General features: G+C 59.3%; 62 protein-coding genes (2 of these 62 running past the window's edge). 30 read left to right on the forward strand and 32 right to left on the reverse strand.

From position 1 onward, the window contains the following. The 7 genes from ACP0KA_RS06285 to ACP0KA_RS06315 form a co-directional block, all read right to left on the reverse strand. Nucleotides 1-73 carry the start of a phosphoserine transaminase gene (locus ACP0KA_RS06285; RefSeq protein ID WP_424627980.1) on the reverse strand. The gene continues 1,100 nt to the left of window position 1, outside the view, so 73 of the gene's 1,173 nt are visible here — the first part of the coding sequence; the start codon lies at nucleotides 71-73; its stop codon lies off the left edge, out of view. 125 nt (nucleotides 74-198) lie between these two features. Then, entirely contained in the window at nucleotides 199-780 is a 582-nt protein-coding gene (locus ACP0KA_RS06290; protein WP_424627981.1) for a glutathione S-transferase family protein, read from the reverse strand. Between the two features lie 173 nt (nucleotides 781-953). Continuing rightward, the gene (locus ACP0KA_RS06295) at nucleotides 954-1,775 is read right to left on the reverse strand and encodes an outer membrane protein (protein WP_424627982.1); all 822 of its coding nucleotides are present in this window, start codon (nucleotides 1,773-1,775) and stop codon (nucleotides 954-956) included. Between the two features lie 142 nt (nucleotides 1,776-1,917). Beyond that, nucleotides 1,918-2,757 carry an outer membrane protein gene (locus ACP0KA_RS06300; protein ID WP_424627983.1) on the reverse strand — a complete coding sequence of 280 codons (840 nt, stop codon included), beginning with the start codon at nucleotides 2,755-2,757 and terminating at the stop codon, nucleotides 1,918-1,920. 280 nt (nucleotides 2,758-3,037) lie between these two features. After that, complete coding sequence (locus ACP0KA_RS06305; protein ID WP_424627984.1) at nucleotides 3,038-4,288, reverse strand: MFS transporter; 1,251 nt, start codon at nucleotides 4,286-4,288, stop codon at nucleotides 3,038-3,040. A 263-nt stretch (nucleotides 4,289-4,551) separates the two neighbouring features. Then, nucleotides 4,552-5,898, reverse strand: coding sequence for a phosphoglucosamine mutase (gene glmM / locus ACP0KA_RS06310; RefSeq protein WP_424627985.1), 1,347 nt, complete (start codon nucleotides 5,896-5,898; stop codon nucleotides 4,552-4,554). A gap of 335 nt (nucleotides 5,899-6,233) precedes the next feature. Next, complete coding sequence (locus ACP0KA_RS06315) at nucleotides 6,234-7,205, reverse strand: helix-turn-helix transcriptional regulator (protein ID WP_424627986.1); 972 nt, start codon at nucleotides 7,203-7,205, stop codon at nucleotides 6,234-6,236. A gap of 317 nt (nucleotides 7,206-7,522) precedes the next feature. On the opposite strand from ACP0KA_RS06315, the gene ACP0KA_RS06320 reads away from it, so the two are divergent. Then, nucleotides 7,523-8,218 carry an outer membrane protein gene (locus tag ACP0KA_RS06320; RefSeq protein WP_424627987.1) on the forward strand — a complete coding sequence of 232 codons (696 nt, stop codon included), beginning with the start codon at nucleotides 7,523-7,525 and terminating at the stop codon, nucleotides 8,216-8,218. 132 nt (nucleotides 8,219-8,350) lie between these two features. Here the strand turns inward: ACP0KA_RS06320 and ACP0KA_RS06325 are convergent, their stop codons facing one another. Together ACP0KA_RS06325 and ACP0KA_RS06330 are read right to left on the reverse strand one after the other, a co-directional pair. Then, entirely contained in the window at nucleotides 8,351-8,539 is a 189-nt protein-coding gene (locus ACP0KA_RS06325) for a hypothetical protein (protein ID WP_424627988.1), read from the reverse strand. Between the two features lie 60 nt (nucleotides 8,540-8,599). Further along, nucleotides 8,600-8,773, reverse strand: a complete 174-nt coding sequence (locus tag ACP0KA_RS06330) for a hypothetical protein (RefSeq protein WP_424627989.1) — start codon at nucleotides 8,771-8,773, stop codon at nucleotides 8,600-8,602. 96 nt (nucleotides 8,774-8,869) lie between these two features. On the opposite strand from ACP0KA_RS06330, the gene ACP0KA_RS06335 reads away from it, so the two are divergent. Then, complete coding sequence (locus ACP0KA_RS06335) at nucleotides 8,870-10,039, forward strand: alpha-hydroxy acid oxidase (protein ID WP_424627990.1); 1,170 nt, start codon at nucleotides 8,870-8,872, stop codon at nucleotides 10,037-10,039. A 95-nt stretch (nucleotides 10,040-10,134) separates the two neighbouring features. Here ACP0KA_RS06335 and ACP0KA_RS06340 read toward each other — a convergent pair whose 3' ends face one another. Further along, a complete protein-coding gene (locus ACP0KA_RS06340; RefSeq protein WP_424627991.1) occupies nucleotides 10,135-10,761 on the reverse strand; it encodes a hypothetical protein in 627 nt (208 codons plus the stop codon). 160 nt (nucleotides 10,762-10,921) lie between these two features. Here ACP0KA_RS06340 and ACP0KA_RS06345 point away from each other — a divergent pair, with 160 nt between their 5' ends. Next, complete coding sequence (locus ACP0KA_RS06345) at nucleotides 10,922-11,164, forward strand: hypothetical protein (protein WP_424627992.1); 243 nt, start codon at nucleotides 10,922-10,924, stop codon at nucleotides 11,162-11,164. 3 nt (nucleotides 11,165-11,167) lie between these two features. Here the strand turns inward: ACP0KA_RS06345 and ACP0KA_RS06350 are convergent, their stop codons facing one another. The 6 genes from ACP0KA_RS06350 to ACP0KA_RS06375 all read right to left on the reverse strand — a co-directional run bounded on the left by ACP0KA_RS06350 (nucleotide 11,168) and on the right by ACP0KA_RS06375 (nucleotide 17,757). Beyond that, a complete protein-coding gene (locus tag ACP0KA_RS06350; RefSeq protein WP_424627993.1) occupies nucleotides 11,168-12,001 on the reverse strand; it encodes a shikimate dehydrogenase in 834 nt (277 codons plus the stop codon). A gap of 79 nt (nucleotides 12,002-12,080) precedes the next feature. Continuing rightward, nucleotides 12,081-12,758, reverse strand: a complete 678-nt coding sequence (locus tag ACP0KA_RS06355; protein WP_424627994.1) for a YoaK family protein — start codon at nucleotides 12,756-12,758, stop codon at nucleotides 12,081-12,083. A gap of 133 nt (nucleotides 12,759-12,891) precedes the next feature. Beyond that, on the reverse strand, nucleotides 12,892-14,940 hold the full coding sequence (locus tag ACP0KA_RS06360) for an elongation factor G (RefSeq protein ID WP_424627995.1): 2,049 nt from the start codon (nucleotides 14,938-14,940) through the stop codon (nucleotides 12,892-12,894). Nucleotides 14,941-15,243: 303 nt separating this feature from the next. Continuing rightward, nucleotides 15,244-15,732, reverse strand: a complete 489-nt coding sequence (locus ACP0KA_RS06365; RefSeq protein ID WP_424627996.1) for a DUF992 domain-containing protein — start codon at nucleotides 15,730-15,732, stop codon at nucleotides 15,244-15,246. Nucleotides 15,733-15,893: 161 nt separating this feature from the next. Then, nucleotides 15,894-16,427: a DUF992 domain-containing protein gene (locus tag ACP0KA_RS06370; protein ID WP_424627997.1), complete on the reverse strand. Its 534-nt coding sequence runs from the start codon at nucleotides 16,425-16,427 to the stop codon at nucleotides 15,894-15,896. 127 nt (nucleotides 16,428-16,554) lie between these two features. Then, nucleotides 16,555-17,757, reverse strand: a complete 1,203-nt coding sequence (locus ACP0KA_RS06375; RefSeq protein ID WP_424627998.1) for a pyridoxal phosphate-dependent aminotransferase — start codon at nucleotides 17,755-17,757, stop codon at nucleotides 16,555-16,557. A 478-nt stretch (nucleotides 17,758-18,235) separates the two neighbouring features. On the opposite strand from ACP0KA_RS06375, the gene ACP0KA_RS06380 reads away from it, so the two are divergent. From ACP0KA_RS06380 to ACP0KA_RS06390, 3 genes are all read left to right on the forward strand, one after another. Further along, complete coding sequence (locus tag ACP0KA_RS06380) at nucleotides 18,236-18,907, forward strand: glutathione S-transferase family protein (RefSeq protein ID WP_424627999.1); 672 nt, start codon at nucleotides 18,236-18,238, stop codon at nucleotides 18,905-18,907. Between the two features lie 166 nt (nucleotides 18,908-19,073). Further along, nucleotides 19,074-19,253 carry a hypothetical protein gene (locus tag ACP0KA_RS06385; protein WP_424628000.1) on the forward strand — a complete coding sequence of 60 codons (180 nt, stop codon included), beginning with the start codon at nucleotides 19,074-19,076 and terminating at the stop codon, nucleotides 19,251-19,253. A 156-nt stretch (nucleotides 19,254-19,409) separates the two neighbouring features. Next, nucleotides 19,410-19,586 (forward strand): hypothetical protein, encoded by a 177-nt coding sequence (locus tag ACP0KA_RS06390; protein WP_424628001.1) that lies wholly within the window; start codon nucleotides 19,410-19,412, stop codon nucleotides 19,584-19,586. A gap of 12 nt (nucleotides 19,587-19,598) precedes the next feature. Here the strand turns inward: ACP0KA_RS06390 and ACP0KA_RS06395 are convergent, their stop codons facing one another. Next, a complete protein-coding gene (locus ACP0KA_RS06395; RefSeq protein ID WP_424628002.1) occupies nucleotides 19,599-20,906 on the reverse strand; it encodes an MFS family transporter in 1,308 nt (435 codons plus the stop codon). A gap of 43 nt (nucleotides 20,907-20,949) precedes the next feature. Beyond that, a complete protein-coding gene (locus tag ACP0KA_RS06400) occupies nucleotides 20,950-21,267 on the reverse strand; it encodes a DMT family protein (RefSeq protein ID WP_424628003.1) in 318 nt (105 codons plus the stop codon). A 476-nt stretch (nucleotides 21,268-21,743) separates the two neighbouring features. Between ACP0KA_RS06400 and ACP0KA_RS06405 the strand changes: the two genes are divergently transcribed. The 3 genes from ACP0KA_RS06405 (at nucleotide 21,744) to ACP0KA_RS06415 (ending at nucleotide 23,869) form a co-directional block, all read left to right on the forward strand. Beyond that, nucleotides 21,744-22,586, forward strand: coding sequence for a lysophospholipid acyltransferase family protein (locus tag ACP0KA_RS06405; protein WP_424628004.1), 843 nt, complete (start codon nucleotides 21,744-21,746; stop codon nucleotides 22,584-22,586). A gap of 11 nt (nucleotides 22,587-22,597) precedes the next feature. After that, nucleotides 22,598-23,539, forward strand: coding sequence for an aldo/keto reductase (locus ACP0KA_RS06410; protein ID WP_424628005.1), 942 nt, complete (start codon nucleotides 22,598-22,600; stop codon nucleotides 23,537-23,539). A gap of 129 nt (nucleotides 23,540-23,668) precedes the next feature. Then, the gene (locus ACP0KA_RS06415; RefSeq protein WP_424628006.1) at nucleotides 23,669-23,869 is read left to right on the forward strand and encodes a cysteine-rich CWC family protein; all 201 of its coding nucleotides are present in this window, start codon (nucleotides 23,669-23,671) and stop codon (nucleotides 23,867-23,869) included. Between the two features lie 75 nt (nucleotides 23,870-23,944). On the opposite strand, the gene ACP0KA_RS06420 is transcribed toward ACP0KA_RS06415, so the two are convergent. Next, entirely contained in the window at nucleotides 23,945-24,643 is a 699-nt protein-coding gene (locus ACP0KA_RS06420) for a glutathione S-transferase family protein (protein ID WP_424628007.1), read from the reverse strand. Between the two features lie 199 nt (nucleotides 24,644-24,842). Continuing rightward, nucleotides 24,843-25,004 (reverse strand): hypothetical protein, encoded by a 162-nt coding sequence (locus ACP0KA_RS06425; protein ID WP_424628008.1) that lies wholly within the window; start codon nucleotides 25,002-25,004, stop codon nucleotides 24,843-24,845. Between the two features lie 343 nt (nucleotides 25,005-25,347). On the opposite strand from ACP0KA_RS06425, the gene uvrB reads away from it, so the two are divergent. Together uvrB and ACP0KA_RS06435 are read left to right on the forward strand one after the other, a co-directional pair. Continuing rightward, nucleotides 25,348-28,260, forward strand: a complete 2,913-nt coding sequence (uvrB, locus tag ACP0KA_RS06430; protein WP_424628009.1) for an excinuclease ABC subunit UvrB — start codon at nucleotides 25,348-25,350, stop codon at nucleotides 28,258-28,260. Nucleotides 28,261-28,340: 80 nt separating this feature from the next. Beyond that, a complete protein-coding gene (locus tag ACP0KA_RS06435) occupies nucleotides 28,341-28,700 on the forward strand; it encodes a tRNA-binding protein (RefSeq protein ID WP_424628010.1) in 360 nt (119 codons plus the stop codon). An 80-nt stretch (nucleotides 28,701-28,780) separates the two neighbouring features. On the opposite strand, the gene ACP0KA_RS06440 is transcribed toward ACP0KA_RS06435, so the two are convergent. Continuing rightward, complete coding sequence (locus tag ACP0KA_RS06440) at nucleotides 28,781-29,887, reverse strand: alpha/beta fold hydrolase (RefSeq protein ID WP_424628011.1); 1,107 nt, start codon at nucleotides 29,885-29,887, stop codon at nucleotides 28,781-28,783. Between the two features lie 442 nt (nucleotides 29,888-30,329). On the opposite strand from ACP0KA_RS06440, the gene ACP0KA_RS06445 reads away from it, so the two are divergent. From ACP0KA_RS06445 to ACP0KA_RS06470, 6 genes are all read left to right on the forward strand, one after another. Further along, nucleotides 30,330-30,788: a nuclear transport factor 2 family protein gene (locus tag ACP0KA_RS06445; protein WP_424628012.1), complete on the forward strand. Its 459-nt coding sequence runs from the start codon at nucleotides 30,330-30,332 to the stop codon at nucleotides 30,786-30,788. Nucleotides 30,789-30,930: 142 nt separating this feature from the next. Next, nucleotides 30,931-31,185, forward strand: coding sequence for a hypothetical protein (locus ACP0KA_RS06450; protein WP_424628013.1), 255 nt, complete (start codon nucleotides 30,931-30,933; stop codon nucleotides 31,183-31,185). A 203-nt stretch (nucleotides 31,186-31,388) separates the two neighbouring features. Beyond that, entirely contained in the window at nucleotides 31,389-31,820 is a 432-nt protein-coding gene (locus ACP0KA_RS06455) for a nuclear transport factor 2 family protein (RefSeq protein WP_424628014.1), read from the forward strand. A gap of 235 nt (nucleotides 31,821-32,055) precedes the next feature. After that, a complete protein-coding gene (locus ACP0KA_RS06460) occupies nucleotides 32,056-32,979 on the forward strand; it encodes a hypothetical protein (protein ID WP_424628015.1) in 924 nt (307 codons plus the stop codon). A gap of 256 nt (nucleotides 32,980-33,235) precedes the next feature. After that, a complete protein-coding gene (locus ACP0KA_RS06465; RefSeq protein WP_424628016.1) occupies nucleotides 33,236-33,658 on the forward strand; it encodes a hypothetical protein in 423 nt (140 codons plus the stop codon). Between the two features lie 309 nt (nucleotides 33,659-33,967). Then, on the forward strand, nucleotides 33,968-34,108 hold the full coding sequence (locus ACP0KA_RS06470; RefSeq protein ID WP_424628017.1) for a hypothetical protein: 141 nt from the start codon (nucleotides 33,968-33,970) through the stop codon (nucleotides 34,106-34,108). Between the two features lie 18 nt (nucleotides 34,109-34,126). Here the strand turns inward: ACP0KA_RS06470 and ACP0KA_RS06475 are convergent, their stop codons facing one another. Together ACP0KA_RS06475 and ACP0KA_RS06480 are read right to left on the reverse strand one after the other, a co-directional pair. Beyond that, the gene (locus tag ACP0KA_RS06475) at nucleotides 34,127-34,606 is read right to left on the reverse strand and encodes a MaoC family dehydratase (protein ID WP_424628018.1); all 480 of its coding nucleotides are present in this window, start codon (nucleotides 34,604-34,606) and stop codon (nucleotides 34,127-34,129) included. A 9-nt stretch (nucleotides 34,607-34,615) separates the two neighbouring features. Continuing rightward, the gene (locus tag ACP0KA_RS06480; RefSeq protein WP_424628019.1) at nucleotides 34,616-35,074 is read right to left on the reverse strand and encodes a MaoC family dehydratase; all 459 of its coding nucleotides are present in this window, start codon (nucleotides 35,072-35,074) and stop codon (nucleotides 34,616-34,618) included. Nucleotides 35,075-35,309: 235 nt separating this feature from the next. On the opposite strand from ACP0KA_RS06480, the gene ACP0KA_RS06485 reads away from it, so the two are divergent. Further along, nucleotides 35,310-35,615, forward strand: a complete 306-nt coding sequence (locus ACP0KA_RS06485) for a DUF4282 domain-containing protein (protein WP_424628020.1) — start codon at nucleotides 35,310-35,312, stop codon at nucleotides 35,613-35,615. A 98-nt stretch (nucleotides 35,616-35,713) separates the two neighbouring features. Here the strand turns inward: ACP0KA_RS06485 and ychF are convergent, their stop codons facing one another. The 3 genes from ychF to ACP0KA_RS06500 form a co-directional block, all read right to left on the reverse strand. Then, a complete protein-coding gene (gene ychF, locus ACP0KA_RS06490; RefSeq protein WP_424628021.1) occupies nucleotides 35,714-36,811 on the reverse strand; it encodes a redox-regulated ATPase YchF in 1,098 nt (365 codons plus the stop codon). A gap of 191 nt (nucleotides 36,812-37,002) precedes the next feature. Next, nucleotides 37,003-37,611 carry an aminoacyl-tRNA hydrolase gene (pth, locus tag ACP0KA_RS06495; RefSeq protein WP_424628022.1) on the reverse strand — a complete coding sequence of 203 codons (609 nt, stop codon included), beginning with the start codon at nucleotides 37,609-37,611 and terminating at the stop codon, nucleotides 37,003-37,005. 21 nt (nucleotides 37,612-37,632) lie between these two features. Then, nucleotides 37,633-38,358 (reverse strand): 50S ribosomal protein L25/general stress protein Ctc, encoded by a 726-nt coding sequence (locus tag ACP0KA_RS06500; protein WP_424628023.1) that lies wholly within the window; start codon nucleotides 38,356-38,358, stop codon nucleotides 37,633-37,635. 382 nt (nucleotides 38,359-38,740) lie between these two features. Here ACP0KA_RS06500 and ACP0KA_RS06505 point away from each other — a divergent pair, with 382 nt between their 5' ends. Together ACP0KA_RS06505 and zigA are read left to right on the forward strand one after the other, a co-directional pair. Further along, on the forward strand, nucleotides 38,741-39,862 hold the full coding sequence (locus ACP0KA_RS06505; RefSeq protein ID WP_424628024.1) for a DUF2336 domain-containing protein: 1,122 nt from the start codon (nucleotides 38,741-38,743) through the stop codon (nucleotides 39,860-39,862). A gap of 240 nt (nucleotides 39,863-40,102) precedes the next feature. Then, the gene (gene zigA / locus ACP0KA_RS06510; protein ID WP_424628025.1) at nucleotides 40,103-41,317 is read left to right on the forward strand and encodes a zinc metallochaperone GTPase ZigA; all 1,215 of its coding nucleotides are present in this window, start codon (nucleotides 40,103-40,105) and stop codon (nucleotides 41,315-41,317) included. Nucleotides 41,318-41,380: 63 nt separating this feature from the next. Here the strand turns inward: zigA and ACP0KA_RS06515 are convergent, their stop codons facing one another. Continuing rightward, a complete protein-coding gene (locus ACP0KA_RS06515) occupies nucleotides 41,381-42,427 on the reverse strand; it encodes an acyltransferase family protein (protein ID WP_424628026.1) in 1,047 nt (348 codons plus the stop codon). A 209-nt stretch (nucleotides 42,428-42,636) separates the two neighbouring features. On the opposite strand from ACP0KA_RS06515, the gene ACP0KA_RS06520 reads away from it, so the two are divergent. Then, the gene (locus tag ACP0KA_RS06520) at nucleotides 42,637-43,728 is read left to right on the forward strand and encodes an HD domain-containing phosphohydrolase (RefSeq protein ID WP_424628027.1); all 1,092 of its coding nucleotides are present in this window, start codon (nucleotides 42,637-42,639) and stop codon (nucleotides 43,726-43,728) included. Nucleotides 43,729-43,844: 116 nt separating this feature from the next. Next, the gene (locus ACP0KA_RS06525) at nucleotides 43,845-44,225 is read left to right on the forward strand and encodes a tautomerase family protein (protein ID WP_424628028.1); all 381 of its coding nucleotides are present in this window, start codon (nucleotides 43,845-43,847) and stop codon (nucleotides 44,223-44,225) included. 12 nt (nucleotides 44,226-44,237) lie between these two features. Here ACP0KA_RS06525 and ACP0KA_RS06530 read toward each other — a convergent pair whose 3' ends face one another. Together ACP0KA_RS06530 and ACP0KA_RS06535 are read right to left on the reverse strand one after the other, a co-directional pair. Then, nucleotides 44,238-44,957: a YdeI/OmpD-associated family protein gene (locus ACP0KA_RS06530; RefSeq protein ID WP_424628029.1), complete on the reverse strand. Its 720-nt coding sequence runs from the start codon at nucleotides 44,955-44,957 to the stop codon at nucleotides 44,238-44,240. After that, entirely contained in the window at nucleotides 44,954-45,217 is a 264-nt protein-coding gene (locus ACP0KA_RS06535) for an accessory factor UbiK family protein (RefSeq protein WP_424628030.1), read from the reverse strand. Before ACP0KA_RS06535 ends, ACP0KA_RS06530 begins: the two co-directional genes overlap by 4 nt. A 124-nt stretch (nucleotides 45,218-45,341) precedes the next feature. Between ACP0KA_RS06535 and lgt the strand changes: the two genes are divergently transcribed. From lgt to proC, 8 genes are all read left to right on the forward strand, one after another. Beyond that, nucleotides 45,342-46,187 carry a prolipoprotein diacylglyceryl transferase gene (gene lgt / locus ACP0KA_RS06540; protein WP_424628031.1) on the forward strand — a complete coding sequence of 282 codons (846 nt, stop codon included), beginning with the start codon at nucleotides 45,342-45,344 and terminating at the stop codon, nucleotides 46,185-46,187. Nucleotides 46,188-46,505: 318 nt separating this feature from the next. Next, complete coding sequence (locus ACP0KA_RS06545) at nucleotides 46,506-47,645, forward strand: class I SAM-dependent methyltransferase (protein ID WP_424628032.1); 1,140 nt, start codon at nucleotides 46,506-46,508, stop codon at nucleotides 47,643-47,645. Then, complete coding sequence (pgeF, locus tag ACP0KA_RS06550) at nucleotides 47,642-48,403, forward strand: peptidoglycan editing factor PgeF (protein ID WP_424628033.1); 762 nt, start codon at nucleotides 47,642-47,644, stop codon at nucleotides 48,401-48,403. The genes ACP0KA_RS06545 and pgeF overlap by 4 nt, the downstream gene beginning before the upstream one ends. 284 nt (nucleotides 48,404-48,687) lie before the next feature. Next, complete coding sequence (locus ACP0KA_RS06555) at nucleotides 48,688-49,287, forward strand: hypothetical protein (protein WP_424631497.1); 600 nt, start codon at nucleotides 48,688-48,690, stop codon at nucleotides 49,285-49,287. A gap of 173 nt (nucleotides 49,288-49,460) precedes the next feature. Continuing rightward, nucleotides 49,461-50,414 (forward strand): ribose-phosphate pyrophosphokinase, encoded by a 954-nt coding sequence (locus ACP0KA_RS06560; protein WP_424631498.1) that lies wholly within the window; start codon nucleotides 49,461-49,463, stop codon nucleotides 50,412-50,414. Nucleotides 50,415-50,866: 452 nt separating this feature from the next. Further along, the gene (locus ACP0KA_RS06565) at nucleotides 50,867-51,367 is read left to right on the forward strand and encodes a YbjN domain-containing protein (RefSeq protein ID WP_424628034.1); all 501 of its coding nucleotides are present in this window, start codon (nucleotides 50,867-50,869) and stop codon (nucleotides 51,365-51,367) included. Nucleotides 51,368-51,382: 15 nt separating this feature from the next. After that, a complete protein-coding gene (locus tag ACP0KA_RS06570) occupies nucleotides 51,383-51,817 on the forward strand; it encodes a GNAT family N-acetyltransferase (RefSeq protein WP_424628035.1) in 435 nt (144 codons plus the stop codon). Between the two features lie 124 nt (nucleotides 51,818-51,941). Continuing rightward, nucleotides 51,942-52,775, forward strand: a complete 834-nt coding sequence (gene proC / locus ACP0KA_RS06575; RefSeq protein ID WP_424628036.1) for a pyrroline-5-carboxylate reductase — start codon at nucleotides 51,942-51,944, stop codon at nucleotides 52,773-52,775. Between the two features lie 28 nt (nucleotides 52,776-52,803). Here the strand turns inward: proC and ACP0KA_RS06580 are convergent, their stop codons facing one another. The 3 genes in view from ACP0KA_RS06580 to ACP0KA_RS06590 are tightly spaced (at most 19 nt apart) and all read right to left on the reverse strand, a layout consistent with a single transcriptional unit that may run on beyond the window. Continuing rightward, entirely contained in the window at nucleotides 52,804-54,192 is a 1,389-nt protein-coding gene (locus ACP0KA_RS06580) for an ATP-binding protein (protein ID WP_424628037.1), read from the reverse strand. A 19-nt stretch (nucleotides 54,193-54,211) separates the two neighbouring features. Beyond that, nucleotides 54,212-54,937, reverse strand: coding sequence for a response regulator (locus tag ACP0KA_RS06585; protein ID WP_424628038.1), 726 nt, complete (start codon nucleotides 54,935-54,937; stop codon nucleotides 54,212-54,214). Continuing rightward, nucleotides 54,934-55,028, reverse strand: the 3' portion of a protein-coding gene (locus ACP0KA_RS06590; protein ID WP_424628039.1) for a MarR family winged helix-turn-helix transcriptional regulator. 463 nt of this gene lie beyond the right edge of the window; the window shows 95 of its 558 coding nt (coding positions 464-558); its start codon lies beyond the right edge, outside the window — the gene reads right to left on this strand; the stop codon is at nucleotides 54,934-54,936. The genes ACP0KA_RS06585 and ACP0KA_RS06590 overlap by 4 nt, the downstream gene beginning before the upstream one ends.

A 55,028-nucleotide genomic window follows, 5' to 3' on the forward strand; every position in this document is an offset into this window, starting at 1 on the left:
CTGGGCGCTTGGCGCAAGGACCGGAGGAAAAATGCGGCACATTCGGCCGCGAAGCGGGCTTCGCTGCAGTCATAATCTACCCTTCCAGATAGCTGCCTCTCGGTGGGGAGAGGTTTCCCGCCGTCGTGGATAGGGAAGGATCGGAATTTCGTCAAGAAACTTCGCGCATGCCGGATCACAAGTCTGGCATGCGGCACCTCATGTGAGCCCGAGCGCGTGCTCGCCCTCACCGATCCACCGCCTGACAGACCCATAGCCATCGAGATGAAAGCCGCCTTCATGTGCTGCACGCGTATAGGCCAGCAGGGATACATCGGCGAGCGAGAACATGTCGCCGATCAGAAATCGCGTTTTGTGCAGTTGATGTTCCATCAGGGCCAGGGCGGCGTAGCCTCGCTTGACCTTCTCCGGATCAAGGTCGCCGAGGGACTTGCCGAGATAAACCATCTGGGCGCGGCAAACCGCAATATAAGGTTCGTGACTGTACTGCTCCCAGAACATCCATTCATCCATCTTGGCCGCGGCGTAGCTATCGGCGGGAATGAGACCGCTGCCGCGCGCAAGATATCTGATAATGGCATTGGACTGCGCGAGCGCACGGCCGTCGTCGAGTTCAATCACCGGCACCTGCCCGGCGCCGTTAAGCTTGAAAAACTCCGGCGTCCGGCTCTCGTTCCTCATGGTGTCGATGTCGACCCACGTATACGGCAGCGCCAAATAGTCGCTGACCCACTTCACCTTGAGACAATTCCCTGAGTTCAAATCGCCGTAGATCTTCATGACGGCCTCCCTCATTGAAACCTCAGATTTGATGGTGTCCTTTCGTCTCCGAATAACCGTGCGAGCGCGCATCAAATGGGGCGGTTATTCGGAGACGAGACACTAGCCCAACAGGCAAAACGGCCCCTGTCAACGACAGAGGCCGCAAAAAGGAATTTCAGGTCAGGCGCTGATCAGAATCTGTAGCCCAGTCCCGCGCGTACGGTATTGATGCTGGTGTCGACCGGTCCGACGAATTTCAGATATTCCCACTCGCCGCGCACAAAGACATTCCCGAACAACATGACGTCGAGACCCAGACCCGCAGCGTAGCCGTAGATGAAGCGGCCACTTTGTCCGGTCGTCTGGGATACTGAAAACGGAATGTTCTGAAAGCCGGGCGCAGCTGCAGGATTCACTTGTGTGCCCGAAATCGTAACTGACTTGCTTACGTCTGCCTGCCCAAGTGAAACGCCGCCGAACGCGTATGGCAAGAAATTATTCCACGCCCAGCCGACACGACCTCTCACGGATCCCATATCCGTTATCTTGAATTGCGCGTTGGCTTGATAGGTTACATCGTTGGTGTAGCCATTCGAGGTGGAGAAAACTCGCCCCATGCTATCTGCATCAGCGCCACCAAAGTCGCCGTGCATATAGCTTGCTTCGACACCGATCACGATGTCATCCCACTGGAAGTTATATCCACCAAATGCTCCAAATCCATCGCCGCGTTGGGACTTCTTGCCCAACACCGGCCACGTCGAAACCTGACCTTCGGATTCGATTGCAGTTCCGGACATCAGCCGCGCAGCCATAGCGCTCGTCGTGCCGGAGAAATTCATATCGGACGAACCGAGGCCACCTTGCGCACCGGCATAGAAGCCCCGCCAGTTTACGTAAGTGCTGGGCCCATCAATCAGGCTTCCGCGCAAGATCGGAAGATCGGGCATATCCGCAGCCTGTGCACTCTGCACGAGACCAGCCAATATCATCGTCACGGCGAGCCGACGCATCACAAGACTCCGTCACCAATACTTAACTGTGTTTGATGATGCCGCGTTAACCCTAATTGTTCGTTAGCGCGATGCGTGTGGCGCAAAAGAAAACGGCGCGGAAATCCGCGCCGTTGAACCAATTCCTGTCGATGGTATGCGATCAACCCTTGCGGATGAGCGGCAGCATCGGTGGTGCATAGACAGGTGCCGGGTCAAGATTCCAGCGCACGCCGAACTTCAGATCATGCGAAGTGAGGTGCTTGAACGTCATCGGATTATTGACCGAGCCAGGTCCATCGTACGGGCGAATATCGCCAGTGATGCCGTCACCCATATCAAGATAGCGATACGCCAATTCCAGCGTCAGACTTGGATTGACCTGATAAGCAAGACCAGCGTGCACCGCCCATGCGAAATTCCACTTCGACGCGGAGTCGGCATAAGCCGTGCTTGGGCCGGTACCCGGGCCACCAACCGTCAAACCCTGATCAGTGAAGTTCGAGATGTTAACCCGCGCCGTACCGACGCCAGCACCGATAAACGGTGTGATGCACCACCACGTGCCGAGATCGGCGTAGGCGTTGCCCATGATCAGCCATTCGGACTTGATCGCACGATAGGTGTCAGCTCCGTTGGCAATGACGCCGGCATTCGAGAACGTATTCAGATCGAGACCGTTGAAAGTCGAAGGTGCACGATACTCACCGGTGACGTCCACACGGAACCAGTTGTTGAACCGATAACCTGCACCGAGGCCAAAGATGCCGGCGCTATCGAACCCGAGGCGCTGATTTTGCGTAAGCAATGTCGAGTCCAGCGCATTCTCGAGGCGCTTGACCTGCTGATTGCTGAATCCGATATCGCCGCGCAGATACCAACCTCCGAAGTCCTCGACAGGAGGCGGCGCATACGCCGGCGGCGGAGCGATGGGCATATCGGCGGCGACGGCGGCCGTCGACATGGCGGACGCCGCAGCGGCGGCGAGAAGATACTTACGCATTGATCGGTCCTTTCGTCCGGTGAGGCAGGACGACGCAAAAGGCCTCACACACAAAAACTTACGGAGCGACCATCGCACTAAATGTTTAAGCGGCACTTAACCCTAATTCTTAACCGTGAATTTTAATCGGGCTTAAGCCAAGCAGTTAACAGCGCACTAACAGATGAGTCCGCGCGGACCGCCGTTGTAAAAAGCAGATCGAGTCAGGAACCTCAGCGCAAGCGATCGCACGCGGCCTGCATCCAAGCAGGCCGCGCGCGTTCGAAAAACGTCTGGAAGATCAGAGTTTGCTGCGCTTCATCTGCGGCAGGAACACTGCGAGCAGGCCGATGGCCGGCAGGAAAGCGCACAGCTGATAAACGAAGTCGATGCCTTTGAGGTCGGCAACTTCTCCCAGCACCGCAGCGCCGACACCGCCGAAACCGAATGCCATGCCGTAGAACAATCCGGAGATCATGCCGAGCCGATGCGGCATCAACTCCTGCGCATAGACGATTACAGCCGGCACCGCCGAGGACATGACGAACCCAACCAACATGCTCAATATCGCACTTCCCAGCAGACCGGCATGAGGCAACGCAAGCGTGAAGGGCAACGCACCGAGGATCGAAAACCAGATGACGTACTTTCGGCCGAACCGGTCACCGAGCGGACCACCGAAGAACACGCCAACTGTACAGGCGCCGAGAAACAGGAACAGATAGATCTGCGCCGCCTGTGTCGTGACGGCGAACTTGTTCATCAAATAGAACGTGTAATAGCTGCCGATGCTCGCCATGTAGAACGTCTTGGAAAACAGCAGCACCATAAGCACCACGAGCGCAATCTGCGTGCGCAATGGTGACGGTCCGTCGGCATGACGCACGGCCTGCGCGGCCTTTCGCTTCACGATACGCGGCTTGTACCATCGACCGATGTAGATGAGGATCGCGATGGCAAGTGCAGCCGCCACGGAAAACAGTGAAATGGCCGGCTGGCCGAGCGGCACGATGATCGCCGCGGCAAGCACCGGTCCAATCGCAGTGCCGAGATTGCCGCCGACCTGAAACGTGGACTGCGCCATGCCGAAACGTCCGCCGGACGCCATGCGTGCGATGCGCGAGGCCTCGGGATGGAAGACGGCCGAGCCTGTGCCGACGAGCGCAGCCGAAAGCAGGATGACCCAGTAGTGATGCGCGAAGCCGAGGAGCAAAAGTCCTGCGAGCGTGAAACCCATCCCCAACGCAAGCGAGAATGGCTTTGGGTGTTTGTCGGTATAGGCGCCGACAAACGGCTGCAGCAGTGACGACGTAAACATGAAGGCCAGCGTGATCAGCCCGATCTGGCCGAAATCCAGCGCATAGTTTTCTTTCAGGATCGGATAAACCGCCTGGATCAGCGACTGCATCAGGTCGTTGAGCAGGTGTGAAACCGCGATCGCGCCGATGATCGTAAACGCCGGGCCGGCGGACGCCGGGCGTGGCGCATCCGTCCCGTCCACAACAATGGGCGCAACGAGGGTATCGTCGGCGAGAACAACAGGCTTATTCACGAAAAAGCTTCCTAGTGGAGTGGATTTGACATTCGCGACCCACCTTGCAGCGAGTTCTGGAAGCGAATGTCAAATCCAGAACTTCACTAAAATCTTAGTGTTGCTAGTGTCCCTTATCTCCGAATAACCCTGCAACGCGCGGCAAAATGGGTCGGTTATCCGGAGGCAAGACTCTAGGCACTCAGAAGTTGAATGCTTTTCAAATACGAACTCAGAGGCTCTGCCGCCAGTCGCAATTGACCATGGCAGCTTTGCCGGATTGGTCAGGCTGCGGCCGCAAGCCCCAGGGCCGAAACGATCATGTCGACGGCTTCCTCAACGAGGTCGCGATCGTCACCCTCGCCCATCACGCGGATCACAGGCTCGGTCCCTGAGGAACGCACCAGCAGACGGCCGCTGCCATTCAGCCGCTTCTCGGCGTCGAGAATGGCCGATTTGACCTCTGGATTGTCGAGCGGCTTGCCCGCTCGGTAGCGCACATTCTTGAGGATTTGCGGCAGCGCCTCGAAGCGGTGACACACTTCGGAGACCGGACGGCCCAGCCGCTGAACCACCGAGAGAATCTGTAACGCGGCGACAAAGCCGTCGCCGGTCGTGGTGAAGTCCGACAGAATGATGTGTCCCGACGGCTCGCCGCCAAGATTATATCCATCCTTCAGCATGCGTTCGAGAACGTACCGGTCACCCACCGGCGTGCGCAGCAACGAGAGCCCTTGCCCCTCGAGGTAGCGTTCGAGGCCGAGGTTCGACATGACAGTTGCGACAATCCCCGGTTTGGCAAGGCGCCCATCGTCCTTCCAGCTCTGGGCAATGACCGCAAGCAGCTGGTCGCCGTCGACGATATGGCCGCGTTCATCAGCGATGATCACGCGATCCGCATCGCCATCGAGCGCGATGCCGATATCGGCCCGCATTTCGCGGACCTTTCGCGACAATGCCTCGGGCGCCGTAGACCCGCAGTCCTTGTTGATATTGAAACCATCGGGCTCGACCCCGATGGAAATGACGTCGGCGCCCAACTCCCACAGCGCTTCCGGTACCACCCGGTATGCAGCGCCGTTGGCGCAATCGACCACCACGCGCAGCCCATCAAGGCTCAAAGTGCGCGGCAGCGTGCGCTTGGCAAACTCGATGTAACGGTCATGAACGCCATCGATGCGGCGAGCGCGCCCCAGGCTTGCGCTTTGAGCGAGCCGCTTGTCGAGGTTTTCGTCCATCAGCTGTTCGATCTGATGCTCGACTTCGTCAGACAGCTTGAAGCCTTCCGGACCGAACAGCTTGATCCCGTTGTCATCGAAGAGATTGTGTGAGGCGGAAATCATCACGCCGAGATCGGCGCGCATTGATTTCGTCAGCATGGCAACTGCCGGTGTCGGCATCGGGCCAAGCAGCAGCACATCCATCCCGACCGAAGTGAAGCCGGCCACCATGGCATTTTCGATCATGTAACCTGACAACCGGGTGTCTTTGCCGATCACCACGCGGTGGCGATGGTCACCCCGCTGAAATACCAATCCCGCGGCCTGGCCGACCTTCAGAGCCAGTTCAGGTGTGATCAAACCGTTGGCGCGGCCACGGATGCCGTCGGTGCCGAAATATTTGCGAGCCATTGTGTCCCCTGCTTCGCCAAGGCTCTGGAAACCTTCGTGTCCTGACGAGCGCCCCTAATCTAGCGCGGACCGCACTATAAAGCCTCCCATAGGCGAATTTCTTCAAAAAATATAATGAATCATTACTGCCGACCATCGGACTAATCGAGGATAACCGTTTGATTTTTCAGAAATTTTTATCGAATTCCACCAACTGGTGCCTGTGGATCATCCTTTCGCGTGATGGCCTTCGAATAACCGAACGGCGGACAGACCAACGCGATGAAACAATCCCCAAGAGTTCCGGCCGGTCCCTTGGTTTCCTGATGAGGATTTCGCGTCCGCCGACGACGGCGCTACCCGCTCAAGCGAAATGACGTCGGGGACATATGGAAGCGCTTGCGAAAACAGCGATTGAAGTATGCGGCCTCACTGAAACCGCAGGCTTCGGCAATGTCGCCAATCGTCATCCGGTCGCACCGGTGATCTGCCAGCATGCGACATGCTCTTTGCAAACGAAGTTCTGTGACGCGCGGGACAAAGCTCATGCCGGTGTCCTGTAGCAGATCCTGAACATAGCGCGGCGACAGTCCGAGTTTTCCCGCGACTGAATCCAACGAAAAGCCGGCACCGGAAAATCCTGCATCGATCTCCGCCAGCACCGCCCGCAGGCGCGCCGCGCGCAACCCACGCATGCCGGCCAGTTCGCCTTCGTCATTGCTGGCGCCGATCGCGAGCGCAACGAGGCCAAGCACAGAATTGCCGATGTGTTCGGCCAAGGCGGACTCGCCGTTGGTCACTGTCTCGCCGCGCAGAAAATTCGCATAGTTTCGCAGATGGCTCATCGCCTCGCTCTGCGGATTGAGCGGCGTTGCAACCAGATCCTCGACATTGCGCACGAGACCCCGCAAACGATCGCGCGGCATGGTGAAAGCCATCCAGGAATGATCGTCACCGAATTGGCTCTCGCCAATCTCATAGTAATTCAAGAATGCCGCCATGCCGGGATATGCGAGCGTCTCGCGGCCCTGCTGGCGAATCAGGATCGGGGTTTCGCCGCGGTTGAAAACCAGGATCAACTCGTCTCGCGCATCCAGCGACACCTCATGCGCTGTGCGCCGGATGCGCGACAATGCTCCCTCGAACCATCCGGTTGCGACCGGTCCGAATTGCGTGCACTCCATATGCGCAGAAAATTCCCGATCTTGCGCACGCGCAAAATCGAGCAAGCCATATTGCGCTGAGTGAAGATCGCACCAGAGCGAGAAGCGTTGATCGTCATCCAAGCTGGGGGATAGTTGGTCGGATGAAAAGACGATTTTCCCCATCACTCTGCTCTCGCGTGTTTCACGATGGACCTACATGCCGGGACGTTTTGCAACTGAGAAGCAAAATCTGCGGACGGTCACAGCGGCAATTTACCGCTAACCCGTTACCGCGCGCCGCCCATGCGCAAAAATCCAATTCGAATGCGCTTCTTTCCAATGACGCGTGTCAGGAAAAGCACAGGCGCGAGGAAACAGAAAATCAGTACGCGCGATTCCAAACCGGTTGCGCGAGCGGACAAACGCTCCACGACGGTTAGCCCCATTATGTCCGCCTGTTTCGCGTTATGCGATACGAACTCAAAGGGCTGAAAATGGGAATGAGAAAGACCTTTCTGGCTGCGGCAGCTGCGATGATTTGTTCACTGTCCGGCGCCATGTCCGCGGCAGCTGCGGATCTCGCGACAGAGCGAAGAGCTTATCCGCCTCTTCCTCTGTTCACATGGACAGGGTTTTACGCCGGGATAAATGCCGGATACGCATTCGGAAATGCCGACACCATTCTTCCGGCTGGCATCGCCCCACTGTCGTCCAGCTACGACGGTTTCATCGGCGGCGCGCAGATTGGCTACAATTGGCAACTTGGCGCGGCCGTTCTCGGTTTCGAAGCCGACATGCAATTTGCCGACGTCAAAGGTACGGAAATCATCACGGTGGTCAACGCCACTGCAACGAACACGTTGGAATGGTTCGGAACGGCGCGCGGTCGCGTCGGCTATGCGTTCGATCGCGTGTTACCATACGTGACAGGCGGCTTCGCCTTTGGCAGAAACGAATATGATTTCACGCTGATCCCAAGCGGCAATCCCGCGAAAGGGACCATCACGCATACCGGATGGACAATTGGCGGAGGTGTCGAGTTTGCCGTTCGCGACGCCTGGAGCGTGAAAGCCGAATACCTGCATGTCGATCTCGGGAGCCAGGACGGCGCGAGAGACATTTTGGTAACGGGTGAGGTGACCAGCTTCCACCCGAAGTTCGACCTTGTCCGCGCAGGATTGAACTATCGCTTCTGAGGGCCAGGGCCCTGTCTTAATCGCAACACAGCACAATGGCGCCAGCCCAGAGGGAAGGCGCCATTGTCATTCACGGACATAACCGAAACCAGGATCTCCGCTGCCCATTGGTGCGGCGCAGCATAACAATCCCTATCCCTTCCGCTTGACGTGTTGGTCATGTTTTGACGGAGGCGGTTGGGTCACGTTGACGGGGTCCGAACCCGGGAAGGACTCCTCCAAACCCTTGTTCAAGGCCTCATCCAGCTTGTCCTTGTGGGACTTGGGCACCTTGTCGTCCGTGGTTTGATTATCTCTCGCCTTTGTGTCGACATCCGCCATCGTGCTCTCCTGCGTGGATTTGCAGGACAACGTTCAAGCCGACCCCGTGTTCCGGCCCTCTTACCCCTTGCGCTTGGGGTCCCCATCCTGTTTTGAAGGGGCGGGCTGGGTCACGCTGACGGGATCGGAAGCGGGGAATGTCTCTTCCAGACCTTCGTCCAGAGCCTCGTCCAGCTTGCGCTTCTTGGCATCCGCCTTTTTGCTGCCTTCTGGACCATGGTCGTGAGCGGCCATGACATCCTCCATCCAACTGCCGACTGTTTGCGTGCGTCCCAACCATGATAGATGATTGCGGCAACAAAGAACGCAATGACCTGAGGAAGCGTGTCTATGAAGAATATCACCTGCATCGAAGATCTGCGGCAAATCCACAAGCGCCGCGTGCCGAAGGCATTCTTCGATTATGCTGACCGGGGCTCCTATGCCGAAGAGACCCTTCGCGCCAATCGCTCCGACATGGAGCGGATCAAGTTTCGTCAGCGCATTCTGGTCGATGTCGCATCACGCTCATTGAACACCACCATTCTCGGCGAACCCGCCGCACTGCCGCTGATCCTCGCTCCGATCGGCTTGACCGGCATGCAGCACAGCGACGGCGAAATCCACGCCTGCCGTGCAGCGCATGCAGCGGGTATCCCCTACACGTTGTCGACGATGTCGATTTGCTCGATCGAGGACGTCGCATCGAGTGTCGACAAGCCGTTCTGGTTTCAGCTTTATGTCATGAAGGACCGCGGCTTCGTCAAAGCGTTGATCGAACGCGCGATCGCCGCCAAGTGCAGCGCGCTCGTCCTGACTGTCGATCTTCAGGTCATTGGCCAGCGCCACGCCGACATCAAGAACGGCATGACCGTGCCGCCGCAGTGGACGCTAAGCAAGTTCATCGACTTCGCTTCAAAACCTTCATGGGTCTCCGGCGTCCTGCGCGGCAAGCGCCGCACCTTCGGAAATCTCGTCGACGCCATGAAAGGCAGCAACGTCAACGAGCTCTCGGTCTGGATCGCATCGCAGTTCGATCAATCGCTGAACTGGAAGGACGTCGAGTGGATCCGCAGCATCTGGCCCGGCAAGCTGATCATCAAGGGCATTCTCGACGTCGCTGATGCGAAGGAAGCCGTAAAGACCGGCGCGCAGGCAATGGTGGTGTCCAATCACGGCGGTCGTCAACTGGACGGCGCACCGTCGTCCATCTCCGTGCTGCCCGAGATTGTCCAGGAGGTCGGAGGACAAACGGAAATCTTGTTCGATGGCGGCATTCGCTCGGGCCAGGACGTGATGCGTGCGCTGGCACTTGGCGCGAAGTCCTGCATGATCGGCCGCGCGTATGTTCACGGCCTCGGCGCCGGCGGTCAGGATGGCGTTGCGACGGCGATCGACGTGATCAGCAAGGAATTAAGCACGACGATGGGTCTGTGCGGTGTCAACCGCATTGAAGACATCGACCGTCGCGTTTTGACTGACCACCTGCAGACGAACGCCGTCAGCAGCCCGCGTAACTGAGCGCGAGACCAGTCTCACTTAAAATCCCGCCACGTTGGCTCGTGGCGGGATTTTTTTTGGCAGCAAGCGGAGCTGCCCAGGAGCTGTCCATGTGGCTACATGGGCGGCGCGACACCGTCGCGACCAATGCTGAGGCGCGCAACTTCGAGCGATCCATCGGGCTTTTTGGTCGTGATTGCGAACACCGGGGTGCCAGGCTTGATGTCAGCGCGTGTCGCGGGGACGTAAGTGACGACCTGCGTTTCCGGCGTTACCGTCACTTTCTTCTCGCCGTTCTTATATTTCACGGTGAGCGTATGTCCGTCATTTCCGGCAACCGTTCTGCTGTCGACGGCACCGTTGGTCATGCTGCTGTTGGGCTTCAGATCCCAGGGCCGCGACCCTTCGCCGGTGCCGCGCATATCCTCCGGAAACACGTGGACTTCGACGGCCTTTTGCGTGCCATCAGAGCCCGGCACCGTGGTGACACCAATGTAAGATCCGACCTTGACGTCGGAGAGCGCCATCTTGGCAACACCGGCGACGCGCGCACTTGCCGGCATGTGCAGCGAGACCTCTGCACCATCCCGCGATTTGATGTGAAGCGTTTCCCCATCCACGCTCTCAATCGTACCACGGACTCGTGACGTGGGAACTTGCTGGGCAACTGCATAGACAGATGATGACAACACGAGCGCAGAGACAGCAACGGCTCGCAACGAAACAAGACGGTCGAACAGCATGAGTTTTTTCTCCAGGGAAGCCCCACTCTATTTACGCTTTGCGGGCGACATTATTTCGCCTTTCACGCATGTGTGACTGCATTCCAGTCACTGCTCGCTGGAGTCTTCAGCGACCCGCAACTTGCGGTAAATTCCGCTCGACAATCAGGAGATTTCGCTGATGCGCAGTATGGTTCTGCCGCTCGTTCTGTTCGCTTTCACTGCGTTCTCCGCTCCGGCATCTGCGCAAAGCAACAGGACGTTGAGCGGCGCCGCGATTGGTGCAGGCTCTGGCGCCATCATCGCGGGCCCGATCGGCGCAGTCGCCGGCGGTGTTATCGGTGCGGTGGTCGGCGGACCTACGTTCAAGCGCGGTGGCCGCCACTGCTGGCGCGATCGGCACCGCGTGCGCCACTGCCGCTAAAAGCTACGTCCGTGCCAGGTCAGCTTCGACAAGCGCGCGCAATTCCGGAGTGACTTGCGGGCGCTTGCCGAACCAGAGCTCGAAGCCACGCACGGCCTGGTGGAGTAGCATGCCGAGACCATCCGCGGTCTTGAGGCCATGCGCACGCGCGGCGCCAAGCAATTCGGTTTCAAGGGGGACGTAAACCAGATCCGCGACGGTTGCATTCGCCGGAAGCAAGGTGATGTCCACGTCGAGCGCCGGCTGTCCCTTCATGCCTAGGGATGTCGTGTTCACCAGAAGTCCCGCACGCGACAGCACGCTGTCGACCTGCTCCCACGCCAGCGGATGAACGGACGAGCCGAATTGGCTTGCGAGAGCGTCCGCACGCGATGCCGTACGATTGGCGAGATGGACACGCTTGATGCCGCGTTCGATCAGGCCGAAGATCACAGCGCGCGCCGATCCGCCCGCACCAAGCACCAGGACATCCTCGGCGGTATCCCAACCCGGTGCACTGGCATCGAGATTGCCGATAAAGCCCTCCACGTCGGTGTTGGTCGAGCGCAGCATGCCATCATCGAAATAGAGGGTGTTCGCAGCTCCCACCGCCTGCGCGCGCGCATCGGGCGAGGATAACGCCAACGCCTGCTCCTTGTGTGGAATGGTGACGTTGGCGCCGCTGTATCCGCGCGCCGCAAGAGTCTTGATGAAATCGGCGAAAGCCCCCGGCTCGACCGCTTCGATGCGGTAGTCGCCATCGATCCCAAATGCTTTCAACCAAAACTTATGAATAAGCGGGGAACGCGAATGGGCGGCCGGCCATCCGATCAGGCACGCGGCAGGGGTAAGGCTCATCAGCATGGGCTCCGTGGCTGCCTGCTCAAATCACGCAACCGCAGATTCTGTCAATGCAGAGCATGGCCTGCGGAGGGCATTAGACAGAATCTATTTCCTTGCGCGCCGTCAAAGCGACCGCTGCGCTCAGCGCGAACGCCGCCACGGCCCCAAACCAAATCGCATGCAGGTCATACAAACGGTAGGCGATGGCGCCGAGAACCGAGCCGCTGACGAGCGCCGACCATTGCAGGAGATTTGGCAACCAACCAAAAGGCTCTCCACCCCGCAGCGCCAATGCCATCAGCTGACCGACCTTGACGAGCGCCCCGGTAATATAAGTCAAGCCAATGCCGCCGGCACCGCCTGTGAAAAAGACCGCGTTTTCGAGGCCCATCGCAGACACGATCAGTGCAACGGTGACCTGCGAATGGCCGAAACTGAACGCCGTGGCTGCCAGCGCCAACAGCACGCCTTCGGTCAAGAGCACCCAGGCTTGCCGGTGAGCTTTCAGGCCGAGCACGATCAGGTTGCCGACCCCGGCACCAATGACGAACAGCAGTATCAGGCCCGCCGTTTCTGCCGCCTCATGCCAACGGCCTTCTTCGATAAAGACCCCCAGCCGCGTCGAGTTTCCGCTCATGAAGGAGACAAACAATCCCCCAAGATGAATGAAACCGATTGCGTCGACAAAGCCTGCCAGACAACTCAAGACACAGGCCAGCGCAATATCCCGTCGTGAATCCAGCATTCCAGATCCTTCCCCGCCACATGCCATTGTGAACAATACAGGCGAGTCGGGAAACCTTGATGCGCGGAACGGCGGGTGCGGCCTCGCTACGCGCAGCCGCGATAGCCAAAAAAAGAAAAACCCGCTCGCGCGGGTTTCTCTGCTTGCCTCGAAACGCTTTCTACGCCGCCGCGCGATTAGCGGCGATGATCTGATCCGCCGCGCGGCCCGTCACCTCAGCCATATGATCGAATTGACGGGTAAAGCTGCCCGCTCCGGCGGTGGCCGATCGCAGCTCGACAATGAGATCGCCGATCTCCGACTCCGGCATCATGGCCCGAACCAGATCCCAACCCTGCCAGTCTTCCCGGGAATCAAAACCGAGAATTTGTCCCCGCCGCCCCGACAGAATTGAATTGATCCTGGCCGTGGCGTCGGACGGACAGACAACCTCGACGATATGGATCGGCTCCAGCAGCACTGGTGCGCAATGCGGCAATGCTTCGCTGATTCCGACGCGCGCGGCCGTGCGAAACGCCTGATCGGACGAATCGACACTGTGATAGGAGCCATCCACCAATGTCACATCGATGTCGATGACCGGGAAGCCTAACGGCCCTCGCCCCAAACCATCGCCGACGCCTTCCTCCACGGCTCCGATATAGTTTTTCGGGACTGCACCACCGACGATCTTCTCGTGGAACGCCGTCCCGCTGCCGCGCGGCAACGGTTTTACCTCGAGAACCACATCGCCGAACTGACCGTGACCGCCGGATTGTTTCTTGTGCCGGCCGCGCTGTGTGATGGTCTTGCGGATCGACTCCTGATAGCCGACCGGCGGCGCATGCTGCTTGATCGTCACGCCGAAACGATCCTGCAGACGCTCGACCGCCACCCGCAGATGCATCTCGCCCTGTCCCCACAACACCATCTGATGAGTCAGTGGATTGTGCACGATGCTGAGAGAAGGGTCTTCCTCGTTCAGCTTGGCCAGCGCCTGGCCAAGTTTGACATCATCCTTGCGCTCCTCTGCCGCCACTGCAGTGGCCAACACGGGCGGCTTGGGAGCAACACTCAACAACGCCTCTGGCGCGGTCTTGGCCGTTGTCAGAGTTTCCCCGGTCTTGACGGGATCCAGCTTGCCCAGCGCGACTGTATCACCAGTCACGGCGGACGAGCGCTTGGCATCACTGCCGCCATTCGGCGTCGATAGTCCCGAAATGCGCGCGACACCGCCTCCAGACGCCTGGACGGTATCGCCGTCGGCAATATGTCCACGCAGGATGCGCGCCAATGACAGCTTGCCGCCATGCTGCAGATGATTGGTTTTCATCACATAGGCGAGCGCGGTCTTGTCATCGGAGACACCGAGACGTTTTGCCGTAGCAGCAACGCCGGGCGCCTCATGCCGCAATGCCTTTAGCAGCCGCAGAACGCCGTTTTCACGGGTCGCGCAGCCGAGCAGCACCGGACATATCTGCCCATCGCGAAGCTCTGCTGCTAAATCGTCAAACACCGCATCGCGTGGCGGCGGAATATCCTCAAGCAGTTGCTCAAGCAGCCGGTCATCATGATCGGCGAGCTTTTCCAGCATCGTGAGCCGCGCTTCCTTCTCGCGGTCGAGATCGCCGCCTTCGAGCCCGATCACCTCAGACGGCATATGCTCGCGGTATACGAAGGCGCGCTCCAGCGCGAGATCGACAAAACCCGCAATGATATCGCCCTTCCAGATCGGAATCTGGCGCAGCACGAGCGGTGTGCGTGATGCCGGCTGCAGGATCGCCAGAGTTTCGCGGATGCGCTTGCTTGCCTTGTCGATCTTGTTCAGAAACAGGAAACGCGGGATGCGAAGGTCCTCGAGTTCACGCAGCACGATCTGCAGCTGCGGCAACTTGCGCTCGTCCGCTTCGCAGACAACGACCGCGGCATCAACGGCAGGCAGTGCCGAGCGCATGTCCTGCAGGAACTCCACTGAACCGGGACAATCGATAAACGTGAAGCTATCGCCCATGAACGTCGTCGTTGCAGCCGTCAGGCTGGTGCTCATGCGGTGACGGCGAGCCTCGGCCGATGCGTCACCGACGGAAGTACCTTGTTCCACCGTGCCTGTTTTGGGGATTGCCGCTGTGCGTGAGAGGATCGCTTCAAGAAGGGTCGTTTTGCCACTCTGGAATGGGCCCACCAGCGCAATGCACCGGGGACCACGGGGACTTCTCAGGTCTTGTCCCATTGCCGTCTCCTGTTCTGGAGCTCGGCCCGCCTCGAACTAATCCCGACGAAGTAGGTTCCGGTTCGCCGGGAATGCCTTAACTTCAACTGTTGCGCGCATCCTACTCATACCGGTTCCCACTTTTGCAGAATGCGCTCATGCGGGTCGGCAGGGTGATCGTCTCAGGGCCATGCGACGAAGGCAAGCGGGAAAATATCCCGCCTTGCAACATGCGTAACTCAGTAAAAGTTGAGATTCCTGAACATCTCAAACAAAAGCCCGCCGAAAACGGCGGGCCTCTGAAGAGATATATCGGATAACGATTTATCGTCCGATGCGGCCAGGACGCAATTCCAGACTCTGCACACCGCCGGCGACACTAAGGCCGGTCTGCCCCTGAACGCTCAGCGGCTGAAGCGCAAAAGAATTCTGCGAACCACCGATCATCGCGTTGGCGCCGAGACCGACGCCAACCGCAGCACTGGCAGCGACGCCGGCGTAGTTGCCCGACAGATCGCCCATGCCAAGTTGAACGGTGGGTGCAAAGACAGCCCAGGACAACACGGTCTGCTCAGTAATGCCGAGATCGATACCGATCTTGGTGATCTGCGCCGTATAGAGATCGTCCGGACGGCCTTGGGCTCTGAACACGCAACCAAGATTGGTGACTGAACCTACGACCATCCCGATATTTGGACCACCGCGGCATTCCAGCACGCCGACCTGTGTGCGGCCCGACTGCGCGAAGGAAGAACCAATCGAAGCCGCGAGCACGGCTGTAGCAAGACCCAGTAAGGTTGGAAGGCGGCGCATGAGATGATCTCCGGCTAAATGCACGAACTGAACTAGCAATGAAAAAAGGCCCCACATCTAGTCACACCGCATGGGATTGTTCAATCAACACCGCTCCACATGCTTGAAAATCCAATAAAAAAGGCCCGCTTCCGCGGGCCTTTTTGCATCACCGGTAAAACTTAGTGGTGATGATGATGGCGGCGATGATGCCGGGCATGACGGCGAGGCGCAATGTTCGCCGGCTCAAGGTTGAGGCCAACGATGCCGCCGGTAACGTTCACACCGGTCTGGCCCTGCAGGCTGAGAGGCTGCAGCGCGAAGGAATTTGCCGAGCCGCCGATCAGCAGGTTGCCGCCGCCGCCGACACCGAACGACACGTTGCCGCCAACGCCACCATAGCTGCCGGCGAGGTCACCGCGGCCAACACGCTGGGTCGGTGCATGCACGGCCCAGGCGAGGCTGGTTTCGGCAGTCACACCGAGATCGACACCGAAGCGGGTCACGTGCGCGAGATAAGGCTCGGGACGACGGCCATTATTGGAGTTGAAGACGCACTCAAGGGTCTGCGCGGACGCGACGACCATACCGACATTCTGACCGCCGTGGCATTCGAGAACACCGATCTGAACGCCGCCCTGCTGCTGGGCCTGTGCCGACGCAAAAGAGGCTACGAGCGCCGCAACGGCGGCGCCGACTACTTTAGAAAGACGCATGGGATTAAACTCCGGGTAGTGTTTTCATTGACGGCCGGACAAAAGGGAAGCCCCGTGTCCAAAACATGGCGCTTTTCCTTAATTTCTCTCGACCTTGGACTTTTTTCAGTCAGTGTTGCGGCGAAGCCTATCGCAGGTTTCCGCAAAACCGCTGGATGCGCTTGCAGGCCTCTTCAAGGTCCGACGTCTTTGTGGCGTAGGAGATTCGGAAGGCCGGGCCAAGCCCGAACGCGGAGCCTTGCACCACCGCGACACCCTCTGTCTCAAGAAGTTCAGTCACGAAATCTTCATCGGTCGTGAGCTTCTTGCCCGACGGCGCGGTCTTGCCGATGGTGCCCGCGCAGGAGGGATAGACGTAGAACGCCCCTTCCGGCCGTGGACAATCAATGCCCGAGGCCTGGTTCAGCATGGCCACCACGAGATCGCGGCGCTCCTTGAACACGGTGTTGTTCGCAGGAATGAAGTCTTGCTGCCCGTTGAGCGCCTCGACCGCCGCCCACTGCGCGATCGAAGACGGGTTTGACGTCGATTGCGACTGGATGGTCGCCATCGCGGCGATGAGCTGCTGCGGTCCGCCCGCATAGCCGATGCGCCAGCCGGTCATGCAATAGGCCTTGGACACGCCGTTCACGGTCAACGTGCGATCGAACAGCCTGGGCTCGACCTGCGCCGGAGTGGTGAACTCGAAGTCGTCGTAGACGAGGTGTTCATACATGTCGTCGGTCATGATCCAGACATGCGGATGCTTGACCAGCACGTCCGTCAGGGCCTTCAACTCGGCGCGCGTATAGGCCGCTCCCGTCGGATTGGACGGCGAGTTCAGGATGATCCACTTCGTCTTCGGCGTGATGGCCCGCTCCAGGGCATCCGGCTGTAGCTTGAAGCCGAACTCGGCCGTGCAAACGACCGGGACCGACTCACCGCCGGCAAGTGCCACCATCTCCGGATAGCTGACCCAGTACGGCGCCGGGATAATCACCTCGTCGCCTGGATTGATGGTCGCCATCAACGCGTTATAAAGCACCTGCTTGCCGCCGGTGCCGACCGTGATCTGGTTCGGCTTATAAGCCAGACCGTTCTCCCGCTGGAACTTGGCGATAATCGCTTCTTTCAGCTCGGGAATGCCGTCCACCGCCGTGTACTTGGTCTTGCCGGCCTCGATGGCATGGATGGCCGCCAGCTTGATGTTGGCGGGGGTATCGAAATCGGGCTCTCCGGCGCCGAGGCCAATGACGTTACGGCCCGCGGCTTTGAGCTGCCGTGCTTTATCCGTGACCGCGATGGTCGCGGACGGCTTCACACGGTCGAGCGCAGCGGACAGAAACGGCATGTTGATCTCCTTGCAAACGTCGCAGGCGGTCAGGCTTACGAGTCGATTTATGGGCGGAAATGCACACTAAGGTGGGCGCCGCTGCACCGCAAGATGTCTGACGATCTTTCTGGAAACCCGGAAAAATGCGTATTTTGGCGTCACGTCAGCGGCTATCGGTAGCCTGTCTTTTCCGGGGATTTCGCCGGGAGATCCTCGGTCAACAGGCCGCTATGGATGACCAGGCGATTTGGCACGATCAGTTTAAAACGGACCATTTTCGGCGATAGCAAAAGATTGATCGCCACAGCCCCAGCTCGCGCAGCTGTGATGCAGCGCACTCACAGGCCTGCCTAGCATGGTTTTGCACACGCTGACGCGTATTGAGCGAATTCAACCATTTCCAGATAGCGGGGCTTGCAGCAGGTCGCCGCGCACATCATTGTTTGGGCGGGATTGTCAAACCTCGGCAGACTTAGACTTGGGCAAGCGACTAGCGATGTACAAACTCTATTCGATGCAACGCTCCGGCAACAGCTACAAGGTTCGCCTTGCGCTGGCGCTGCTGAACGCGCCCTACAAAGCCATCGAGGTCGACATTCTGCGCGGGGAAAGCCGCACGCCGGAATTCCTGGCGAAAAACCCCAGCGGACAGGTGCCGCTGCTGGAAGTCGCGGATGGCCGCTATTTGGCCGAATCCAACGCGATCCTGTGGTACGTCGCCGTCGGAACATCATTGGCCCCGGAAGACCGCATCGACCGTGCTGAAGCCTTGCAGTGGATGTTCTTCGAACAACATGCGCTGGAGCCGAGCGTCGGTGCCGCCTATTTCTGGCTGGTGCTGGTGCGAGGCGGCCGCGATCTGCAAACGCACGCGCTGGAGGACTGGATGGAGCGTGGCTACGCCGCCCTGCGGGTGATGGAAAATCATCTCAAGAGCCGCGACTATTTCGCGGCTGGTCATCTCACCGTCGCGGACATTGCGATGTACGGCTACACCCACGTCGCCAATCAGTGTGACTTCGATCTGAACGGCTACCCTTCGGTGCGCGCCTGGCTGAAACGCGTGGAGGCAGAGCCCCGGTTCGTTTCCATGAACTGGAAACCCGTGGAAATTCCGGCGCCCGGCACCGTTCCCGGTGCAGAAACTGACCTCACCGCCGAGGCGTGATCCTCAACCTGTGAAGGGATAGCGTGGATTTCGGGCACAACGCGTTAGATCACCGAGATGCACCACATTTTTGCCACATACGAGCCGGCTCCGCCCCAATCCTGACAGCGAAATCTGACACATTCCGACTGGTGGTGATTCGCCACTCGATAAGGATTTACGACCAATGACCCGGTCGCAGATTGCAGGATTAGGTTTCGGACTACGTTCCGTCCGCGTTGCATCGTCAAAACTGTCGAATGCCGTCGCGGCTTCGCTCGCGGTGGCCTCGCTGTCATTGTGCCTGATCGTCGCCGTCACGCTTCTGACGATCAAGGTAGCAACGGCCATGCCGGTTGCAGGCTGAGCGCCGCGCTATTTCCCTGCGCACGACGATATCCGCGACCGCCCGGGGTTTGATCCGGCTACGCCGATCAGCCTCGCAATAACGATTTCACCTGGCATCGACGAAGGCAGTCGATGCCAGCATTATCTATGATCGCGCATGCGCGGAGACATTAGGATGAAGGCCCCGCTCGTCATCGTCTCGGTATCACTGACGCTCGCGATCGTCGTGGTCGCGTTGTTCCTGATCATGACGCAGACGCGGCGGCAACCGGCTCCTGCGGTCCCCTCGACCAGTCATCTCAAAATCGAGAAGATGATCGACGCGCCGCGCGTCTCGTCGCTCAACCCGTGAGCGTGAACGCGCTCACTCGCTGCCGTCGCCCTGCAAGTAACCGTGGGTCCGCGAGTCCGGCATGATGATCGCGGCGATAAATGAAATCGCACACAGGCCGGTCACATACCAATAGAAGTTGGCCTCTGCTCCGGCGCTCTTGAACCAAAGCGCGACATACTCAGCCGAGCCGCCGAAGATCGCATTGGCGATCGCGTAGGACAGCCCGACACCCAGCGCGCGCACTTCCGGCGGAAACATTTCGGATTTCACAAGACCGCTGATCGAGGTGTAGAACGAAACGATTGCCAGCGCCGCGATAATCAGGAAATAGGCCGCGTAAGGATTGGTGACACCACCAATCGCATACATGAGCGGCACCGTGCAGAGCGTTGCAAGTCCACCGAAAAACAGCATCGACGTCCTGCGGCCCCACTTATCCGCCAACATCCCAAAAGGTGGCTGCATGATCATGTAAGTGAACAGCACTGCTGTCATCACCACGTTCGCGGTGCGATCGTTCATATGCGCGGTGTTCACCAGATATTTCTGCATGTAAGTCGTGAACGTATAGAAGATCAGCGAGCCGCCCGCGGTGTAGCCAAGCACAGTGAGAAACGCGCGGGTGTGTTTACGGAAGATCTCGCTTAACGAGCCGGCTTCCTTGCGCGCACGGGTATCAGCGGAAGATGTCTCATGCAGCGAAGCGCGCAGAAACAGCGCGATCAGCGCACAAGCTGCACCGACGAAGAATGGAATGCGCCAGCCCCACGCCCGCAGATCGGCGTCTGAGATCGTCTGCTGGACGATGAGAACCACCAGCGATGCCAGCAACTGACCGCCGATCAGGGTGACGTACTGAAATGATCCGAAGAAACCACGCTGCCCGGGCAGCGCGACCTCACTCATGTAAGTTGCGCTGGTCCCATACTCACCGCCAACCGACAACCCTTGCACCATACGCGCGAAGAGCAGCAAAACCGGCGCTGCAGTCCCGATAGACGCGTAGGTCGGCAGCAGCGCAATGGCGAGCGAGCCCGCGCACATCATCAGCACCGAGATCAGCATCGAGGTTTTGCGGCCATATTTGTCCGCGATGAAACCAAAGATATAGCCGCCGATCGGCCGCATCAGGAAGCCGATGGCGAACACCGCTGCGGTCTGCAGGAGCTGCGTCGTCTGATTGCCTTTGGGGAAAAAGGACGGGGCGAAATACAGCGCGGTGAACGCGTAGGCGTAGAAGTCATACCATTCGACGAGATTGCCCGAGGAACTACCGAAGATGGCCCAGATCCTTCGCCGGCGGTCCGCGCTATCGCCGACTACAGAAGTGTTGGTCATCGTCGTCATCGTCTCAGTTCTCCATTGGTATCTCGAGGCCGCTCTATGACCATTTGTGAAAGATAAAGAAAGCCCCCAAAGCGATGAATGCGAAACCTAGAGCGTGGTTCCACCCAAGCGGCTCCTTCAGGTACAGCACTGAAAATCCGGCGAATACAACCAGCGTGATGACTTCCTGAATCGTCTTCAATTGCGCTGCTGAGTAGACCGAGCTGCCCCAGCGGTTGGCCGGCACGGCAAGCCAGTATTCGAAGAACGCGATTCCCCAGCTCACCATGATGACGAGCGGCAGGGAGACCGACTTGAACTTCAGGTGCCCGTACCAAGCGAAGGTCATGAAGATATTCGACGCAAGCAACATGAGGATCGGCAACGCGAACGGCGAGACGGCGGTGGGCATGGATAGACCTTTCAGGAAAAACCGGCAGGTGAGTGTTATGAACCGTATTTCGGCAGGCAGCGGGACCTTGGAAGCAGGGACAGCGCATCGCGCCGCACCCGTAACATAATAAAGATGTCACAGGTCTGTAATGCCCCCGGGTTAGCCTTCGGATGCGTTCGGTCCGCTTCCCCCGTCGCGGACTCTGCGTTCAAGCGGTCCCCGGCCGCACATCCCCCTCTTTGTGCCGCGAACCGGCCGGGGCCGCATTTTTTGAAATGGCGTTCTTGTGCCTCGAATCCCAGGCCCCTGCCTCATCATGCAGCCACGCTCAGTAGCGGGTTTTGGATGCAGGGTGTTGCTGAGAACGGCAGGTTTTTACTTTCTCGGCGTAGGCGCCGACCACTATAACGCCCACCATCGCGGATTACGCCGCATCCCTGCTTGATGATCCATCCATGATCCGTACCGTTCCCGTCGTATTCCTCCTGATCGTCCTCTTTCTCGTTCTGTTGCCGTTTCAGGTCGCGGGCATTCTGCTCGGCAACCGCCTGCAGCGCGACGTGCCTAATCTGTTTCATCGCATCGGCTGCGCATTGATCGGCGTGCGCATCACACAGGTGGGCGAGCGTGCGCCGAATGGCCCGCTGCTGATCCTGTCCAACCATGCATCGTGGCTCGACATCACGGTGCTCAGCGCCATCGCCCCCGTGGTGTTCGTTTCGAAATCCGAAGTCGCAAATTGGCCGGTGTTCGGCTGGCTCGCGAAGCTGCAGCGTACAATTTTCATCGAGCGCGAACGCCGCCACAAGACCGGAGAAGCAACGCGCACCATGGCGGATCGTCTTGTGGGCGGCGACGCCGTCGTGCTGTTTCCGGAGGGCACGTCCAGCGACGGAATCCGCATCCTGCCGTTTCGTTCGGCCTTGATCGGTGCCGTGCATCACGCCATCGGTGATGCCGTACATCACGATCGCGTCATCGTACAGCCGGTCTCCATCGCTTACGTCAATTTTGGCGGCATCCCGGTTGGGCGCGCCCTGCGCGATAAAGTGGCCTGGTACGGCGAGGCCGACCTGGTGCCGCACCTGCTGAACGTTCTGGCGGCAGGCGCAGTGGATGTCACGGTCAGCTGGGGAGAGCCGGTCGCTTACGGCATGAGCGCCGACCGCAAAAAAATCGCCCGCGACGCGGAAACCTCCGTCCGGCGGATGACCGCCCGTGCCTTGCGCTCGCCGCCGCAACCGGTATCAATTCCAGAAGCGGCACCTGCGTCGCTCCCCGCCCTCGAACAAACCTGACGGGATTGATCATGGAGATCAGAAATCTCGGAAGCTCCGGCCTCCGCGTCTCGGCTGTTGGCCTTGGCTGCAACAATTTCGGCCAGCGCACCGATCTGGAAACGTCGCGCAAGATCATTCACAAGGCCATTGATCTCGGCATCACCCTCTTCGACACCGCTGACATTTACGCGGGTCGCGGCGGATCGGAAACCGTCCTCGGGCAGGTGCTGGGTGACCGGCGCAAGGACATCGTGCTGGCGACGAAATACTCCAAGGAGATGGCGGACGACGGCACCAAGCAGGGTGCTTCGCGCCGCTACATCATGAATGCGGTCGAAGACAGTCTGCGCCGGCTGAAGACCGATTACATCGATCTCTACCAGCAGCACGATTTCGATCCGCTGACGCCGATCGAGGAAACACTGCGGGCGCTTGAGGATCTCATCCGTCAGGGCAAGGTGCGCTACATCGGCTGTTCGAATTTTCCGGCATGGCGCATTGCCGAAGCCCAGTTCACCGCGCGGGGCATCAATACGCACGCCTTCGTATCGTGCCAGGACGAGTACAGTCTGATCGTCCGCGACATCGAAAAGGACCTCTTGCCTGCTGCGCAGGCTTACAATCTTGGCCTGCTCCCCTTCTTTCCGCTCGCCAGCAGCCTGCTCGCCGGAAAGTACAAACGAGGTGAAGCACCCTCCGCGGACTCGCGCTTCGGCAAGGTCGCGTATCTGCGCGATCGTTACATGACCGACAAGAACTTCAACATCGTGCACAAGCTGCAGGACTTTGCGGACGCGCACGGCAAGACGATAATCGAACTCGCGTTCTCGTGGCTCGCGGCACGGCCGCAGGTGTCGAGCGTGATCGCCGGCGCCTCGCGACCCGAGCAGGTCGAACAGAACGCCAAGGCCATCAGCTGGAAGCTGACGGCCGATGACATGGCCGAAATCGACACGATCACTCAGGGCTGAGACGTTTCGGTAGCTGTCCTCGGTTGATCTGGCCGGTCTCGCACTCCAATATAGCTTGGCGTCGCATCCAGCGATTCCATCGCCAAGAACCAGGCGCGTGGCGGACACAATGCAGTTCGGGCTTGGCAGATGATAGATCGTTCAGACACTCAGCTTCAGCCGCGCGCGCTCAATTGCGCGCGGTGCGGAGCTGCCTTCACCTGCGATCTCTCAGGGCACTGCTGGTGCGCAGACGAAACAGCGAAATTACCGATGCCAACGCGCGGCGAAGACTGCCTGTGCCGGGAGTGCCTGCGCGCAGAAGCCGCGCGGCATGCCAACGGCACCTGATATCCCCACGCGACAGAGCTTCAGTGTTCCTGCCTTGGCAGCAACACTGAATCCGGGATCAAAAATCCCAAACTCCTACACGCTATATCTCGGAGACTTCCGTGCCATCCCGTCAAAGGCATCGAGCAATCGCTCGCGCCAGGCATGGACCGGATCGTCTTCCTTCAGCAGCTGGAACGAGCTGACAACCCGCGCCCATTGGAATTGCCCGAACACGATGTAGTCGCCGTAGTTCGGGGCTGCCCCGCCGATGAAGGGCTGCTTGCGCAACGTGAGCCGCAGCGGATCGAGATATTTGCGACACGCATCGACCCGCGCATCGCGGTCCGCGACGACATCCTCCAGCGATCTTCCAAAACGGGCCTCGCGGGTGGTGCGGAAATAAGCTTGATCCTCAGGCAACAGGCGTTCGTGGACATCGGCCACGATGAACGAAGCGAAATGACCGACCATGACATCGCCCCAGCTGTTGAGCATCCGCGCCATGGCACGGCCGCCCTCGCCGCCGAACAATGACGGCCGGTCGGGATAAGTATCCTCGAGGTAGCTCGCAATCTCCCACGAGTCGGCGACGGTTCTCTCGCCGTCGACAAAAACGGGCACCTTTTCAGAGCTGTGCGGCTTGATCGCGGCCTTCTCCGTGAAGCGCCACGGTATCGTCTCAGCCTTCAACCCCTTGTGGGCAAGAGCCATGCGTGTGCGCCAACAATAGGGGCTGAACACACGCTCAGGATCTGAGCCGACCAATTCGAAAAGCTTCCGTGCAACCATCATGTCACCTGGGCAGGGCAACGCTGAAACGCCCTGCAAATTTGAATGCGCTTGCATGGACGTTGCGGTTTCGTTACCTCGGAGTCAATGGCGCCATCGCGGTTCAAGCAAAATTCATTCGGCGAATTCGACCGATGATGGAAAAATCGCGTTGTGTCGTGAAAAACAAGAAATCGCACTTCCCGCAGCAGCGCCGGGAACTTCAGGGCGCGGGAGTGACCTTGATCGTCTTGGATTTGGTCTTCGTGGCGATCTCTCTCGCAGCGCTCGCCGTTGTCACCGATGTTTCGTTGACTTCGCGCATCATGCCATTTTCCACGACGAAGAAGCCTTTCCCGTCCAGCGACATCTTTGTCGATGTCATCAGGCTCTCGAGTCGTTTCGGTGCCCCCCCCGGCCTGTCGATTTCGCAAGAACGGCCTTGCTGTGTGCGGTGACGAAATCCTTCACCGATGCTTCTTCGAACGCGCGGACTTGGTGATAGATCGCCGTTCTCTTCTCAACATCGGCGTCGCTCAACGTAAAAGAGGTCTGTGCCGCGACTTTGTCGCGCAGCAATGCGCCGGGGATCGATCGGGCCGTGATTTCGCGAGCTCGATTTTCCGCAAGAAATTCAACGCCAGCGAATCGATTTCATTGCAAACTTGATTGCAGCCGACGAAGAAAATGCCCTTTTCTGAACGCCCTTCGCGCCCCATATTTCGCCCATGGCAAAAACCCCCGGTACCCCGAAGAAGCCCCCGAAATCGCCCAAATCCAAAGCACATCGCCCCGATGTGCAGCCGATTGGCCCCGCGCTGGCGGAATTATTGAATCCAGCGATCAATCGCGGGGAAAGCGGCCTGGGATCATCGACCGGCCTGCAGCCGCCGCCGTCGAACTCGAAAGACCGGCGCGCCGGCGGCGAGGCGGCGATCCATCGCGCCCGCGCCTCGACGCCCAAGACGGTCGGTGATGACACGGGTCCGCGTCCGACCCCGCTGCAGCCCCATCCTCAGCCGCCCGGCGCACATCGTGGACTCGAGGAAGCGCCGCAGGCGAATTACGGCACCAGCGCCACCATTCCGACTCTCGATCCGGAACTGGCGAAGCAGCTCGGCTATGATGTCGAGGACGACGATTCCTTCCGTCCCGCGCGCAACAAGATGGAATCCCTCGGCGTCAAGGCCACCGCCGATGCGCTGGAAAATCTGATCCGCGATGGGCGTCCGGAATTCCGTAAAGACGATGGCAGCCTGAAGGTTTGGACACCACACCGGCCGCCGCGCCCGGAAAAGTCCGAAGGCGGCGTGCGCTTTGAGATCAAGTCGGACTACCAGCCGAGAGGCGATCAGCCAACCGCAATCAAGGAACTGGTCGAAGGCATCCAGCGCAACGATCGCACCCAGGTGCTGCTCGGCGTCACCGGTTCCGGCAAGACCTACACCATGGCGCAGGTGATCGAGGCCACGCAGCGGCCGGCGATCATTCTCGCGCCGAACAAGACGCTGGCCGCGCAGCTGTACGGCGAGTTCAAGAACTTCTTCCCCGACAACGCGGTCGAGTACTTCGTCTCGTATTACGACTACTACCAGCCGGAAGCCTACGTTCCACGGACCGACACCTATATCGAGAAGGACTCCTCGATCAACGAGCAGATCGACCGGATGCGCCATTCGGCAACCCGTGCCCTGCTGGAACGCGATGACGTGATCATCGTCGCGTCGGTCTCGTGCATCTACGGTATCGGCTCGGTCGAAACCTACACCGCCATGACGTTTGCGATGAAGCGCGGCGAACGCATCGACCAGCGTCAGCTCATCGCCGACCTCGTGGCCTTGCAATACAAGCGCACCTCCGCGGACTTCACCCGCGGCACCTTCCGTGTGCGCGGCGACACCATCGACATTTTCCCGGCGCACTATGAAGACCGCTCCTGGCGCGTGAACATGTTCGGTGACACTATCGAAAGCATCGAGGAATTCGACCCGCTCACCGGGCACAAACAGGACGAGCTCGAATTCATCAAGATCTACGCCAACTCGCACTATGTGACGCCGCGCCCGACCCTGATCCAGGCCATTAAAGGCATCAAGAGCGAGCTGAAATGGCGGCTCGATCAATTGAACGCACAGGGCCGTTTACTCGAAGCCCAGCGTCTTGAGCAGCGGACGACCTTCGATCTGGAAATGATGGAAGCGACAGGAAGTTGCGCCGGCATCGAGAACTATTCGCGCTATCTCACCGGCCGCAAACCGGGCGAGCCGCCGCCGACATTGTTCGAATACGTGCCGGACAATGCGCTGGTGTTCGCGGACGAAAGCCATGTCACCGTGCCACAAATCGGCGGCATGTTCCGTGGCGACTTCCGCCGCAAGGCGACGCTTGCGGAATATGGCTTCCGCCTGCCCTCCTGCATGGACAACCGGCCATTGCGCTTCGAAGAGTGGGACATGATGCGTCCGCAATCGGTCGCGGTGTCGGCCACCCCGGGCGGCTGGGAGCTGAACGAGAGCGGCGGCGTGTTCGTCGAACAGGTCATCCGTCCGACCGGACTGATCGACCCTCCGGTCAACATCCGCCCCGCCCGTACGCAGGTCGATGATCTCGTCGGCGAGGTGCGCGAAACCGCACGCAAGGGCTATCGCTCGCTGATCACGGTGCTGACCAAGCGCATGGCGGAAGACCTCACGGAATACCTGCATGAGCAGGGTATCCGCGTCCGTTACATGCACAGCGATATCGACACCATCGAGCGCATCGAGATCATCCGCGATCTGCGGCTTGGTGCGTTCGACGCGCTGGTCGGCATCAACCTGCTGCGCGAAGGCCTCGACATCCCTGAATGCGCTCTGGTTGCAATCCTCGACGCCGACAAGGAAGGCTTCCTGCGCAGCGAAACATCGCTGATCCAGACCATCGGCCGCGCTGCCCGCAACGTCGATGGCAAGGTCATTCTCTATGCCGATCAGATGACCGGTTCGATGGAGCGTGCCATCGCGGAGACCGATCGCCGCCGCGAGAAGCAGGTCGCCTACAATGAGGCCAATGGCATCACGCCGGAGAGCGTGAAGAAATCCATCGGCGATATTCTCAACAGCGTCTACGAACGCGATCATGTGCTGGTGGAAGTCGGCGACGGCGGCATGGCCGACGATGTCATCTCCATTGGTCACAATTTCGAGGCGGTGCTGGCCGACCTCGAAACGCGGATGCGCGAGGCCGCTGCCGACCTCAACTTCGAAGAGGCCGCCCGGCTGCGCGATGAGGTCAAGCGCCTGCGCGCCACCGAGATGGCCGTGGTGGACGATCCCACCGCAAAGCAGCGCGTCGTTGCCGGCAAAGCCGGCGCCTACGCCGGCAAGAAGAAGTATGGCGATGCCGCCAACCTGCCGCCCAAGCAGGGCAAATCACGCGTGCACAAGCCCGATCTCGATGAGATGGGCATCGCAAGCTGGCATGAGGTGAAGCCGGAACGCTCCGGCCACGCCAAACCGCGCAAGCCGACGCTCGACGAAATGGGCCCGGGGACAGAGAGCCGGATCTATCAGCCGAAATCGATGCGTGAAGGCGGACAGGAGCATTCCGGCCGCTCCACTGGCGGAGCACCGGGCAAACGCGGCGGCTGGAAGAAGCGATGACGTTTCGGGCTATCGTCTTCCTTGCCAGGAAGACGATAGCCATCAAGGAACGCTGTCGATGATACGGAAGAACTGCAATCATGCCACCCTCGCCTCCCATCGCCTATGACGACTTCGCCAAGATCGACCTGCGTGTCGGCCGTGTCCTGGAAGTGCAGCCGTTTCCGAAGGCGCGTAATCCGTCGTGGAAAGTACGCGTCGACCTCGGCGACCTCGGTGAGAAATGGTCGAGCGCGCAAATTACCAACTACACGGCAGATCAGTTGGTCGGTTCGCTCGTGGTCTGTGTCTGCAATTTTCAGCCACGCAACATTGCGGGCTTCCTGTCCGAAGTCCTGATCCTCGGCGCGCCGGATCCTGACACCAAGATCATCCTGCTCTCGCCGCGCAAAGACGGCGAAGGACACGACGTCGTCTCACCCGGGGCGAAAGTGTACTGACGGCACGATCACCTGGTGTGGCGGTTCATAAGTCGGCTTTATTCGAGGGGCGGAATGATGCGAACTCCTGAATCAGGCTACTAGTCCGCCTTGCCGTTAGCCGTCACGCGTGTGAGGAATGCCCCCACTTCGCGATTGAGGAAATCGACATCAGCCGGGATAGCGCCGCCGGCCGACGCATGCCCCGTCACCGTACCGGGGCTGATCGTCTTCATGGTGACGTTTGGAATATTCTTGCCCATCGCAATCGGCTCAAATTCCGGATTGAGCAGATCCTTGGTGCCGGTCAGGATCAATGTCCTTGCCTTGATCGAGGCGAGTGCTTTGGCAGTATCACCGTTGAAGCCCGGCGTGGTGCCGACGTCGTGCTTTTCATACGCCCAGGTCTGATAGATCCAGTCGTCGGCATCGAATGCCTTCAGCATTGAGGTCTCTTGTTGCTCCATCCATGGCAGCACATCGGTGCCGGTCTTGAACTGCGCGCTGTACATATCGGGCGTACGCGCCGACAGCAGTGAAAGGATGTCGCGCCACAGCCGAATGCCCTTCTCCGGTGGCGCATCATAGTTGCCGTCTTTCCAGGCCGGATCGGTCATGATCGCCTTTCGTGACGCTTCGAGCACCGCAACGGTCCAGGCCGGCGTTTTCGCCAGCGGCACCATCGCGACGAGCGAATTCATGTAGCCGGGATGGCTGACGCCCCACTGCAGCGTCTGCATGCCGCCCATCGATGGGCCGACGACGGCCACGACGTGATCGATCCCGAGCTTCTCCTTCATCAATCGATATTGCGATTCCACCATGTCGCGGATAGTGAATTTCGGAAACTGCATGCGCGGCTGTTGCTTCGAATTGCTTGGCGACGTCGTCAACCCGTTTGCAATCGCATCGGTGCAGATGATGAAATACTTATCCGTATCGAGCGCTTTTCCCGGCCCGATCATGAAATCGAGCCGATGGTGGTTGCCGGAAATCGCGGTGACCATCAGGATCGCATTGGTTTTCGCCGCATTTAGCGTCCCATGGGTGACGTAGGAGATCGAAAAATCCTTGATCGCCTCGCCGCTCTCCAGCTTGAGATCCCCTTCATTGAAGGACTGATGTGGTGGCTGCGACGGCGTATGAGCCGACGCACAGCTCAAAGACAGCAGAACTCCAGCAGCGGCGAGATATGCGATGCCCTTCACGTTCATCCTCCCATTCGGAGGTGCGTCTGCCCTCCTTTTTCAAGACGATACGAACGTGATCGCGATCTGTGAAGTCCAGCCGCCGACGACACAAAGAAATTTTTCCGATGCAGGACCCGGACGTGGCTCGGCCTTAACAGCATTCACAACGGATTGCCGGTCAAGGATTGAAAGGATCAACGATGGTTCATTCAGCGTTAAGGGCTTCGGCAATGACCGGCCATCTCCTCGTCCCATCATCGAATTCGCTGAGGCGCGCGCGACCGCAGTGAGTGACTGGAGTATCGTTTATCCTTAACGCGCGTCGTTATATCGAACGATATATGATGTCATACTCAAACAAGTGTTTGATCGGGGAAGGACTCCGGTAACCTTTGTCCGATGTCTGGCTTGATCCACATGGGGTTCCCCTTTAGGAACCGGCGCCATTGTGGAGACCCGAATGACTGACCAACAGTCCAAGCAATGCATACTCGACTTTCTCGATGCTTTTTATAAGGGCGATGCCCCGCGCCTCGAAGCATGTTGCCACGATGGCTTCACCTCCATCATTCATGCTCCGGTCGATGTCTTTCCGCATCTCGGCCTGAAGGAAGGCAAATCCTGGATTGCGCAAGCGATCCGCATTCAGCAAGAACGTTATTCATCGCGGCGCTACACCCTGCAGTCCATTATCGTGGACGACGATCGCGCAGCCGCTCTGCTTCAGGTGAATCTGACAAAGCGCAACGATCAACGGATCCTGCAATTCGCCGTCGCCGATTTTTTTACGCTGCGCGACGGCTTGGTTCTCGGCCATCAATCGCTTTTCGATTCGTTTGATTTTCTTCAGCAGGTTCTTGGGCGCGATCTCACGAGCGACTTCGCCAGAAGCGTGAAGACGGCAATAGAGGGCAAGTAAAGCCGGTCCCGCTCCTTCTGTCGCCAGGATCTCCAGCACACCCGTCTCGCGTATGAATGATGTCCTGCGCCGTGAACGCGTTTCGTCATCTCCGCAACTAAGATCAAATGAATGTGGACGAGATGAGAAGAGGCGCGCCGACATGCGGATTGTGTTCTTCGCCATTCTGGGGGCGATCGGAGGTCTCGCCGCCGGCGGCGCGTTGGGCCTCCTTACGGGCATCGCGTGGCTCAACATTTTTAATCCCAGCGAATTCGAAGGCTATGCCGCGACGATGGTCTTCTTCGCGTTCACTCCGATAGGAGCCATCGCAGGCGGGCTTGTCGGCGCAATTTGGGCTGGTGCTGCGGCATCACGCGCGCGTCTTCATGTTGAACGTAACCGCCGACAACGGTGACTCCTTTCCAGCATCGTAAATGAATGGTTTAGGCCGCATCTGCGCTTTTCGACATTTGTGCGATGCAATAACGACAGTTGTGCAACGCCCACAGGACACTTATTCAAGTCGTCACGGTGGGAATTCCAGCATTCCGGCCCGGCGTTAGTAACGACGTCCCGGTCGCTTTTTGCTGTTTGCTAAAGACAATTCGGGGTCAATAAATGACAGAGCACAGCCTCTGGCGTTTTGCGCGCGCATTACATCGCTCGCTCAGCGAACGCCAAACCGATCAGCTTGACGCGGTTCTGGATGAGAATGTCGATTGGGCGATCTATGGTCCGATCGACATGTTCCCTTTTTTTGGAACGCGGCGCGGCAAGCACGCCGTGATCGCGACTGTCCAGCAAATCAGCGATGCGGTTCGCCTTCATCGTTTCGATCGGGAAGCAATCATGCTGGCCGACGACTCCGCAGCCTCCTTGATGCGGTATTCCCTCACGCCGGCCAACTCCAGCAGACCGATCAGTGTCCGTGTAGCGCTATTCACGCATTTCAGGGCTGGGCGTCTGACGAGCCTGCGTGCCGTCATCGACACATTCGACCTCGTCGAACAGTCGCTCGGGCGGCAGATCCACCTGCCGAAAATCGCGTAATCTTCCGGCTCGGTTGGCCGCCAGCGCCCGCGGCCAAACTTCTTGCCGGCATTGAACGGCACTCGCCATAATTGCGACAAACGCGATTGGAAGAGGTCGCGCCGCGTCACCGAAACTTGTGCAGGCGGTTGTTCAGCCCGTGTCGAGAGTGACATCGAAAGGTGATATTAATCATCAGCCTTTGAGATCTGACCTCACTGCGACCGTATCGGTACGACGTGGAATGCCGCTGGGAATGACCACTCCGCAAATCCGATCACTATCATTGTCCCTGCCCGGACTCGTTCTGGCGGCATGGTGCGGCTTGTTCACGTCTGCATCTGCGCAAACGGACGATCCTTGGGCGGGTATAACAGCGTCCGAGCAGCAAGAGCAGGCAACTCCGGACGAGCAAACTTCTTCCTCTGATACCTCTGCGGCGATTGAGACGACGACGCCCGATATCGATTGGGAGGCTCTCAACGCCAACTTTGCCGCGCTGACCAGCAAACAGGCGAAGCTCAAGGAAAAGAAGTCTGCCGTTGCGACCGCAGACCCCTGGTCCTGGACCCGATCGAATAATCCGGACGGATCTGCCGCGGTGGCCATCAAGCAACCGATCTCGCCGTTTTGGGATACTCGCGTCGGCGCGGACTTGAACGTGACCACACAGATGCCGACCACGTCGTGGCAGGCGCTGTATCAGAAAGTCGAGAATCAATCGTCGCAGTCGTCGGGCAGTGCCTGGGCGGCGATGACCGCCCCCGGTCTCGGCTTCATCTGGGACAAAACGGCCATCGAAGCACGCACCGATCCGACCCAGGACCAGAGCAAGTTCGGGACGACGCTGAGCAAATCATTGCCGCTGTGGAGCGATCAATATTCGCTGACCCTGCAGAACGGCTACAACGTCACCCAGCAGGCTTTGGTCCCGGTGTTCGGCCTCAGTCATTCCGTGCGCACCTACGAACTCGACCAGACCGCCAAGATCAGCTTTGCCGGGACCGGCACCAGCCTGATCGCCGGACAGACCCACTCCACTGCCGATGACAAATGGCTGCGCAGGATCGGCGCCGAGCAGCAACTTTTCGGCGGCGTCAGCGTCACCGGGACCGTCAGCGAAACCCCGGACGGTATTCCTAACAGCAGCCTGACGGCGGGCTTCAAACGCACCTGGTAAACTTCATTTACCCTGTTCCCAATCTGGCCGGTGAATCAATACGCCAATGCCTCATATTGGCCGCGATGCGGTCATGATCGGCTGGACTCATGGCAACGGTAATTTCGTGCGGGGGACAGCCGCTCGCTCACCAGGGGTGTGGTGCCGGAAAATGCGGAGCAATTTTCGGACAATACCGTGCTCCTATTCTTGAGAATCGGTCACGTGCGATGCGGATCGCTCCGATCCCAGCGTGACCCAGCGAAAGGGACAACCGATGAACGGCCAGGCCGAGAAGCCGGAATTGACGGATGAGGACAAGAACCTTGCCGCCGTTTCCGATGTTGAAGCAGGAATCCGCGACTTCGTCCGTAAGGACATTGCTTATCTCCGCAGGCCCTCGACAACCACGAATCCATTGGGCAGCACCGAGCCGGTGGATTCTCTTGCCGAGGCTACTGTCACCAACGTCAACACGTTGATCCAGCGCGTTGCCGGGGCATCGCTGCAGGAGATCGAAACCTTGATTTCGGAGCTCGAAGGCCTCCGCAACCTCATGCACAATGAAGGTCAGCGCGTGCAGCGTGAACTCGCTGCCTACGCTCAGCTGAGCCAGACGGCGATGAAGTCGACGCGCATGATCGCCGACAATCTGCAGCAGTGGAAACGCGCTGCGCCGGAGCTGCCGCGCGAGGAGTAATTCCCCGCATTCAGTTTGATCTATCAAATCCGCCGCCTTCCCGAGAGGAAAGGCGGCGGATTTTTGTATGGACCATGAACCTCAGACGATCCGGATGCGACCCATGCACGACCCGCCCGACATCTAGTGTGGTGGTTCAGAAGTTCGCCCTCGTTTTCCTGCGAGTCCTTCCGGCGAACTTCTGGACCCCAACCACACTAGAATCTTGAATTTACTAGTGTCCTATCGAATCCAAAGTCCGCTACCGAACACGCTACACGACGAGGCGGACTTTGGATTCGGGACACTAGCGGGTTGTGAGGGATATCTTTGACCACCATCCGGCCCAACGAAACCGATCCGATTGTCGGCGGCAAACCACAGCCGCAGTCGCTGGGAAAACTGTTGCTGCGCTTTATCTTTTTGTTGGCGGTGACGATCGCAATCCTGGCCATCGCCTGGAGCCGGTAGTGCGCGGCAAACCGAGCATCATGCCGCAGGCCGTCTTGGGAAGAAGGCCGATGCCACAAACGAAAACGCCAATTCACCGCGTTGATTGATGCCGGTGTTATGGAAGTGGATGATGCCCCACTGCGGCCGCGATTCCAGCGCGCGCGTTTCCACCGCTTCGGAACTATACGTCAGCGTGTCACCTGCGAGCACCGGCTTCAGCCATTTCAGATCGCGAAACCCCGGTGAAGGTCCTGACACGACCGGCTTTTCGCCACGCGCAATCATCTCCGCAGCCTCGCGTTGGACCGCTGCAACAGTCAGCTTCATATAGACTGCTGAAACATGCCAGCCCGACGCTGCGAGACCTCCGAACACCGATTTGCGGCCCGCCTCTTCGTCGAGATGAAACGGCTGAGGATCGAACTGCAGAGCAAATTTCTTGATGAGATCCGCGGTGAACGTGAACGATCCGAGATCGCGACGATAGCCGATCTTTACGTCTTCAAAATAAGGCATCGTCGTCCCTCAGTTCGCGCCAAGCGCTGCGCGCTTAAGAACCATGATCGGGATTTTGGCGAGCATCAATGTCTGTCCCGATGCATTGCGCATGTCGTTCATGAGGGTCACGAACCCGAGTTCAGGACGGCTTTTGGACTCCCGCGTTTCAAGCACCTCAACGGTCACGGTCAGATCATCGCCCGGCCGCAGCGGCGATACCCAGCGGACCTCATCAACGCCCGGTGCGCCGCTCGAGGCAATCCGCTGAATGAAGCCGTCCCAGGATATCCGCATCAGCAACGCACACATATGCCAGCCGGAGCCGGAGAGCCCCTTCAGCATCGAGTGCTTGGCCGCCTCCTCGTCGAGGTGCATCGGCTGCGGATCGTACTCGGTTGCGAACGCGATGATATCCTCGCGCGACACATGGTGGGGGCCGAAGGTGCCAAACGCACCAGGCTTGAAATCTTCAAAAGTCAGCTTCATTGCATTGATCAAGTTGTGGAAAGGGCTGAGTTTGGCCGTTATTCGTCAATAGCTCAAATCGCGCACCGTATCTACGCGCTGATTCGAAATTCTCAGATGCAGGTTTCGCGCGTTTTTGCGGCGTGCAACATATAACAGGTTTCCGGCGATTGAGACGCTCGCCACGCTTTGACGGCTCGCAGCTCATCCGCAATCGCTCATCGCTTTTGGTTTAAGGTCAACTGGAGAATAGCCGATGTTTCATTTTCAGGATCTCTTTAAGTGGGATCGATTTATCGCCCCCACCATCATCAAGTCATTTTACTGGCTGGTCATAGCGCTGATCGCGCTGTTTGGAATTTCCGGCATCTTTTCAGCGCTGACCCTGATGGCCGTGAGTCCGTTTGGCGGCTTCATCCTGCTGTTGTCGGCACTGGCAGGCGTTGCGGTCGGCATCATCTTCACGCGCATTGCGGCAGAACTGATCCTGATCATCTTCCGGATCAACGAGCATCTCGGCGCAATCCGCGAGCAAGGCCAGGACCGGCAACAACACTATTGAGCGATTTGAAGGCGATGAGCCGTCAAAACGGACGAGCGCGCGGGTAGCCTGCGCGCTCGTCCTCAAGAAAATCTCAGGGCAGACCTAGCCGCAACGGCTTAATTGTTAAACCTGAAGTGCATGACATCGCCGTCGGCGACGACGTATTCCTTGCCTTCCAGCCGCAGCTTGCCGGTATCGCGCGCACCCGCTTCGCCATTGTTCGCGAGATAGTCGTCATAGGCGATGGTTTCGGCGCGGATGAAGCCCTTCTCGAAATCGGTATGGATGACGCCCGCCGCCGCCGGTGCCTTGGTGCCCTTGGTGATCGTCCACGCACGCGCTTCCTTCGGCCCGACCGTGAAATAGGTGATCAGATGCAAAAGCTCGTAACCCGCACGGATCAGACGATCGAGACCAGCCTCTTCCAGCCCCAGCGTATCGAGGAAGTCCACGCGCTCTTCGCGTGACAGCGTGGCGATCTCGGATTCGATCTTCGCCGAGATGACCACCGCGACGGCGCCTTCCTTCTTCGCATGTTCCGCGACCTGCTGCGAAAACGAATTCCCGTTGGCTGCGGAGCCTTCCTCGACGTTACAGACATAGAGCACCGGCTTCGAGGTCAGCAGGCCGAGCATCCGGAAATTGCGCTCTTCTTCAGGCTTGCGCTCCATGCCGCGCGTCGGCTTGCCGTCTCGCAGCAGCTTCAGCGCACGCTCGACCAGTTCGAGCTGTTCCTTGGCGTCCTTGTCGTTGCCTTTGGCCTTCTTGCTCAGATTGTCGACGCGCTTCTCGAGACTGTCGAGATCCGCCAGCATCAGCTCCGTCTCGATGGTCTCGATGTCTGCGAGCGGCGCGATCTTCCCCTCGACGTGGGTGATGTCGGAATCCTCGAAGCAGCGCACCACATGCGCCACCGCGTCAACTTCACGAATGTTCGCCAGGAACTGGTTGCCCAGGCCTTCGCCCTTGGACGCGCCCCGAACCAGACCAGCGATATCCACGAAGGTCAGCTGCGTGGGAATGATCTGCGCCGACTTCGCAATGGCCGCGAGCTTCTCGAGGCGTGCGTCGGGCACGGCCACCGCACCAACATTTGGCTCGATGGTGCAGAACGGATAGTTTGCCGCCTGCGCGGCCGCCGTTTCAGTCAGCGCGTTGAACAAGGTGGACTTGCCGACATTGGGCAGTCCGACGATACCGCATTTGAATCCCATAATCTGTCCTGACCTGAAGGGCCCTAGTGTCCCGGTTCTGACATTCGTATTTGCTTGTGGTTAGCTCATTTACGAATGTCAGAACCTAAGGGACACTAGCAAAAATATGAATCTAGTGCGGTTTTGGATCTGACGTTCGTATGATGGATCGGCGGTGAATGCTGATACGAACGTCAGATCCACCGCACTAGCTACTTGTCGCCGCCATTGTCCTTGTCCGACGCAAACCCCTTGGCCTGCATCGCGAGATGCACTTTGTTCTGGAACGACGAGTCCTTGTCGGTCACCAGCAAGGCCGCATTGTCCGTGACGGCATCGCACAACGCCTCGACCCATGGCCGCTCGGCTTTGGCGAAATCGTTCAGCACATGGGCATGCACGAGTTCTTTGACGCCGGGATGGCCGACCCCGAGCCGCACACGGCGATAGTCGTTGCCGACATGCGCCGAAATCGAACGAAGCCCGTTGTGTCCGGCAATGCCGCCGCCGACCTTCACGCGCACCTTGGCGGGCGGCAATTCAATCTCGTCGTGAAACACGACGAGATCTCCGACCCCGAGCTTGAAAAAATTCGCGGCTTCGCTCACGGCGCGGCCGGACTCGTTCATATAGGTGGAAGGCTTGAGCAGGATCACGCGCTCGCCGTCGAGCGTGCCTTCGGAGGTCTCCCCCTGAAAGCGGCGGCGCCACGGTGCGAAACCGTGACGCCGCGCAATGTCGTCGACAACCATGAACCCGATATTGTGCCGGTTGCCCTGGTACTTCGTGCCGGGATTGCCCAGTCCGACGAACAGGCGCATGACGCGGGTTCTCGCGGTCGCTTACTTCTTCTTGTCGCCAGCCGCAGGTGCCTTGGCCGCAGGAGCCTTGGCAGCAGCTGCAGGGGCCTTCGCACCGGCAGCCGGAGCCGCTGCACCAGCCGCGGGCGCGGCACCAGCCGCAGCACCTTCTGCACCACCGGCGGCCTTGGCTTCTTCACCGTAACCTGACGGCGGCACAACGGTGACCAGCGTCTGGTCATCGCGCGAAACCGCCTTCACGCCCTTCGGCAGCGCCACATCGCTGAGGTGGATCGAGTTGTTGATTTCGAGCTTGGAGACATCAACTTCGATGAACTGCGGAATGTGCTCGACATCCGCTTCCAGTTCGACGGTGTGGTTGACGATGTTGACCGTGCCGCCGCGCTTGACGCCTGGCGAAACTTCGGTGCCCGACACGTGCAGCGGAACGCTGACGCGGATGGTTGCACCCTGGCCGAGGCGCAGGAAATCGACGTGAAGCGGGAAATCCTTGACCGGATCGAGCGAATAGTCGCGCGGAATCACGCGATGCTTCTTGCCATCGAGATCGATGTTGAAAAGCGTGGTGAGGAAGTGACCTGCGAAGATGTTCTGACGCAGCATCTTGTCATCCAGCGAGATGGTCAGCGGGGGCTGGTTGTCACCATAGATCACGGCTGGCACGCGGCCAGCACGGCGTTCTGCGCGGGCGGCCCCCTTGCCGGCCTTCGGACGCGCGGTCGCCTTCAATTCCTTGACGGTCGCCATTGTCGAGTTTCCTTAAAGCTTGAAAAGTGAAGGGCCGCAAAGCGGCCCGGTTTTCCGCCGCAGCAAGCCTCCAGGGGTGCGGGGGCTGCGGACGGGCGGTTCTTAGCCTCAAAGGGCCGAAAACACAAGGAAATGTACCGGTTTTATCGCCCGTTTTGGGCTGAAAAAGCAGCCTTGTCGGCCGGAAACCCGACTTGAGCGCGCCGGTGGGGCCATTTGTCCTTAAATCACAGCAACTGCGCTTAAGGAAAAACTTCCAATTGGCCCATAGCCTCACCCTTGTTTTTGCAGGTTCATGAGTGGTGCCGGAGCGGTTTTTGATCCGCCCCTGTCTTTGAAAGTGGAACTTTTCATTTGTCCTGGAGTGCCGACAGACGCATTTTTGTTAGGTTTTGTTGAGGCCGTCGCCGTGCAGAACGCCAAAGCTTCCCTGTTTGACGAGCTGGATACCGCCCTTCGCCGCGGAACGCCGGAACGGCGCGTCACCATCTTCCGGCGCGTCACGGACCTCTTTCTGTACGACGCCAACCGGCTGAACGAAAAGCACGTCGATGTTTTCGATGACGTGCTTTGTCATCTCATCCGAGAGATCGAAACCAAGGCGCTCGTCGAAATCAGCTCCCGCCTCGCCCCCATCGACAACGCGCCGATAGACCTGACGCGCCAGCTGGCTGGACATCACGAGATTGCCGTTGCCGGTCCGGTGCTGTCGTTTTCGAACCGCCTTGCGACGGACGACCTTGTCGCGATTGCGAAGACGAAAAGCCAGGCGCACCTGTTTGCCATTTCTGAACGTCCCACGATCGCGGCTCCGGTCACTGACGTGCTTCTCGATCGCGGAAATCGCGCGGTGATTCACAACGTCGCCGTCAATTCGGGTGCAAGTCTATCCAGCCAAGGTTTTGCAACGCTTGTGAAGGCCTCCGCGAGCGACGACAGCCTCGCGGAAAAAGCCGGACTGCGCCTCGATCTGCCACCGCACATCCTGAAGGAGCTTCTGTTGCGCGCGACCGACGCCGTTCGATCACGGCTGCTCTCGCGAACGCCGCCTGAACTTCAAGAGGAAGTCCGGCGCGCTCTGCAAATCGCGGCCAGCGAAATCGATTGGGAGAGGCGCACGCCTCGGGACTTCGTCTCCGCGAAGCGGTTTGTGGACTTATTGAAAGAGCGGGGTGAATTGAACGAAGCGGTGTTGCTGAAGTTTGCCATGACGCGCAGGTACGAGGAGACAACGGCCGCGCTTGCATCGCTCTCGTCCGCACCGATCGAGATCATCAAGCCGCTCATGGAGAGTCCGCGCGACGATGGTCTCCTGATTCCCTGCAAGGCTGCTGGCTGCGCGTGGGAAACCCTGCGTGCGATCCTGGCATGTAAAATTGCACCCGGTGCCGCGGTTAAACATCTCAAGAAACTCGAGGCTGATTTTGCAAAGCTCTCGCGATCGAACGCGCAACGCTTGTTACGCTTCTGGCAAATCCGGCAGATCGGCCCGACCAGCCACTGAAAGACACCAAGGATAATAGCCGAACTCCCGGATTGTTGCGAGGCCGGGTATCGCCGACATCACCGATGGGTGCTGGACCACACACGCCATCAAAAGACGCCTGAAACTCAAGCTCCTCACATCCTTGTGCCTTGCCTCGCTCGCCTCATTTCTGTTATGTTATAACATAACATGCATGGAAACCCCTCATGCCGCCCCGGCGCCTGTCCCGCATCTCCTTGAAAAGGCTGTTCGACTCCCATGAAAAAACTGCCCGTCACCGTGCTCTCCGGCTTCCTCGGAGCGGGGAAGACCACCCTGATGAATCATGTCCTCAACAACCGGCAGGGCCTGCGGGTGGCTGTGATCGTGAACGACATGAGCGAGGTGAACATCGACGCGGACCTCATCCGCGATGGTGGTGCGAACCTATCACGGACTGACGAAACGCTGGTCGAGATGACCAACGGCTGCATCTGCTGCACGTTACGAGACGATCTGCTGAAAGAAGTGCGCCAACTCGCTCTTGACCGACGCTTTGATTATCTGCTGATCGAATCCACCGGCATTTCAGAGCCGTTGCCGGTCGCTGCGACCTTCGACTTCCGCGATGAAAATGGCGAGAGCCTTGGCGATGTTGCCAGGCTCGATACCATGGTCACGGTGGTCGATGCCGTGAACCTGCTCCGAGATTACGCCTCGCACGATTTCCTGCGCGATCGCGGCGAATCCCTCGGCGATCAAGACAAGCGCACGCTGGTCGACCTGCTCGTCGATCAGATCGAGTTTGCCGATACGATTGTGCTGAACAAAATCGATGAGGCCTCGCCGGCGCAACGCGAAACCGCAAGAAGCATCCTCAAGGCGCTCAATCCCGAAGCAGAGATCATCGAAGCCAATTTCTCGAAGGTGCCGCTCGACAAGATTTTAAATACCGGACGGTTCGATTTCGAAAAGGCGCAACAACACCCGATTTGGTTCAAGGAGCTTTATGGCTTCGCCAGCCACGTCCCCGAGACGGAGGAATACGGCGTCAGCAATTTCGTCTACCGTGCGCGCCGCCCGTTCGACCCGCAGAAATTTCACGCCTTCATCACATCAAGCTGGCCGGGTGTCATCCGTGCCAAAGGCCATTTCTGGCTGGCGACACGACCGCAATGGGTCGGTGAGCTGAGCCAGGCCGGCGCCATCGTGCGCAACGAAGCAATGGGTTTCTGGTGGGCTGCCATTCCCAAAGAGCGTTGGCCGGATCATCCGGAATGGCGCGTCGCCATCGAAAAGAATTGGTCGGAGGTCTGGGGCGATCGGCGGCAAGAAATCGTCTTCATTGGCCGCGGAATGGATCGCGCCGAACTCACACGTCGCCTCGATGCATGCCTGATCACGTCGGGTAGAACCGGCACAATGGACGTCGAGGCATGGGCGCAGCTACCTGACCCATTTCCGCTCTGGCGGCGCGCGGATCAGGCCGCGTGACCGTGCGGAGGAAATTGCCCAAATGCATTGCGGTCGATATTGCGGTCGATCTTGCGGACGCGTTTATGCCGCAGACGAGGCGGCTCTATTGCGAGCCGCCGCGATCGCCTGCTTCGACCACATGAGAAGCGGAGCTTCCACAAAGCGGTAGACCAGCACACCCGCTGCAATGCTCGCCACGCAACCAGCGACGACGAATCCGCCGGCCAAGAGTGGCGGCAACGTACTCGCCACGATCAGCACGGCACTCTTGAGCGTCGAGAGTACGACACTATGGGTCAGATAAATGGAATAGGATGCGTCTCCAAGCTGCATCGGCACGCGCCACGCCTTCAGCAACGGCTCAAGGCTGAGCGCGCCGACAACAACAAGGAATGCCGGCAACCCCCAGCGAACAAACCGTCCGCCGCCGATGCTGGAAGCTGGGAGCATTCCCGAGCCGAGCAGCAGCAAGCCTCCAACGACGAGCAGAAGCACAGCCATCTGAGGCCGCGGCAACGCCTTGCGCTCATACATCATACCGAGCAGACATCCGACGATGAACTCGATCAACAATGGGCTGGTATAGGTCATCGTCACCGGACTTGAAGGCGCAACCAGATACCGTGATGCCACCAGTGCGCCCAGCACTGTCCCGATCAACAACAAACGATAGCGACGCGCGATCAGGAATCCGCAGGCAAACACTACGTAGAAGAACATTTCGTAGTTTAACGTCCATCCTGTGATCAGCAGCGGCTGAATAATTCCCGCGCGCTCCGGGATGAACGGAATGAAAAACAACGACTGCAGAAGATTACTGACCGGCGGCAGCAAGGCGGGATCACGGAAGATCCGCCAGCCGCCATAAAGCAGCAGCGTCACTAGCCAATAAAGCGGCACGATGCGGACGATTCTGTTCAAGATAAAGGAAGACGGAGTCGTTCGTTCCGACGCCGTCGTCACCCACATGATGAAGCCGCTGATGATGAAGAAGATATCGACACCAACCGCACCGAACGAGGGCCACGCGACATCGAAGTATTCAGCCGCCATGCCCTCGGCATGAAAGAACACCACCATCAAGGCGGCAGCAGCACGCAAATATTGGATGGAAACAATACGCGACATGGTTAATGGAAACGCATTCATTTACGCGGCGTTAAGCAGGCAGCGAATGCCTCGCCTTCGATTCAAACTTCATTAAAAGTTACGCGAAGGGAAACCACGGTTGCGTGAGTGAAACCGTGATTTTTCTTAACGATAATCGTTAAGGGTCGAGAACATTTTTTTGGGTACCACTCTGGGCTGCATCTACCGAACGCCCCGAAGAGGACGAAATGGCCCTGGCGGAAAGATCTCAAAAAAAGAGACGCCTGCTGCTTGCATCGGATATCGAGGATCAAAGCGAAGAACTCGCGGACATCCTGCGCAATGCCGGCAACGTCGAAACAATTTCGATCTTCGACCTTCCCGATCACCCGGCGAGCGACTTCTCGGGGGTGGTCGTTGATATCGATCTGACCTCGATCGAAGCGGTTCAACGTGTGCGCACCAAACTGACCCGCAAGGCCTATCAGGCGCTGCCGCGGCTGTTCGTGCTGGCGGATTCCCTGCACCACGGATCTGCGCAGGCATGGGCGCTCGGGGCGACCGATACGATCCAACGGCCATTCGATCCCGACAGCATCCTGCACCGTATTCGCCACGCGTTTCCCGAAACCCCGGAAGACGAACACACCAGCGCGGCGAAAATTCTCGCCAAGGGTGTTGCCGCGGCACAGGCGGTGATGGTCAAAATGTTCCAGCGGCTTCCGGCAGGGACGCCACTGACGTTCGAAGACGTCATGAAAGCCGAGGCGCAGATCCTTGAAGCCCTGAAGCGAAGTTCGCTGAAGGACTGGCTCGCTGCGGTCAGCAAGCATCACAAGCGCAGCTATCGGCATACGCTCGTTGTGACGGGCTACGCGGTCGCCTTCGCTCAGTATCTCGGCATGCGCGACGAAGACCAGCGCCGGATTGCACGCGCAGCGCTTGTGCATGATGTCGGCAAAGCCTTCATTCCGGTGATCATTCTCGAAAAGTCCGGAGAACTGACTGACGAAGAAAACGCCATTATGGCAGAGCATGTTCGCCTGGGTTACGACGCCCTCAAGAAACAGGGCGGTTTCCCCGGAGAGATGCTCGATGTGGTCTTGCATCATCACGAGATGCTGGACGGCACCGGGTATCCCGATGGCCTTCTTTCCGACCGCATCAGCGATATTGTCCGCATCATCACGTTGGTTGACACCTACGCGATGCTGATGGAGCCCCACGACGACATGCCTGTCATGAATCCCGATCAAGCATTTGGGGTCATGGAATTGATGGACGGGAAGCTCGACAGCGCGCTGCTGCAGGCTTTCCGCCCGGTGGCATTCGGAGTTTAGAGACGCCTTTCATGTATTTTCTCGGGGCACGCGGATCAGCTCTGCGTGCCTCTCCTCTTGCAGCGATCCCACGGCAGGCAGACATCCTCTGTGATCATCAACACAGGAGAACCGCCATGCCCTTCGTCCGCATCGATCTCGCCAAAGGAAAGACAGCCGGCCATCGCAAGGCGATCGGCGAAATTGTCTACAAGGCGATGACCGAGACCATCAACGTGCCCAAGGACGACAAATTCCAGGTCATCACCGAGCACGAACCGGACGACTTGAATTTTCCCGAAAGCTATCTCGGCGTCGCCTACAGCAAAGACATCGTCTTTATCCAGATCACGCTCAACGCCGGGCGGACGGTCGATATGAAAAAGGCGTTCTACAAGCGCATCGCGGATGACCTGCACGAACAGCTCAAGATCCGTCGCGAGGACGTCATCATCAATTTGGTTGAAGTCGCCAAAGAAAACTGGTCGTTCGGGAATGGCATCGCTCAGTACGGCTGACGCGCAACGAAACTATTTTGCCTTTGGCTTGCGCGGGTGAATCGTTTCGCCTCGGCTCAACATGGCGACAAACGTCTCGATGCGGCGTGCGCGCGTCTCCGGCTTTTTTGCCGTATGAACACGATGCAGGATCGAATAGCGATTGGCGCCCTCCAGCGTCGCAAAGAAGCTCTTGGCCTTCTTGTCCTGCGCCAGCGCGGCATCGAGATCTTCCGGGATCGTGACCTTGCTTTGCGAAGCGTAGGCTACCTCCCACCGACCGTCCGATTTTGCCTGCTCGATATGATGCAGACCCGCAGGCGTCATGCGCCCTTCCTTGATCAGCGCAAGGGCGCGGTCCCGATTCTTCTCTGACCATTTTCCGCCGGGCTTGCGGGGCGTGAAGCGGATCAGCCACCAATCCTCGTCGAACTTGTCGAGCTGACCGTCGATCCAGCCATGACAGAGCGCGCCATCAATGGCTTCCTGGCGCGACACACTTGCTGCCTTGGCCGATTGTTTGGCGAGTTTGAGCCACACACCCTCAGATGTTGCAGGCTGCGCTTTGAGCCAGTCTTCCCAGGCTTGCGGCGATGTAAACGCCTTGACCGGGAGATCGCGCGATGACTTCGTTTTTGACGACTTGGCTTTAGAAGGCTTGGCTCTAAGAGACTTCACTTTGGAAAAGCTGGCCTGAGGGGTCTCGGCCTTGGAAGCCCTCCCCTTGGAAGCCTTGACCTTATTAAGCGTCACGTTTCTGCGACGGGAGCGAGCTTCTTCTCCAGCGCCTCGATGCGCGCTTTCAGAGCTTCGTTTTCCTCGCGCGCCAGACGGGCCATATCCTTGACAGCCTCGAACTCCTCGCGCTTGACCAGATCGAGGTCGCGAAGGATGCGCTCCGCCTGTGTACGGATCACCGTCTCCATTTCGCGCTTCACGCCCTGTGCTGCGCCTGCCGCATCGTTCATCAGCCGCGCAACGTCGTCAAAAAACCGGTTGGTGGTCTGCGTCATAATCAAACTCCGAAAGACGATTTGCCGCGTGCGGCCCGTTGAGACAATGGTGATAGCGCAGCCGCGACGCAAGATGTAAGAAGCCCAATCCGAGCCCCGCCATCCTTGCCGGAACCATCCGTTCATGATGCTGACCATCACATTCCCCGTCTTCGACCCCATCGCCATCGCCATCGGGCCGATCGCGATCCGGTGGTACGCGCTCGCCTATATCGGCGGCATTGTACTCGGCTGGATCTACGCACGCAAAATCATTCGCAGCGAGCGGCTGTGGGGCGGCAAGGTGCCGTTCACAGTGGTCGATTTCGATGATTTCATCCTGTGGGTGACGCTCGGCATCATTCTCGGCGGCCGCACCGGCTATGTGCTGTTCTACAATCTTTCTTATTTCATGCAGCATCCGCCGGAAATCTTCGAGCTGTGGAAAGGTGGCATGTCCTTCCACGGCGGCTTCACAGGCTGCGTCATTGCCGTGTTGCTGTTTGGCTGGAAGCGTAACATTTCTGTCTTATCGCTCGGCGACGTGACCTGCGCGGTCGGGCCGATCGGATTGCTGCTCGGGCGTTTGGCGAACTTCGTCAACAGCGAATTGTGGGGCCGCCACGCGGATTCGAGCGTGCCGTGGGCAATGGTTTTCCCCAATGGCGGGCCGCTGCCGCGCCACCCAAGCCAGCTTTATGAAGCCGGGCTCGAAGGCATCGTACTGTTCATCATTCTGGCGCTGCTGATTCGCGCCGGTGCGCTGAAACGTCCCGGGCTCATCATTGGTGCGTTTGCGACGTTCTATGGCATCTTCCGCATTACCGGTGAATTCTTCCGTGAACCCGATCCGCAGCTGGGTTTTCTGTGGGGCGGATTGACCATGGGAATGTTACTGTCGATTCCAATGATTATCGCGGGCGTCGCGTTCATGCTCACCGCATGGAAGCGAGGTCCCCGAAACTCCGATGTTGGGGCAACTAAGGCGTGAGGTTCGGAACGCATGGTTGCCCGGACTAGTACCGCCGATTTGAAGTCCCTGCATCACTCGCGGCAATCGCGCGACAGGACTTCAAATCGAAAGCGGTACTAGAATCATAGTTTTGCTAGTACCCTTTGCTTTCCGAAGTTCGTTAAGGCGGATGTGGCGATGGATCACGAACTTCGGAAAGCGGGTACTAGTGTGGCGACTCTGACGTTCCTTTCAGTTTTGCTGCGCACTCTTCGAAGGAACGTTCTGACATTCGTAAAGTGCCTGCTGCGGGGTCATACGAATGTCAGAACCGGAACACTAGCCTGAAGGATCGCCGTGCCTGATTATGGTCCCCTTGAAACCTTGATCCGCAACCAGATCGCGAAAAATGGCCCGATGCCGGTTTCGCGCTACATGCAGATGTGCCTGACGCATCCGCAGTACGGCTATTATCTGAAGCGGGATCCGCTTGGGCGCGACGGTGATTTCATTACCGCGCCTGAAGTCAGCCAGATGTTCGGCGAACTGGTGGGGCTGTGGGCCGCATCGGTCTGGAACGCCATGGGCATGCCCGAGCATGTCATGTTCATCGAACTGGGGCCCGGCCGCGGCACCATGATGGCGGACGCGCTCCGCGCGATCCGCATTCTCCCGGCCTTTCACCAGGCGATCAGCGTTCATCTGGTGGAAGCGAGTCCGACGCTGCGAGAGCGGCAGCGCCTCAAGCTCGGCGATATCGCCCATGTCGAATGGTACGGAAGCATCGATGAAGTTCCGGAAGGACCCGCCATCATTCTTGCCAACGAGTATTTCGATGCACTGCCGATCCATCAGGCGGTGAAGCGGGAAAGTGGATGGCACGAGCGCGTCATCGAGATAGATGACGAGATCTTCGCTTATGGCGTGGCGAAGGATCCGATGCCGCGTTTCGACGTCCTGCTGCCGCCGCATGTCCGTGCTGCGCCGAACGGGGCAATCTTCGAATGGCGGCCGAACACTGAAATCATGACAATCGCCCGCCGCATCCGCGAGCAAGGCGGCGCTGCGCTGATCCTTGATTACGGCCATGTCCGGAGCGACGCGGGCGACACGTTCCAGGCCGTCGCGAAGCACGCTTTCGCCAATCCCCTGCAGAATCCCGGCGATGCCGACGTCACCGCGCATGTGGATTTTCAGGCACTGGCGCGCGGAGCCGAGGATATCGGTGCGCGTGCGCATGGACCCGTCGAGCAAGGCGCGTTTCTAAGCCGACTCGGCATCGAAACCCGGGCGCAGACCCTGATGAAGAACGCATCGCCGGAACAGTCGGCGATCATTTCATCGGCGCTGAAACGCCTGACAGGTTCGGGAAAGGAAGGGATGGGGTCGCTCTTTAAAGTGCTTGGGATCTCCCATCCCGAGATCGAAGTGCTCGCCGCACTGTCCGATCACGAGCCCGCCATGGGCGGCACGCTCAACGGAGTTCTCAAGCCATGAAGTTCGGATCGTCTTTGCTGCTCGCAGTGCCCGGCCTGCGGCATGCATTCTTCACCCGTGAAGGCGGCGTTTCGGACGGCATCTACGCGAGCCTCAATGGCGGTGTCGGGTCCAAGGACAATCCTGCACATGTCGCGGAAAACCGCCGGCGCATGGCTGAAGAACTCAAGGTCGGACCGGCGCATTTCCTCACCGCCTTCCAGGTTCATTCCCCTGATGTCGTGACCGTCACCGATCCGTGGGAGACGCGCCCGCACGCCGACGCCATGGTGACCAAGACGCCGGGCCTCGCGCTTGGCGTGTCTGCCGCCGATTGCGGGCCGATCCTGTTCGTCGATCCGCAGGCACGCGTCATCGGGGCCGCGCACTCCGGCTGGAAGGGCGCCATCGGCGGCGTGCTTGAATCGACCATCAGCGCCATGGAAGGGCTCGGCGCCGCGCGCAGCAACATCATTTCCGCGATCGGCCCACTGATCCGGCAGCAGAACTATGAGGTTGGCGCGGAATTCGTCGCGCGCTTTGTCGAAGCTGACGCAGACAATGCTGCATTCTTCGTTCCGTCCTCACGCGCCAACCATTCGATGTTCGACCTTGCCGGTTACATCCGGCGGAGGCTGGAGCGCGCAGGCATTCTGATGATCGACGATGTCGATGTCTGCACCTACGCCGATGAGCGGATGTTCAGCTATCGCCGCTCGGTTCACCGCAAGGAGCCGGACTACGGGCGCAATATCCACGCCATCGTGCTGGAAGGCTGAGCGCTGGAAGGCTGGCAAAGCCGCCTCCGTCGCCCCCGGTCTCAGTGAGCCGGCGCTCCGAAATGAGGCTGTCCCTTTTATGAAAAAAGATGGTTTACAACTCGTAAACTCATTGTTTTTTCTAACCTTTTCACGACCACTTTATTAACACCGAGGGCGAGAGACACGTCGGCGCCCTAGACGTTAATGCATTTTAACGATATCGCTCGGCCCGTCCTGCAGACGAATTGACCCTGCGGGCGGGTGATATTCGGGCGACGACAGGCATGAATTCCGTGGCACGTATGACGGTTTGGGGATCGCTGCGATACTTGCGCCTCCCCCTCCTGTTCGCTCTGCTTTGCATTACATCAGGCTGCATGGCGACCGGGCCAGAGTCCGCCCCGGCGAGTTCAGGCTTCGGGCCGACGGTTGCTTTCGAGTCGGTCGATGGCCCACCGCCGCAGGTGTTCGACCGCCTGGTCCGTGCGCTGGAAACCGAATCCGCAGGCCGGAGTTTTAGCGTTGTCTCCCGCGAGGCCGGTGCGGCCTACCGAATCCGCAGCTATCTTTCCGCGCAGGTTGCGCGCAACGGCAAAACCACCATCGCCTGGGTCTGGGATGTCTATGATCGCGACCAACAGCGCGCCCTGCGCCTGAGCGGCGAGGAGCCTGCCGGTAAGGCTGGCCGGGACGCCTGGAGCGCCGCCGACGATCAGATGATGCGGAAAATCGCCCAGGCGGGCCTCGGCGGACTCAGTGCCGTCATGAGCGGGGCTGCCGCTCCCGTCCCGGACGCCCCGATTCCGGGGGCCCCATCTTCCGGACCTGCCGTCGCACAGGCGGATTCGGACCAAACCGAGCCTGCGGCCGAGACCACGGTGCTCGCCTTCAGCGCCCATTAAGGATGGAGGCTCCTGAAGCTGCGGTTTTTGCAGGAAAATCGCAGGCTTCGTATTGCCAGCCTTGTCATCTCCTTGTTATCACCTCGCGCGCGCGGGAGAGCGCGGGTCATCCAGTTCCATAGGTAGCTGATATGTTGAAGAGCGTTTCCCCCATGTCACGAGGAGAAGCTGCCATTTCAGCGAAAAACGGTTCCATCAAGCTGGTCGCCGGCAATTCGAACCCCGAATTGGCGCAGGCCATCTCGTCATGGCTCAACGTGCCGATGACGAAGGCCAGCGTGCGCCGCTTTGCCGATATGGAAGTGTTCGTCGAGATCCAGGAGAACGTACGCGGCTCGGACGTGTTCGTCCTTCAGTCGACATCGTATCCCGCCAATGACCATCTGATGGAATTGCTGATCATCACAGATGCGCTGCGCCGCGCCTCCGCGCGCCGCATCACCGCGGTGATCCCCTATTTCGGCTATGCCCGGCAGGACCGCAAAGCCGGTGGCCGTACGCCAATTTCTGCAAAACTGGTCGCAAACCTCATTACACATGCCGGTGCTGATCGCGTCATGACGCTCGATCTGCATGCCGCTCAGATCCAGGGCTTCTTCGATATTCCAACCGACAACCTTTTTGGTTCGCCGGTGATGGTGCGTGACATCAAGGAACGGTTCGATCTCGGCAACCTGATGGTGGTGTCGCCGGACGTCGGCGGCGTGGTCCGCGCACGCGGCCTCGCCAAGCGCATCAACGCGCCGCTGGCGATTATCGACAAGCGCCGCGAACGCGCCGGTGAATCCGAAGTCATGAACGTGATCGGCGAAGTGGCGGGCTATACCTGCATCCTGATCGACGACATTGTGGACTCCGGCGGCACGCTGGTGAACGCGGCCGACGCCCTGCTCGCCAACGGCGCGAAGGACGTCTACGCCTACATTACCCACGGTGTCCTTTCCGGCGGCGCCGTCGCCCGTATCACCTCTTCCAAACTGAAAGAGCTGGTCATCACGGACTCCATCCAGCCGACCGAAGCCGTGCGCAAGGCTCCGAACATCAGGACGATTTCAATCTCCGCCCTGATCGGCGAAGCCATCGGCCGGACTGCATCCGAAGAGTCGGTTTCCAGCCTGTTCGATTGACGAGTTCTCCCTCAGCGCAGAACTGAATGACACCGTCTCCGGCAAAGCCGGGACGCATGCGGCTGCCGGCACCGCAGACATCCGAATAGTGGCGCGTCGCGGGCCTCAACCGAGCCTTGACCGGACCCGCGCTGCGCGAATTCACTCCACCAGACTCGTCTCCCGGGAATCCGATTCCGTTTTGTTCTCACTCCGAGCGACGCGGCCGCGCTGTGCCTGTTGATGACCGACGAAATCTTGGTGATTGCCTGTGGACGGGATTCGGCGCGGCGTTGCGCGGATTCCGCAAATCACTGATCAATCCTGTCACACGAGGTTGACGCTCCGGTGCACGCGATTCAGACTTGAATCACCGTGCTTCACCAAGCGGTTTCCTTGCGGCGACAGTGATCGCGCGTGTCTGGCGTTTCGTTTCGCGTTCCCATCCCACAACAGCACAGGATGAAGGCAGTATGTCCCTTCTGGACATCACAACGGATTCGCGGAACAGCCCGCTCACAGTTGTCGAAGACATCGCGTCTTCCAACGATTGGACATTCGAGCGCTCCGGACAGGATGAGGTCACAATCCTCACCCGCGGACAATGGACCGACTATCAATTGTCGTTCACCTGGATGGGCGAGATCGATGCGCTGCATCTTGCCTGCGCGTTCGACATGAAAATCCCCGAGGTGCGGCGTGCGGAAACCCAGCGCATCATCGCGGCGATCAATGAGCAGTTATGGATCGGTCATTTCGACGTGTGGACCAGCACGGGATCGGTGATGTACCGGCAAGCACTGCTGCTTCCGGGCGGGATGCTGGCCTCGCCGACCCAATGCGAGATGATGCTGGAAGGCGCGCTGCATGCCTGCGAGCGCTACTATCCCGCCTTGCAATTTGTGGCGTGGGCCGGAAAGACGGCTTCGGAAGCCATGGCCGCCGCACTGTTCGATACGGCAGGCGAAGCGTAACGCTTCGAGGTCGACGTGAGCATCCCGACAATAGTGGTCACGGATTCGCCAAGCAGCGCGGATCGCGAGGCCATCACGCAAGCTTTGGTCGCTTTCAACGACAAGGTGGCGGGCCCTTCAGGCTTTCAGCCGCTTGCTGTTCTTGTCCAGGACAGTGATGGCAACACCATTGGCGGTTTGTGGGGCAAGACGAGCTACGACTGGCTCGTCGTCGAACTATTCGTTGTGCCCGAACAGTTCCGAGGACAGGATCTCGGCTCCAGTCTCCTGTCCCGCGCGGAAGCTGCCGCGCGCGAGCGCGGCTGTATCGGTGCCTGGCTCGATACCTATGAATTTCAGGCCCTCGGGTTCTACCAAAAGCAGGGCTACGAACTATTCGGAACGGTCGACGACCACCCGCGCGGATCGCGCCGCTTCTTCGTCAAGAAGCTGTTTCAACCGCTCACATAGCGCCTCGGACACCCGTATCGACGCGCCCCGTGCGAATGCCGCCTTGTTGCGGGCGCCCTGACGGCATACAAAATTCTCCACTTGGAACCCCGCCGTCTAACGGCGCGACGCGAGTATCACGCCTATGACGTCATCTTCCGCCGATACATTGAGAAATTTTCACGGCACGATCCTCCTTGCCGGTGCGGGAAAGATGGGGGGAGCCATGCTCTCCGGCTGGCTTGCGCAGGGGATCGATACCAAGCACGTCGCGATGGTCGAACCCAATCCGTCGGACGAGACGCGGGGCTTCGCGGCCCGCGGTGTCCGCCTCAATCCAACCGCAAATGACTTGAGCACCGTGGACGTGCTGGTTCTCGCGGTGAAGCCGCAAATGTTCGCGGAGGTGGGCCCGCAGCTGAAGCCATTCATTTCACCGGCCACGCTCGTTGTATCGATCATGGCGGGAACGACCATCGCAACGATCGAGACCATTTGCGGCGGCAAGGTGATCCGCGCCATGCCGAACACACCGGCATCGGTTGGCCGCGGCATCACGGTTGCCGTGCCATCAAAAGACGTCTCGCCGGACCAGCGGGCAACCACCGATGCCATGCTGAGCGCCATTGGTGCGGTCGAATGGGTCGACGACGAAGCGCTGATGGACGCCGTGACGGCGGTGTCGGGCTCCGGTCCTGCCTACGTGTTCCTGCTCGCTGAGGAACTCGAACGGGCCGGCATTGCTGCGGGATTGCCCGCCGCGCTCGCCACCAAGCTTGCCCGCGAAACCGTCGCAGGTTCGGGCGAACTCCTGCATCGCTCCTATCTGGACAGTGCCACGCTGCGCAAGAACGTGACGTCGCCAGGCGGGACGACCGCTGCTGCACTTGAAGTGCTGATGGCTGCGGATGGATTCGAGCCGCTGCTCACACGTGCCGTTGCGGCCGCGACCAAGCGATCGAAAGAGCTGGCGAAATAATCCACCGTTTCGACGTCGACCGACCTGCCTAGACCGGTACACGTACGCTTGCGCGCAATCCACCCATCGGGCTGTCGCCAAGCGTGATGTCGCCACCGTGGGATCGGGCAATGTCACGCGCGATCGCAAGACCAAGCCCGGTGCCGCCCTCATCCTGATTGCGCGCATCATCAAGCCGCAGGAACGGCTTGAACACTTCCTCGCGCATGTTCTGCGGGATGCCCGGACCGTCATCATCGATGGTCACGATCAGATAGCGATGATCGCGATGGCCGGTGATGTTGATAGTGTCGGCGTGACGTGCCGCGTTCGACACCAGATTGGCGAGGCAGCGTTTGAAGGATGCGGGCTTGACCGTCACCACCGGCAGACCGTGGAACGTCACAGTGGCGACGTGTCCTTGCCGCTCGGCGTCGCTGCGCAATTCCTCCAGCGCCTGTTCCATGTCGGTTGGACGTGCCTGTTCGCCACCGTCTCCGCGCGCAAAGGCAAGATAAGCCTCCAGCATGCCGCTCATTTCGTCGACATCCTTGCGCATGCCGTCCACTTCCGGACTGTTGCCGATCAGCGCAAGCTCGAGCTTGAAGCGCGTCAGGATTGTTCGCAGGTCGTGTGAGACGCCCGCCAACATGGCCGTGCGCTGCTCGATACTGCGTTCCACGCGCGCCTTCATTTCCATGAAGGCCTGTGCCGCGCGGCGAACTTCACGCGCGCCGCGGGGACGGAAGTCCGGCGCCTCTCGGCCTTTACCGAAATTCTCCGCGGCATCTGCCAGGCGAAGAATGGGTTTGATCTGATTGCGCAGGAACAATACCGCGACAATCAGAAGGATCGACGATGTGCCAACCATCCAGAACAGGAAGATTTCCGAATTCGACGCGTAAGCGGCGCTCCGCTGCGCAAACACGCGCATCACGGAGTCATCGAGTTTGATACGGATTTCCACCAGCGACGAGCGTCCGACCGTGTCGATCCAGAAGGGGCGTCCAATCTGGCGGCCAAGCTGCACCGACAAAGCCTGATCCAGCAGCGAGAAGAACGGCTTCGGCCCCGGCGGCGGCATATCGTTGACGGGCAGGAAGTCGACAACCAAGCCAAGCCGTTGCTGCGCAATCCGTCGCAGTTGCGTTCGATCCTTGTCTTGCGGATAGGTCTTGTAGATGTCGATCAGCGAAGCCACGTCCTGCGTGACGGCCTGGGACAGCCGCCGGGTCACAGTGTTCCAATGCCGCTCCATGAACACGAACGCGACCACTGACTGGAGGATCACCATCGGAACGATGATGATCAGCAACGCGCGGGCATAAAGCCCCTTCGGCATCATCTCCTTGAACCAGCGCCCCAGCCATCCGCTCGCGTGAGACACGCCGCGCGAAGCTGTGCGAATGAAGGTGAGGCCGGTGTCGAGCGTGCTCATGACAATGTGTTCCGGCGGCTCAAGGCGAAGCGACGAGACGATAGCCGATGCCACGCACGGCTTGCAGGAACAGCGGGTTAGCCGGATCGCGCTCGATCTTGCGCCGCAGCCGATTGATCTGCACGTCCACCGCACGCTCGTTGGCGTTGCCGTCGCCACCGGTCAGCGCTCCGCGCGGTACGGTTTCGCCGGGCGCAGCCGCGAGAATGCGCAGCATGTCGCGCTCGCGGTCGGTAAGATGGATCACATTCTCACCGTCGCGCAGTTCGCCGCGCTCGAGGTGATAGACATAAGGACCGAACGCGACCGACTCCACGGCGGGCGCCGCAGCCGGCGCGGCACGCTTGAGGATGTTGGCAATGCGCAACACGAGTTCGCGCGGTTCGAAAGGCTTCGCAACGTAGTCGTCGGCCCCGATCTGCAATCCCTCGATGCGGCTCTCCGCTTCGCTTCGTGCCGTGAGCATGATGATCGGTACTCCGGAATCGGTACGAAGCGAACGCGCGAGATCAAATCCGGTCTCGCCCGGCATCATCACGTCGAGAATCAGAAGATCGAAATGCAGGCCGACCAGCTTCGCGCGAGCATCTGCGGCACTCTTCGCCGTGGTAACACGGTAGCCTTCTCCCGCGAGGAAACGCGACAACAGGTCGCGGATGCGGCGGTCGTCGTCAACCAACAGCAGATGGGGCGCGTCGTCGGCGGGCTCGGCACGCGCGCGTTCCGTTGTCGCGGCATCGATCATTTAACGTCCTTTGCCGCTCTTCGACTGCTCTTCAGGATCACGTCCAGCACCTTGTCGGGGTCGTCATGGTCAATCATGGCAAGCAGAAACT

The organism is Bradyrhizobium sp. SYSU BS000235 (assembly GCF_049747295.1).
Lineage (GTDB): Bacteria > Pseudomonadota > Alphaproteobacteria > Rhizobiales > Xanthobacteraceae > Afipia.

Coding starts and splice junctions, on each gene's coding strand:
- ACP0KA_RS06290 (WP_424627981.1), bottom strand. CDS start 780: ATGAAGATCTACGGCGATTTGAACTCAGGGAATTGTCTCAAGGTGAAG.
- ACP0KA_RS06295 (WP_424627982.1), bottom strand. CDS start 1,775: ATGCGTCGGCTCGCCGTGACGATGATATTGGCTGGTCTCGTGCAGAGT.
- ACP0KA_RS06300 (WP_424627983.1), bottom strand. CDS start 2,757: ATGCGTAAGTATCTTCTCGCCGCCGCTGCGGCGTCCGCCATGTCGACG.
- glmM (WP_424627985.1), bottom strand. CDS start 5,898: ATGGCTCGCAAATATTTCGGCACCGACGGCATCCGTGGCCGCGCCAAC.
- ACP0KA_RS06315 (WP_424627986.1), bottom strand. CDS start 7,205: ATGGGGAAAATCGTCTTTTCATCCGACCAACTATCCCCCAGCTTGGAT.
- ACP0KA_RS06320 (WP_424627987.1), top strand. CDS start 7,523: ATGAGAAAGACCTTTCTGGCTGCGGCAGCTGCGATGATTTGTTCACTG.
- ACP0KA_RS06325 (WP_424627988.1), bottom strand. CDS start 8,539: ATGGCGGATGTCGACACAAAGGCGAGAGATAATCAAACCACGGACGAC.
- ACP0KA_RS06330 (WP_424627989.1), bottom strand. CDS start 8,773: ATGGCCGCTCACGACCATGGTCCAGAAGGCAGCAAAAAGGCGGATGCC.
- ACP0KA_RS06335 (WP_424627990.1), top strand. CDS start 8,870: ATGAAGAATATCACCTGCATCGAAGATCTGCGGCAAATCCACAAGCGC.
- ACP0KA_RS06340 (WP_424627991.1), bottom strand. CDS start 10,761: ATGCTGTTCGACCGTCTTGTTTCGTTGCGAGCCGTTGCTGTCTCTGCG.
- ACP0KA_RS06345 (WP_424627992.1), top strand. CDS start 10,922: ATGCGCAGTATGGTTCTGCCGCTCGTTCTGTTCGCTTTCACTGCGTTC.
- ACP0KA_RS06350 (WP_424627993.1), bottom strand. CDS start 12,001: ATGAGCCTTACCCCTGCCGCGTGCCTGATCGGATGGCCGGCCGCCCAT.
- ACP0KA_RS06355 (WP_424627994.1), bottom strand. CDS start 12,758: ATGGCATGTGGCGGGGAAGGATCTGGAATGCTGGATTCACGACGGGAT.
- ACP0KA_RS06360 (WP_424627995.1), bottom strand. CDS start 14,940: ATGGGACAAGACCTGAGAAGTCCCCGTGGTCCCCGGTGCATTGCGCTG.
- ACP0KA_RS06365 (WP_424627996.1), bottom strand. CDS start 15,732: ATGCGCCGCCTTCCAACCTTACTGGGTCTTGCTACAGCCGTGCTCGCG.
- ACP0KA_RS06370 (WP_424627997.1), bottom strand. CDS start 16,427: ATGCGTCTTTCTAAAGTAGTCGGCGCCGCCGTTGCGGCGCTCGTAGCC.
- ACP0KA_RS06375 (WP_424627998.1), bottom strand. CDS start 17,757: ATGCCGTTTCTGTCCGCTGCGCTCGACCGTGTGAAGCCGTCCGCGACC.
- ACP0KA_RS06380 (WP_424627999.1), top strand. CDS start 18,236: ATGTACAAACTCTATTCGATGCAACGCTCCGGCAACAGCTACAAGGTT.
- ACP0KA_RS06385 (WP_424628000.1), top strand. CDS start 19,074: ATGACCCGGTCGCAGATTGCAGGATTAGGTTTCGGACTACGTTCCGTC.
- ACP0KA_RS06390 (WP_424628001.1), top strand. CDS start 19,410: ATGAAGGCCCCGCTCGTCATCGTCTCGGTATCACTGACGCTCGCGATC.
- ACP0KA_RS06395 (WP_424628002.1), bottom strand. CDS start 20,906: ATGACCAACACTTCTGTAGTCGGCGATAGCGCGGACCGCCGGCGAAGG.
- ACP0KA_RS06400 (WP_424628003.1), bottom strand. CDS start 21,267: ATGTTGCTTGCGTCGAATATCTTCATGACCTTCGCTTGGTACGGGCAC.
- ACP0KA_RS06405 (WP_424628004.1), top strand. CDS start 21,744: ATGATCCGTACCGTTCCCGTCGTATTCCTCCTGATCGTCCTCTTTCTC.
- ACP0KA_RS06410 (WP_424628005.1), top strand. CDS start 22,598: ATGGAGATCAGAAATCTCGGAAGCTCCGGCCTCCGCGTCTCGGCTGTT.
- ACP0KA_RS06415 (WP_424628006.1), top strand. CDS start 23,669: ATGATAGATCGTTCAGACACTCAGCTTCAGCCGCGCGCGCTCAATTGC.
- ACP0KA_RS06420 (WP_424628007.1), bottom strand. CDS start 24,643: ATGATGGTTGCACGGAAGCTTTTCGAATTGGTCGGCTCAGATCCTGAG.
- ACP0KA_RS06425 (WP_424628008.1), bottom strand. CDS start 25,004: ATGACATCGACAAAGATGTCGCTGGACGGGAAAGGCTTCTTCGTCGTG.
- uvrB (WP_424628009.1), top strand. CDS start 25,348: ATGGCAAAAACCCCCGGTACCCCGAAGAAGCCCCCGAAATCGCCCAAA.
- ACP0KA_RS06435 (WP_424628010.1), top strand. CDS start 28,341: ATGCCACCCTCGCCTCCCATCGCCTATGACGACTTCGCCAAGATCGAC.
- ACP0KA_RS06445 (WP_424628012.1), top strand. CDS start 30,330: ATGACTGACCAACAGTCCAAGCAATGCATACTCGACTTTCTCGATGCT.
- ACP0KA_RS06450 (WP_424628013.1), top strand. CDS start 30,931: ATGCGGATTGTGTTCTTCGCCATTCTGGGGGCGATCGGAGGTCTCGCC.
- ACP0KA_RS06455 (WP_424628014.1), top strand. CDS start 31,389: ATGACAGAGCACAGCCTCTGGCGTTTTGCGCGCGCATTACATCGCTCG.
- ACP0KA_RS06460 (WP_424628015.1), top strand. CDS start 32,056: ATGACCACTCCGCAAATCCGATCACTATCATTGTCCCTGCCCGGACTC.
- ACP0KA_RS06465 (WP_424628016.1), top strand. CDS start 33,236: ATGAACGGCCAGGCCGAGAAGCCGGAATTGACGGATGAGGACAAGAAC.
- ACP0KA_RS06475 (WP_424628018.1), bottom strand. CDS start 34,606: ATGCCTTATTTTGAAGACGTAAAGATCGGCTATCGTCGCGATCTCGGA.
- ACP0KA_RS06480 (WP_424628019.1), bottom strand. CDS start 35,074: ATGAAGCTGACTTTTGAAGATTTCAAGCCTGGTGCGTTTGGCACCTTC.
- ACP0KA_RS06485 (WP_424628020.1), top strand. CDS start 35,310: ATGTTTCATTTTCAGGATCTCTTTAAGTGGGATCGATTTATCGCCCCC.
- ychF (WP_424628021.1), bottom strand. CDS start 36,811: ATGGGATTCAAATGCGGTATCGTCGGACTGCCCAATGTCGGCAAGTCC.
- pth (WP_424628022.1), bottom strand. CDS start 37,611: ATGCGCCTGTTCGTCGGACTGGGCAATCCCGGCACGAAGTACCAGGGC.
- ACP0KA_RS06500 (WP_424628023.1), bottom strand. CDS start 38,358: ATGGCGACCGTCAAGGAATTGAAGGCGACCGCGCGTCCGAAGGCCGGC.
- zigA (WP_424628025.1), top strand. CDS start 40,103: ATGAAAAAACTGCCCGTCACCGTGCTCTCCGGCTTCCTCGGAGCGGGG.
- ACP0KA_RS06515 (WP_424628026.1), bottom strand. CDS start 42,427: ATGTCGCGTATTGTTTCCATCCAATATTTGCGTGCTGCTGCCGCCTTG.
- ACP0KA_RS06520 (WP_424628027.1), top strand. CDS start 42,637: ATGGCCCTGGCGGAAAGATCTCAAAAAAAGAGACGCCTGCTGCTTGCA.
- ACP0KA_RS06525 (WP_424628028.1), top strand. CDS start 43,845: ATGCCCTTCGTCCGCATCGATCTCGCCAAAGGAAAGACAGCCGGCCAT.
- ACP0KA_RS06535 (WP_424628030.1), bottom strand. CDS start 45,217: ATGACGCAGACCACCAACCGGTTTTTTGACGACGTTGCGCGGCTGATG.
- lgt (WP_424628031.1), top strand. CDS start 45,342: ATGATGCTGACCATCACATTCCCCGTCTTCGACCCCATCGCCATCGCC.
- pgeF (WP_424628033.1), top strand. CDS start 47,642: ATGAAGTTCGGATCGTCTTTGCTGCTCGCAGTGCCCGGCCTGCGGCAT.
- ACP0KA_RS06555 (WP_424631497.1), top strand. CDS start 48,688: ATGACGGTTTGGGGATCGCTGCGATACTTGCGCCTCCCCCTCCTGTTC.
- ACP0KA_RS06565 (WP_424628034.1), top strand. CDS start 50,867: ATGTCCCTTCTGGACATCACAACGGATTCGCGGAACAGCCCGCTCACA.
- proC (WP_424628036.1), top strand. CDS start 51,942: ATGACGTCATCTTCCGCCGATACATTGAGAAATTTTCACGGCACGATC.
- ACP0KA_RS06580 (WP_424628037.1), bottom strand. CDS start 54,192: ATGAGCACGCTCGACACCGGCCTCACCTTCATTCGCACAGCTTCGCGC.
- ACP0KA_RS06585 (WP_424628038.1), bottom strand. CDS start 54,937: ATGATCGATGCCGCGACAACGGAACGCGCGCGTGCCGAGCCCGCCGAC.